Source organism: Lysobacter enzymogenes (genome assembly GCF_023617245.1).
In the GTDB taxonomy this organism is placed as follows: Bacteria; Pseudomonadota; Gammaproteobacteria; order Xanthomonadales; family Xanthomonadaceae; genus Lysobacter; species Lysobacter yananisis.
The window spans coordinates 3,361,317-3,418,987 of record NZ_CP067396.1 but is presented as its reverse complement, the minus strand read 5'-3'; the positions used below and the strand labels follow the sequence as shown (position 1 = coordinate 3,418,987).

36 protein-coding genes and 3 pseudogenes (1 of these 39 only partly in view) are annotated in these 57,671 nt (G+C 69.8%); 29 read left to right on the top strand and 10 right to left on the bottom strand.

What is annotated here, in order from left to right; genetic code table 11:
• The 9 genes and pseudogenes from JHW41_RS14025 to JHW41_RS27020 form a co-directional block, all read left to right on the top strand.
• Positions 1 to 417, top strand: partial view of a hypothetical protein gene (locus JHW41_RS14025; RefSeq protein WP_250442731.1) — the 3' end only. 1,878 nt of this gene lie to the left of the window's left edge; the window shows 417 of its 2,295 coding nt (coding positions 1,879-2,295); its start codon lies beyond the left edge, outside the window; the stop codon is at positions 415 to 417.
• Between the two features lie 37 nt (positions 418 to 454).
• A pseudogene (locus JHW41_RS27025) lies at positions 455 to 559 on the top strand (DUF6053 domain-containing protein); the annotation flags it as partial.
• 152 nt (positions 560 to 711) lie between these two features.
• Positions 712 to 1,734 (top strand): N(4)-(beta-N-acetylglucosaminyl)-L-asparaginase, encoded by a 1,023-nt coding sequence (locus JHW41_RS14020; RefSeq protein WP_250442729.1) that lies wholly within the window; start codon positions 712 to 714, stop codon positions 1,732 to 1,734.
• Between the two features lie 81 nt (positions 1,735 to 1,815).
• Entirely contained in the window at positions 1,816 to 2,553 is a 738-nt protein-coding gene (locus JHW41_RS14015) for a copper homeostasis protein CutC (protein WP_078998600.1), read from the top strand.
• Between the two features lie 4 nt (positions 2,554 to 2,557).
• Positions 2,558 to 2,869 carry a hypothetical protein gene (locus JHW41_RS14010; RefSeq protein WP_250442727.1) on the top strand — a complete coding sequence of 104 codons (312 nt, stop codon included), beginning with the start codon at positions 2,558 to 2,560 and terminating at the stop codon, positions 2,867 to 2,869.
• A 569-nt stretch (positions 2,870 to 3,438) separates the two neighbouring features.
• Positions 3,439 to 5,286, top strand: a complete 1,848-nt coding sequence (locus tag JHW41_RS14005; protein ID WP_250442725.1) for a cholesterol oxidase substrate-binding domain-containing protein — start codon at positions 3,439 to 3,441, stop codon at positions 5,284 to 5,286.
• A gap of 522 nt (positions 5,287 to 5,808) precedes the next feature.
• Positions 5,809 to 8,742, top strand: a complete 2,934-nt coding sequence (locus JHW41_RS14000; protein WP_250442722.1) for a TonB-dependent receptor plug domain-containing protein — start codon at positions 5,809 to 5,811, stop codon at positions 8,740 to 8,742.
• A 69-nt stretch (positions 8,743 to 8,811) separates the two neighbouring features.
• Positions 8,812 to 11,289, top strand: coding sequence for a GH92 family glycosyl hydrolase (locus JHW41_RS13995; RefSeq protein WP_343226552.1), 2,478 nt, complete (start codon positions 8,812 to 8,814; stop codon positions 11,287 to 11,289).
• A gap of 123 nt (positions 11,290 to 11,412) precedes the next feature.
• Positions 11,413 to 11,460, top strand: a pseudogene (locus tag JHW41_RS27020) (hypothetical protein); the annotation flags it as partial.
• On the opposite strand, the pseudogene JHW41_RS27015 reads toward JHW41_RS27020, so the two are convergent.
• Positions 11,439 to 11,486 (bottom strand): annotated as a pseudogene (locus JHW41_RS27015) (hypothetical protein); the annotation flags it as partial. The pseudogenes JHW41_RS27020 and JHW41_RS27015 sit on opposite strands and share 22 nt — an antisense overlap.
• 36 nt (positions 11,487 to 11,522) lie before the next feature.
• Between JHW41_RS27015 and JHW41_RS13990 the strand changes: the two are divergent.
• The 8 genes from JHW41_RS13990 to JHW41_RS13955 all read left to right on the top strand — a co-directional run bounded on the left by JHW41_RS13990 (position 11,523) and on the right by JHW41_RS13955 (position 30,253).
• Positions 11,523 to 13,946 carry a family 20 glycosylhydrolase gene (locus JHW41_RS13990; RefSeq protein ID WP_250442720.1) on the top strand — a complete coding sequence of 808 codons (2,424 nt, stop codon included), beginning with the start codon at positions 11,523 to 11,525 and terminating at the stop codon, positions 13,944 to 13,946.
• Between the two features lie 218 nt (positions 13,947 to 14,164).
• The gene (locus JHW41_RS13985) at positions 14,165 to 17,047 is read left to right on the top strand and encodes a TonB-dependent receptor plug domain-containing protein (protein WP_250442718.1); all 2,883 of its coding nucleotides are present in this window, start codon (positions 14,165 to 14,167) and stop codon (positions 17,045 to 17,047) included.
• 307 nt (positions 17,048 to 17,354) lie between these two features.
• Positions 17,355 to 20,000, top strand: coding sequence for a beta-mannosidase (locus tag JHW41_RS13980; RefSeq protein ID WP_250442716.1), 2,646 nt, complete (start codon positions 17,355 to 17,357; stop codon positions 19,998 to 20,000).
• 246 nt (positions 20,001 to 20,246) lie between these two features.
• A complete protein-coding gene (locus JHW41_RS13975) occupies positions 20,247 to 23,300 on the top strand; it encodes a VIT domain-containing protein (protein ID WP_428995545.1) in 3,054 nt (1,017 codons plus the stop codon).
• 263 nt (positions 23,301 to 23,563) lie between these two features.
• Positions 23,564 to 24,692, top strand: a protein-coding gene (gene prfB, locus JHW41_RS13970; RefSeq protein ID WP_101943990.1) for a peptide chain release factor 2 whose coding sequence is annotated in 2 segments (ribosomal slippage) — positions 23,564 to 23,638 and positions 23,640 to 24,692 — 1,128 coding nt in all. Because the reading frame shifts where the segments join, the coding sequence is not laid out codon by codon here.
• Between the two features lie 322 nt (positions 24,693 to 25,014).
• On the top strand, positions 25,015 to 26,532 hold the full coding sequence (lysS, locus tag JHW41_RS13965) for a lysine--tRNA ligase (RefSeq protein ID WP_250442713.1): 1,518 nt from the start codon (positions 25,015 to 25,017) through the stop codon (positions 26,530 to 26,532).
• A gap of 496 nt (positions 26,533 to 27,028) precedes the next feature.
• Complete coding sequence (locus tag JHW41_RS13960) at positions 27,029 to 28,045, top strand: response regulator (RefSeq protein ID WP_250451027.1); 1,017 nt, start codon at positions 27,029 to 27,031, stop codon at positions 28,043 to 28,045.
• Between the two features lie 15 nt (positions 28,046 to 28,060).
• Positions 28,061 to 30,253: an ATP-binding protein gene (locus tag JHW41_RS13955; protein ID WP_078998625.1), complete on the top strand. Its 2,193-nt coding sequence runs from the start codon at positions 28,061 to 28,063 to the stop codon at positions 30,251 to 30,253.
• A 25-nt stretch (positions 30,254 to 30,278) separates the two neighbouring features.
• Here JHW41_RS13955 and JHW41_RS13950 read toward each other — a convergent pair whose 3' ends face one another.
• Together JHW41_RS13950 and JHW41_RS13945 are read right to left on the bottom strand one after the other, a co-directional pair.
• Positions 30,279 to 31,139, bottom strand: a complete 861-nt coding sequence (locus JHW41_RS13950; RefSeq protein ID WP_078998628.1) for a crotonase/enoyl-CoA hydratase family protein — start codon at positions 31,137 to 31,139, stop codon at positions 30,279 to 30,281.
• Between the two features lie 221 nt (positions 31,140 to 31,360).
• On the bottom strand, positions 31,361 to 33,037 hold the full coding sequence (locus JHW41_RS13945; protein ID WP_057947421.1) for a long-chain fatty acid--CoA ligase: 1,677 nt from the start codon (positions 33,035 to 33,037) through the stop codon (positions 31,361 to 31,363).
• A gap of 268 nt (positions 33,038 to 33,305) precedes the next feature.
• On the opposite strand from JHW41_RS13945, the gene JHW41_RS13940 reads away from it, so the two are divergent.
• The 6 genes from JHW41_RS13940 (at position 33,306) to JHW41_RS13915 (ending at position 41,609) form a co-directional block, all read left to right on the top strand.
• Positions 33,306 to 33,788, top strand: coding sequence for a DUF4440 domain-containing protein (locus JHW41_RS13940; protein WP_250442711.1), 483 nt, complete (start codon positions 33,306 to 33,308; stop codon positions 33,786 to 33,788).
• A 155-nt stretch (positions 33,789 to 33,943) separates the two neighbouring features.
• Positions 33,944 to 35,284, top strand: coding sequence for an SWIM zinc finger family protein (locus tag JHW41_RS13935; protein WP_250442709.1), 1,341 nt, complete (start codon positions 33,944 to 33,946; stop codon positions 35,282 to 35,284).
• A complete protein-coding gene (locus tag JHW41_RS13930; protein WP_250442708.1) occupies positions 35,281 to 36,834 on the top strand; it encodes a DUF5691 domain-containing protein in 1,554 nt (517 codons plus the stop codon). The genes JHW41_RS13935 and JHW41_RS13930 overlap by 4 nt, the downstream gene beginning before the upstream one ends.
• Positions 36,835 to 36,893: 59 nt before the next feature.
• Entirely contained in the window at positions 36,894 to 37,973 is a 1,080-nt protein-coding gene (locus JHW41_RS13925) for an ATP-binding protein (protein ID WP_078998638.1), read from the top strand.
• A gap of 7 nt (positions 37,974 to 37,980) precedes the next feature.
• Positions 37,981 to 40,398, top strand: a complete 2,418-nt coding sequence (locus JHW41_RS13920) for a DUF5682 family protein (RefSeq protein ID WP_250442706.1) — start codon at positions 37,981 to 37,983, stop codon at positions 40,396 to 40,398.
• On the top strand, positions 40,395 to 41,609 hold the full coding sequence (locus tag JHW41_RS13915; protein WP_057947427.1) for a vWA domain-containing protein: 1,215 nt from the start codon (positions 40,395 to 40,397) through the stop codon (positions 41,607 to 41,609). The genes JHW41_RS13920 and JHW41_RS13915 overlap by 4 nt, the downstream gene beginning before the upstream one ends.
• A gap of 933 nt (positions 41,610 to 42,542) precedes the next feature.
• On the opposite strand, the gene acnA is transcribed toward JHW41_RS13915, so the two are convergent.
• Complete coding sequence (gene acnA / locus JHW41_RS13910; protein WP_250442704.1) at positions 42,543 to 45,326, bottom strand: aconitate hydratase AcnA; 2,784 nt, start codon at positions 45,324 to 45,326, stop codon at positions 42,543 to 42,545.
• 866 nt (positions 45,327 to 46,192) lie between these two features.
• Here acnA and JHW41_RS13905 point away from each other — a divergent pair.
• From JHW41_RS13905 to JHW41_RS13890, 4 genes are all read left to right on the top strand, one after another.
• Positions 46,193 to 46,417 (top strand): AbrB/MazE/SpoVT family DNA-binding domain-containing protein, encoded by a 225-nt coding sequence (locus tag JHW41_RS13905; protein WP_057947429.1) that lies wholly within the window; start codon positions 46,193 to 46,195, stop codon positions 46,415 to 46,417.
• A 4-nt stretch (positions 46,418 to 46,421) separates the two neighbouring features.
• On the top strand, positions 46,422 to 46,820 hold the full coding sequence (locus tag JHW41_RS13900; RefSeq protein WP_078995655.1) for a type II toxin-antitoxin system VapC family toxin: 399 nt from the start codon (positions 46,422 to 46,424) through the stop codon (positions 46,818 to 46,820).
• A gap of 64 nt (positions 46,821 to 46,884) precedes the next feature.
• Positions 46,885 to 49,470, top strand: a complete 2,586-nt coding sequence (gene acnB / locus JHW41_RS13895; RefSeq protein WP_250442702.1) for a bifunctional aconitate hydratase 2/2-methylisocitrate dehydratase — start codon at positions 46,885 to 46,887, stop codon at positions 49,468 to 49,470.
• Between the two features lie 184 nt (positions 49,471 to 49,654).
• Positions 49,655 to 50,215, top strand: a complete 561-nt coding sequence (locus JHW41_RS13890; protein WP_250442699.1) for a hypothetical protein — start codon at positions 49,655 to 49,657, stop codon at positions 50,213 to 50,215.
• 255 nt (positions 50,216 to 50,470) lie between these two features.
• On the opposite strand, the gene hflD is transcribed toward JHW41_RS13890, so the two are convergent.
• The 4 genes from hflD to JHW41_RS13870 are packed head-to-tail and all read right to left on the bottom strand — an operon-like array spanning position 50,471 to position 53,349.
• The gene (hflD, locus tag JHW41_RS13885) at positions 50,471 to 51,079 is read right to left on the bottom strand and encodes a high frequency lysogenization protein HflD (RefSeq protein ID WP_250442697.1); all 609 of its coding nucleotides are present in this window, start codon (positions 51,077 to 51,079) and stop codon (positions 50,471 to 50,473) included.
• Positions 51,079 to 52,239: a tRNA 2-thiouridine(34) synthase MnmA gene (gene mnmA, locus JHW41_RS13880; protein ID WP_250442696.1), complete on the bottom strand. Its 1,161-nt coding sequence runs from the start codon at positions 52,237 to 52,239 to the stop codon at positions 51,079 to 51,081. The genes hflD and mnmA overlap by 1 nt, the downstream gene beginning before the upstream one ends.
• A gap of 5 nt (positions 52,240 to 52,244) precedes the next feature.
• Positions 52,245 to 52,742 carry an NUDIX hydrolase gene (locus JHW41_RS13875; protein ID WP_250442694.1) on the bottom strand — a complete coding sequence of 166 codons (498 nt, stop codon included), beginning with the start codon at positions 52,740 to 52,742 and terminating at the stop codon, positions 52,245 to 52,247.
• A 1-nt stretch (position 52,743) separates the two neighbouring features.
• A complete protein-coding gene (locus JHW41_RS13870) occupies positions 52,744 to 53,349 on the bottom strand; it encodes a YbjN domain-containing protein (protein ID WP_250442692.1) in 606 nt (201 codons plus the stop codon).
• Between the two features lie 172 nt (positions 53,350 to 53,521).
• Here JHW41_RS13870 and clpS point away from each other — a divergent pair, with 172 nt between their 5' ends.
• Complete coding sequence (gene clpS, locus JHW41_RS13865) at positions 53,522 to 53,842, top strand: ATP-dependent Clp protease adapter ClpS (protein ID WP_057947436.1); 321 nt, start codon at positions 53,522 to 53,524, stop codon at positions 53,840 to 53,842.
• A 91-nt stretch (positions 53,843 to 53,933) separates the two neighbouring features.
• Positions 53,934 to 56,213 (top strand): ATP-dependent Clp protease ATP-binding subunit ClpA, encoded by a 2,280-nt coding sequence (gene clpA, locus JHW41_RS13860; RefSeq protein ID WP_250442690.1) that lies wholly within the window; start codon positions 53,934 to 53,936, stop codon positions 56,211 to 56,213.
• 75 nt (positions 56,214 to 56,288) lie between these two features.
• Here the strand turns inward: clpA and JHW41_RS13855 are convergent, their stop codons facing one another.
• Together JHW41_RS13855 and JHW41_RS13850 are read right to left on the bottom strand one after the other, a co-directional pair.
• Positions 56,289 to 56,639 carry a hypothetical protein gene (locus JHW41_RS13855; RefSeq protein ID WP_250442688.1) on the bottom strand — a complete coding sequence of 117 codons (351 nt, stop codon included), beginning with the start codon at positions 56,637 to 56,639 and terminating at the stop codon, positions 56,289 to 56,291.
• A 269-nt stretch (positions 56,640 to 56,908) separates the two neighbouring features.
• On the bottom strand, positions 56,909 to 57,259 hold the full coding sequence (locus JHW41_RS13850; RefSeq protein WP_057947438.1) for a DUF6491 family protein: 351 nt from the start codon (positions 57,257 to 57,259) through the stop codon (positions 56,909 to 56,911).
• Between the last annotated feature and the right edge of the window lie 412 nt (positions 57,260 to 57,671).

Sequence of the window (57,671 nt, the reverse complement as noted above, 5' to 3'; positions counted from 1 at the left end):
CCGCTGGAACCGGCGCCGGAAGACGAGACCGAGCGCGAGCGCTGGCTGGCGCCGTTCCGGGTGGTCCACACCGCCCATCGCGCCGATTACCGCAGCTGGTTCGTCGACGGCGCGCATCCCGGCGACGCCGCGTTCGAAGCGCTGTGCGAAGCGGTCGAAGCGCAGGAATGGTCGTTGTGGGTGCGCAGCAGCGACGACTATCGCGTGCGCGATCCCAACACCGAGGAAGACGAGGCGCTGCCCGGCGTGTACTTCTTCCTGGCCACGCCGCCGCACTCGTCGCCGGCGGACGTGGACCGGCGCCTGCACGAACTCACCGCCGGCTGGGAGCACCCGTTGAGTTGGCCGCAACTGGCCGAACAGGCCGGCGCGGACGTGTCGCGGCACGAGGCGGTGATCGAGGCGTACGGGCTTTGAAGCCGCGCGCGATCGGCGAGTAACGACAAGCCAGTGGATGCCGGGGCCCGAGCGGGCCCGGTTCCACCAGCGCCTCGCTGTTGCTGTGGTGGGAGGGACTTCAGTCCCGATGCCTTTCGCTCAGATCGCGGCGATCCGGCCGAAAAGCATCGGGACTGAAGTCCCTCCCACACCAGCCGCGCGCCGTCGAAAACCGGCGAAACATTTCCAAAACCGCCGCGCGGTTGCGCCCGCGCGGCGCGGCCGCTAGCGTGTGGGCGGTCCGTTTCGCCTCCCATCCGCCGGGCCTTCGCCATGACCACTCGCCGTTCGTTCCTGCACAGCTCGCTGCTCGCCGCGGGCGCCGCCGCGCTGCCCGCGTTCGCCGCCGACAAGCCGCCGGCGCCCAAGGCCATCGACGGCGCGCGCGTGGTCTCGACCTGGGACTTCGGCGTCGGCGCCAATCAGGCCGCGTGGAAGGTGCTGGGCGAGGGCGGCGCGGCGCTGGACGCGGTCGAGGCCGGCGCGCGCTGGGCCGAAGCGGATCTTTGCAACAGCACCGTCGGACGCTGCGGCAACCCCGACCGCGACGGCGTGCTGACGCTCGACGCCAGCATCATGGACGGCGACGGCCGCTGCGGCGCGGTCGCCGCGCTGGAGGACATCGCCCACCCGGTCAGCGTCGCGCGCCGGGTCATGGAGCGCACGCCGCACGTATTGCTGGCCGGCGCGGGCGCGCAGCAGTTCGCGATCGAGCAGGGCTTCCCGAAGCAAGCGCTGCTGACCGACAAGGCGCGCGCGGCCTGGAACGAGTGGCGCAAGACCGCGAAGTACCAGCCGGCGATCAACGCCGAGCGCCTGGACAACGCCAAGCCCGGCGACAAGCACAATCACGACACCCTCGGCATCCTCGCCATCGACCGCAGCGGCAAGCTGGCCGGCGCCTGCACCACCAGCGGCATGGCCTGGAAACTGCACGGACGCGTCGGCGACAGCCCCATCGTCGGCGCCGGTTTGTACGTCGACAACGACGTCGGCGCGGCCACCGCCTCGGGCGTGGGCGAGGAAATGCTGCGCAACGCCGCGAGCTTCCTGGTGGTCGAGCTGATGCGCCAGGGCCGCAGCCCCGACGAAGCCTGCCGCGAGGCGATCGAACGCGTCGTGCGCAAGCGCCCGCAGGCGAGCAAGACCTTGCAGGTGTGTTTCCTGGCGATCGACAAGCACGGCGAAGTCGGCGCGCACGCGCTGCACCGCGGCTTCGTCTACGCGGTGTGCGATGCCGGCAAGCGCGACGCGCTGCTGGATGCGCGCTCGGTGTATGCGACCGAGCAGACTTGAGTCGATGACGGTGGATTGAGATGGATACGCGCGGTTCGATGCGGGTGTCAGGCGACAGCGGATTGACCGGAGGTAAAGTCCATGAACGCGACCGATCGACCGTTGCTTGAGATTTCCGCAGGCTCTTTGGCGTCCGCGCTGGCCGCGCAGGAAGGCGGCGCAGACCGGGTCGAGCTGTGCGACAACCTCGCCGAGGGCGGCACCACGCCGTCCTACGGCGCGCTAGCGGTCGCCCGCGACCGGTTGCGCATCCCGCTGTACGTGCTGATCCGCCCGCGCGGCGGCGACTTTCTTTACGACCCGGCCGAACGCGCGGCGATGCTCGCCGACGTCGAGGCCTGCGTGCGGCTGGGCTGCGACGGCGTGGTGATCGGCGCGCTCGACGCCGACGGCGAGGTCGATGCGGCGGTGTGCGGCGAACTGATCGCGGCGGCCGGTCCGCTCGGCGTCACCTTCCATCGCGCCTTCGACGCCGTGCGCGATGCGCAGCGGGCGTTGGAAGCGGTCATCGCGCTCGGCTGCGAACGCGTCCTCACGTCCGGCGGCGCCGCAGACGCGGACACGGGCGCGGCGCGCATCGCGCAGTGGGGCGCGCAATCGGCGGGACGCATCGCGTTGATGGCCGGCGCGGGCGTCACTCCTGAAAACATCGCGGACGTCGCGCGTCGCGCCGGCGTTCGCGAATTGCATGCCTCGGCCAAGGCGCCGCGGCGTTCGGCGATGCGCTACCGCAACGACGCCCTGGCCGGGCTGTCGCCGGACTGGAGCCAGAGCGACGCACAGCGCGTGCGCGCGCTGGTGCGAGCGCTGCGCGGCTGAGCGCATGGGCTACGAATACGACCTTGTGCCCGACGATCCCGACGATTACCTGCGGCGGCGCGCGGCGCTGATCGACGCGGCCACGGCCTTGCCGAGTTTCAGCCGCCGCGCCGGCGCCTGGGAACTGTGGTTGAGCGATCCCGCGCGTCCAGCGGACGGATGGGAGCAAGCGCAGTTGGTGTTCGGCGAGCGCGACGTGCGCGTGACCTGCATGACCCCGTTGAGCGCGATGGTGCGCGCGGACTTGCGCGCGCTGCCCGGCTTGTTCGGCGGGGCGCGTTATGTCGACGACGACGGCGGCCCGACCGCGTTCTGATGGCGGCGTCGCGTTGGGAGGTTTGCGGTCGGCGTTGGCGCAGGCTCGTTGTGGCTGAAAGAAAAGCGTCGGGCCTGAAGGCCCTCCCACAGGTGTTACCGCAGCCTCAGCGGGGCGGTGCTGTTGTGGGAGGGGCTTCAGCCCCGATGCCTTCCGATCCGCCGCGATGAATCTTCGCCGCGACTGAAACAAAAGCGTCGGGCCTGAAGGCCCTCCCACGTCACGATTGCGGAGTGTGACTGCGGCTTGCGCGCATTTCGCCGTCGGTCACGCCACTTCATCTTCTTCCGCATCCGCGGGGCGAACGGTTTTTCCCGGGCGCGGCGACGGCATCGCCGTCTCTCGCGCAGCGCGCGTCGCGCGAGCGGAACCGGATCACGGCGACACCCGGCACGCACTCGCGCAAACGCGTTTCCGCGATTGCCGCGCGCGGGCCGCGCTGCTAGTCGTTGGGGCATCCACCGTGCATGTGCGCCGCTGCAGCGGCGCGGTCTTCGCGCCCGCAACGCGGCGCGAAGACGCCGCCACGGTCCAGGTCACATTCCCCAACCGTGCAGCGGAGCACTGCCATGTCCACCCCCAACCATCCCGACCGGCCGCGCGACGGCCGAGAACTCGCGCGAGCCCAACATCCCGAACGGGCCGAACCCGCCGAGCAAGCCGAACCCACCGAATCGCCCGAAGCCGGCCGCCGCCGCTTCATCGCCCAGGCGCTCGCCGCCGGTGCCGTTGCGGCGTGGTGGCCGGCGTTTCGGATCGAAGCCGCTCGCATCGAAGCCGCCGTCCGCGCCGGCGAATGCGCCGCGCCACCAGGCTTCCCCACGCACATCGCGCTGTTCCGGCAGGCCTACGAAAGCTGGTCTGGCGAGATCCGGATCGATGCGATGTGGACCTGCTCGCCGCGCGACCCGGCCGAAGTCGTCGAAGTGGTGAACTGGGCCGCGCGCAACGGCTACCGGGTGCGGCCGCGCGGCATGAACCACAACTGGTCGCCGCTCAACCTCGCGCCGACGCAGGGCTGCGGCGACAAGGTCGTGCTGCTCGACACCGCCACCCACCTCAAGCGCGTGCGCATCGAACGCGATGCACAGCCGGCGCGGGTGGTGGCCCAGGCCGGCGTGCTGATGCAGGACTTGCTCGCGCAGATGAAGCAGGCCGGGCTCGGCTTCGCCCACGTACCGGCGCCGGGCGACCTGACCCTCGGCGGCGTGCTGGCGATCGACGGCCACGGCACCGCGGTGCCGGCGCAGGGCGAAACCCGCCGCAGCGGCCACAGCTACGGTTCGCTGAGCAACCTGGTGCTGGCGCTGACCGCGGTGGTGTGGGACGCGGGGCAGGGCGCCTACGCGCTGCGCACGTTCCGTCGCGACGAAGCCGATTGCGCGGCGTTCCTGGTACATCTGGGCCGCGCGCTGATCGTCGAGGCTACTTTGCAGGCCGGCGCCGATCAGCGCCTGCGCTGCCAAAGCTACGTCAACATCGCCGCCAGCGAGCTGTTCGCGGCGCCGGGCTCGGCGGGACGCACGTTCGCCAGTTTCCTCGACCGTTCCGGGCGGGTCGAGACCATCCACTTTCCGTTTACCGGCAATCCATGGCTCAAGGTGTGGACGCCGACGCCGAGCCTGCCGCCGCTGGTGCGCGAAGCCGTCGCGCCGTTCAACTATCCGTTCTCCGACAGCATCTCGCCGGAGTTGGCCGCGCTGATCCGCGACGTCAACCTGGGCGACGTCAGCCGCACGCCGGCGCTGGGCGCCTTGCAGTACACCTTGGTCGCCGCCGGGCTGGTGTTCACCGCCGGCTTCGACCTGTGGGGCTGGTCCAGCGATCTGTTGCTGTACGTGAAGCCGACCACGCTGCGGGTCACCGCGAACGGCTATGCGGTGATCACCTCGCGCGCGAACGTGCAGCGGGTCGTGCACGAGTTCGTCGGCTATTACCAGGCGCGCGCCGAAGCGTATCGGGCGCAGGGCCTGTTCCCGGTCAACGGCCCGGTCGAGATCCGCGTGACCGGCCTGGACCGCGCCGGCGAGGTCGGCATGGCCGGCGCGGTCGAACCGCTGCTGTCGGCGGCGCGGCCGGTGCGCGAGCGGCCGGAATGGGACTGCGCGGTGTGGCTGGACCTGCTGACCCTGCCGGGCACGCCGCAGATGCAGGCGTTCTACCGCGAAGTCGAGCAGTGGGTGTTCGCGCGTTTCTCCGGCGTGGATGCGCTGGCGCGGGTGGAGTGGAGCAAGGGCTGGGGCTACGGCGCCGACGGCGCGTGGAGCGATGCGGCGGTGATCGGGCAGGGCATTCCGCAATCGCTGCGCTACGGCCAATCGGCCGGGGCGGACTGGGACGCGGCGCGGGCGATCCTCAACCGTTACGACCCGGCGCGGGTTTACGCCTCGCCGTTGCTGGACCGGCTGCTGCCCTAAATCCGACGGTGGCACGGCTTTCGGGCCCAGCGCTTTTCTTTCGGATCGGGGAGGCTGGCCGGAAGGCTTCGGGCCTGAAGGCCCTCCCACAACAGCAGGGGCTGGGCTCGCTCATGCCGCAGGCGCGGCTGCGGCGGGCCGTTCCAGCGCAGAGCCCGCGCCGGCCGCGCCGGCCCCGCGGGCGCCGCTGCTGCGCAACATTCCGGCCGCTCCGCGAGCGGCCGTCTCGCCCGCGCGTTCGCGGCAAGCCAACCTCGGCAAAACAAACACTTAGCTTCGGCACATCGCCTCGGCTGCGCCGGGAGCGTGCCTAACACAGCCATGTTGCTGCGCCGCGTCATGCAACCGGCGGCGAGGTCGTGCTTAATTTAGATCGATCCAATGTGGGGATTGGATGCACTGGGACCTTCCTGGGGAAGGTCCTGAGCCGTGGTCTTAGATCGATAGAAAAGTTCGCAACACGGGTTTCGGGGCCAGGGACGGGCCGTCATTGCAGCCAATTCCATGGGGAGCACCGCCACGATGAATCATTCCAACCTCAGACGCAGCGCACTGGCCTGCGCCCTGCTGTCGGTCCTGTGCGCGCCGGTCGCCGCGCAGGCCCAATCCGCCGCCGCCGCGCCCGACGGGGCCGATGCGGCGCAGGCCGAGGCCGTCCAGGCCGGCGGCGCCGACGCCGCCCAGGCGAGCGCCGGGCGCAAGCCCACCGAGATCGACAAGGTCACCGTCACCGGTTCGCGCATCAAGCGCGCCGAGATCGAAGGCCCGGCGCCGGTGTTCACCATCACCGCCGCGCAGATCGAGAAGGAAGGCTTCAACACCGTCTACGACGCGCTGACCACGCTGACCGAGGCGATGGGCACGGTCGAATCCGACATCGCCTGGGGCCAGCACACCGTCAACGCCAGCCCGCTGAACCTGCGCAACATGGGGCCGGGCCGCAGCCTGCTGTTGATCAACGGCCGCCGCGTGGTCGATTACCCGCTGCCGTACCAGGGCAAGAGCAACTTCGCCAACTACAACAACATCCCCACCGCGATCGTCGAGCGGATCGAAGTGCTGGCCAGCGGCGCGTCGGCGATCTACGGCTCCGACGCGGTGGCCGGCGTGATCAACGTCATCCTCAAGAAGGAATACCAGGGCGACCAGGTCAAGGTCCGCGGCGGCACCTCCACCCGCGGCGGGCGCGATGCGCTCGACCTGTCCTGGGCCGGCGGCCGCAGCGGCGACAACTGGAGCGTCACTTACGCCCTGCAGTACTTCAAGCGTGAAGCGTTGCCGGCCGGCCAGCGCGAATTCATGGACTCCGACTTCGACGCGCCGCCGCTGGCGCTCAATCCGCAGGACCGCGCGGTCGGCATCCTGCCCTCGGTCGGCATCCGCATGTTCAACGCCGGCACCGGCCAGCGCATGATGCCGCCGGCCGGCGCCTGCGATCAGTACAACGGCGAGTTCTTCCTGCAGAACCGCCGCACCTTCAACCGCAACACCGGCGCGATCGGCGACACCGGCTGGCAGTGCGGCCAGAGCGCGGTGTTCCAGCACTGGACCCTGCGCAACGGCAGCGAGGACCGCTCCGGCTACGTGTACGGCAACTACGACTTCGACAACGGCATGAAGGGCTGGGCCAGCGTCGGCGTGTGGTCCTCGCGCGGCGAGAACATGACCTTCATGCCGGGCTGGAGCTCGAACGGCACCTACCGCGACAACGGCCTCAACGCCGATCTCGACCTGGTCAAGAGTTTCACCCCGCAGGAAATCGGCGGCGCCAAGAGCGGCTATACCTATTCCGACGAACTGTCGTGGGACGTCGCGGTCGGCCTGAGCGGCAAGTTCGGCGAACGCTTCGACTGGGACTTCAGCGTCGGTCGCGCCGAGTATCGGGTCGACGAGAAGTTCCCGGCGATCCTGATCGCCGAAGGCGACCGCTTCTTCCTCGGCCCGAACCGCGACCGGCTCGACCAGAACCGCTTCTGGAACCCGATCTCGCCGCAGGACTACGCCTCGATCAGCACCCGCGGCAAGAACCGCGCCGAGTCGTGGCTGAGCTCGGCCAACTTCATCGTCAGCGGCGACCTGTTCGAAGGCTGGGCCGGGCCGATCGGCTTCGCCGGCCAGTTGGAAGCGGCCAAGCAGGGCTATCGCCTGGCGCCGGACCCCAACACCATCGGCGACGACCGCCTGTACGACCAGACCGCCAACCTCGACCGCGGCTCGGGCTCGCGCAATCATTACGCCGCCGGCGTCGAGTTCAAGATCCCGCTGCACCGCACCCTGACCGCGTCGATCGCCGGCCGCTACGACAAGTACGACGCGGTCTCCGGCGACGCCGCCAGCACCTACAACGCCGGCCTGGAATGGCGGCCGTTCTCCAACCTGCTGCTGCGCGGCACCTACGCCACCAGCTTCCGCGCGCCGGACATGCACTTCGTCTACGCGACCCCGAGCACGTCGGTGGCCGACCAGACCGACTACCTGGGCTGCCTCAGCGCGGGCCAGCAGGGCAACTGCACCTGGGACGCCGGCTTCAAGGTCGAAGACGCGCAGATCGCCCGCGAAGGCACGCCGGACCTCAAGTACGAAACCGGCAAGTCGTGGACGGTCGGCTTCGTCTGGGACATCGCCGACGGCCTGTCGGTGTCGACCGACTACTGGCGGATCGAGCTGGAGGACGAGATCGACGACATCGGCGCCAACGACGTGCTGCTCGACGAGGCCTATTGCCTGACCGGCAAGACCCCGACCGGCGAGCCGCGCATCGGCGCGCCGAGCGCCGACCGCTGCCGCCTGCAGATCGGCCGGGTCACCCGCGGTCCCGATCCGGACGGCGCCGGCCCCTTGCTCGGCCCGGTCACCGACATCCGCACCGGCCCGATCAACCGAGCCGCGCGCAACGTCGAAGGCCTCGACGCCTCGCTCAAGTACCGCCTCAACACCGAGCGCTGGGGCGATTTCAGCTTCGGCCTGAACTACACCAACCTGCTCAAGCTCGAAACCCGCACCGACAGCAGCGAGGAAATGCAGGACAAGCGCACCGACGAGCCGCGCAGCAAGTTCCGCGGCAGCGTCAACTGGCAGAAGGACCGCTGGAACGCCACCGTCTACGCCGACCGCGTCGGCAGCGTGCCGAGCGTGCGTTTCCGCGGCTGCCGCGGCTTCGCCGACGGCTATGCGCCGAGCTCCGACGATTGCATGGACACCGATCCGGCCAGCCCGACCTACGGCCAGAAGACCGAGAAGTACTGGGGCCGGGTCGGACCGGCGATCACCTGGAACGTCAGCGCCGGCTACCGCATCACCGACAACGCCAAGGTCAACGTCTACGTCAGCAACCTGTTCGACGAGGTCAACGAAGACAAGGACCCGTACAAGCGCGACTTCGCCTTCATCGCCGACCGCATCTTCAGCCCGGTCGGCCGCGAGATCGCGGTGGAATACGTGCTCGACTTCAAGTAAGGCAAACCGCGGCCGCGGCGGCGTCTTGCCGCCGCGGCGACATCATCACTCACGAGGGACGCATCCACGATGGCTCGCACACCGGTTCGGCACAGGCGCTTTTCGGTTTTCCCGGCGGCAGCGACGTTGCGGCCCCTGGCCGCCGCGGTGTGCCTGACCTTGCTGGCGGGCGCCGCCGGCGCGACCGCGCCGGCGTCGACCGATCCGGTGCGCGAGGTCAACACCTTCATCGGCAGCAAGGACGACGGCAATACCTTCCCCGGCGCCTCGGCGCCGTTCGGCCTGATCCAGGTCAGCCCGATCGGCGAGCACTACACCGGCTGGCGCTACGACGATCCCAAGATCCGCGGCTTCGGCCATTCCTTCATTTCCGGCGCCGGTTGCTGGGAGCAGGGCGGGCAGTTGTCGGTGTTGCCGACCACCGGCGCGATCGGCCCGGGCCAGCGCTTCGACACCAAGGCGTCCAAGTCCTTCGACCACAAGGCCTACGGCTCGGCCTACAGCCACGATGGCGAAGTCGGCGAAGCGGGTTACTACAAGGTGCGGCTGACCGGCGAAGCCGCCGGCCCGATCGACGCCGAAGCCACCGCGCTCACGCGCGCGGCGGCCGAGCGCTACACCTTCCCGGCCGGAGCGAAGCAGGGCACGATCCTGGTCAACACCGGACAGGCCAACGAGCGCCATCTCGTCGTCGGCAGCACCGTGGACGTGGTCGGCGATCGCGCGGTGGAAGGCCGCATCACCACCAAGAGCTTCTGCGGCGGCCAGCAGTACACCACCTGGTTCCGCATGGAGTTCGACCGTCCCTTCGCCAGCCACGGCACCTGGGACGAGACCGGCGGCCATCCCGGCGGCAAGTCGAGCATGCAGGGCGACACCCGCCCGCACGGCGCCTGGTTCACCTTCGATACCGCGAAGGGCCGCGCGGTGACCGCGGTCAGCGCGATCTCGCACGTCGACCTCGAAGGCGCGCGCCGCAACCTGCGCGAGGAAGGCAGCCGCGGCGGCAAGCCGCTGGCGTTCGACGCGATGCGCAAGCAGGCCCAGGACGCCTGGCGCAAGGAACTTAATTCGGTGCGCGTGACCGGCGGCAGCGACGACGACCGCACCGTGTTCTACACCGCGCTCTACCATTCGCTGCTGCAGCCGCTGACCGGCAGCGACAGCGACGGCCGCTACCGCGGCTACGACACCCGGATCCACAAGGCCGAGGGCTGGACCTACTACGAGTATTTTTCGCTGTGGGACACCTACCGCTCGCAGAACCAGCTGCTGGCGATGCTGCGGCCGCAGCGCGCGCGCGACATCGGCCAGTCGCTGCTGAAGATCCACGAGCAGAACGGCTGGCTGCCGCGCTGGGGCTACGCCAACTTCGACAGCAACGTGATGACCGGCGATCCGGTCACCCCGTTCATGGTCGACCTGTGGCGCTTCGGCGCGCTCGACGGCCGCGAACAGCAGGCCTACGCCGCGCTGCGCGAGAACGCGTACGGCCTTCCGCCGGCGCTGGTGCGCAGCCAGGGCCGCGCCGGCAATCCGAGCTATCTGAAGGACGGTTTCGTCCAGTACGACCGCGCGTTCCCGGCCAAGAGCATGGACGTGGACCCGCACCACGGCGGTTCGTCCACGCTCGAATACGCGCTCGGCGATTGCGCGCTGTCGCAGATGGCGCAGGCGCTGGGCAAGAGCGATGACGCGGCTACGCTGCGCGAGCGCGGCCGCAACTGGACCAAGGTGTGGGACCAGAATGCGGCCGATCCGGAACTGGGCTTCCGCGGCTTCCCGCGCCCGCGCATCGACGGGGGCGCGTTCTATGCCGAAACCGACGGCAGCTACAACCCGCGCTCGCAGCACGGTTTCCACGAAGGCACCGCCTGGCAGTACCAGTGGCTGACCCAGCAGGACGTGCCCGGCGTGGTCGCGGCGATGGGCGGTGCCGAGCAGACCGGCAAACGCCTCGATGCCTTCTTCGCCTACGACGCGCTGCTGGCCGATCCGGCCGGCGCGGCGCGCAAGCAATGGGTGGTCGGGCCGTACAGCTACTACAACCAATACCGCTACAACCCCAACAACGAGCCCGACCTGCACAGCCCGTGGATGTACACGCTGATCGGCCAGCCGTGGAAGACCGCGACCGTACTGCGCGCGGCGCAGACGCTGTTCACCAACGCGCCCAACGGCGTCACCGGCAACGACGACCTCGGCACCATGTCGGCCTGGTACCTGTTCAGCGCGATCGGCCTGTACCCGGCGGTGCCGGGCAGCGGCGAACTGCTGCTGCACGCGCCGCGCTTCGAGCAGGTCGAGATGGATCTGGGCAACGGCAAGATCCTGCGCATCCAGGCGCCGGGCGCGAGCGGGCAGGGCGTGCAGTACGTGCAAGGCGCGAGCTTCGACGGCAAGGCCCACGACAAGGTCTGGCTGGACTGGAGCGCGCTGCGCGGCGGCGGAACGCTGCGCTTCGAGCTGGGCGCGCAGCCGGCCGCGAACGGCTGGGGCACGCAGGCCGCGGCCTTGCCGGTGTCTGCTTGCGCGGCGCCGAAGTGAGTCGATAACGCGATGAAGAGCCGATAGCGCGATGAAGCCCTGGACCGCCGACGTCGTCGACCGCCGTCATTCCCGCGAACGCGGGAATCCAGGGCTTCGCCGCGACACCGCCGCACCGCTGTCGTGGGAGGGACTTCAGTCCCGACGCTTTTGTTCCAGCGCCGATCGAACAGCGTCGGGACTGAAGTCCCTCCCACAAGAAACCGCCGAAGCCGTCGAAGGTTGAGCGCACGATGAATCGTCTTTTCGCCAACAGCCGCACCCTCGCCAGGCTAACCCGCGCGCGCCTGCCGCTGGCCTTGTTCGGCCTGGTCGGCGCGGCGATCGGCCTGGGGCCGGCCGCCAACGCGGCCGAGCCCGTGCCGGCGGCGCAGACCGCCGCGCCCGAACTGGTCCCGCTGCCCGCGAGTGTGCAGTGGGGCGAGGGCGCGTTCGCGCTCGATGCGGCCACCACGATCTACGCCAACAACGCCGAGGCCCGCGCCGTCGCCCAGCTGCTGCGCGACGAACTCGCCGCCACCCAGGGCCTGCAGTTGGCCTTGCGCAGCGGCGCGCCGAAGCCGCGCAAGCACGAGGACGAACCGGCGCAATACGTGCAGTTCGTCGCCGAGCCCGCCGGCCGCGACGCCCGGGCCAACGAGCGCTACCGGCTCGACATCGGCCCGCGCGGCATCCGCGTGGCCGGCGCGCCGGCCGGCCTGTTCTACGGCTACCAGACCCTGCGCCAACTGCTGCCGGCCGCGCGCGGCGGCGCGCCGTTGCGGCTGCGCGCGCTCAGCGTCGAGGACGCGCCGCGCTTCGCTTATCGCGGCATGCACCTGGACGTCGGCCGGCACCTGTTCCCGCTGGACTTCATCAAGCGCTATCTCGACCAGATGGCGCGCTACAAGCTCAACACCTTCCACTGGCATCTCACCGACGACCAGGGCTGGCGCCTGGAAATCAAGCGCTATCCCAAGCTCGTCGGCGTGGGTTCCAAGCGCAAGCAGACGGTGGTCGGCCGCAACATCGATCCCTTCGTAGGCGACGGCACGCCTTACGGCGGCTTCTACACCCAGGAGCAGGCGCGCGAGATCGTGGCCTATGCGCGCGCGCGCCACATCACGGTGATTCCGGAAATCGAGATGCCCGGCCACGCCCTGGCCGCGCTGGCCGCGTATCCGGAACTCGCGTGTACGCCGGGCCCGTTCGAGGTCGGCGCCAACTGGGGCGTGTACGACGACATCTTCTGTCCGAAAGAGGCGACCTTCAAATTCCTGGAGAACGTGCTCGACGAAGTGGTCGCGATCTTCCCCGCGCCGTACGTGCACATCGGCGGCGACGAAGCGCCGAAGACGCGCTGGAAGGCCAGCGCGCAGGCGCAGGCGGTGATCCGCCGCGAAGGGCTGAAGGACGAGCACGAACTGCAGAGCTGGTTCATCCGCCGGATGGAGAAATTCCTGCACACCCGCGGCAAGCGCATCATCGGCTGGGACGAGATCCTCGAAGGCGGGCTGGCGCCGGACGCGACGGTGATGTCCTGGCGCGGCGAGGCCGGCGGCATCGCGGCCGCGCAACAAGGCCACGACGTCGTCATGACCCCGACCCAGTGCTGCTACTTCGATTACGGCCAGGGCCCGGCCGCGCAGGAGCAGTGGGGCCTCGGCGGCGAGCTGAGCATGGACAAGGTCTACGCCTACGACCCGGTGCCGGCGGCGCTGACCGCGGCGCAGGCGCGGCATGTGCTCGGCGTGCAGGGCAACGTCTGGACCGAACACCTCAAGACCCCGGCGATGGTCGAGTACATGGCGTTCCCGCGCCTGCTCGCGCTGGCCGAGGTGGCGTGGACGCCGCAGGCGCAGCGCGCCTGGCCGGACTTCCAGCGCCGCCTGCGCGGCCAGTTCGCCCACCTGGACCGCGACCGCGTCGGCTACCGCATTCCCGCGCCGCAGGGGCTGGAGGATGTCCTGCTGATCCAGCAAGGCCGCGAGCGCCGCCGCAGCCACACCGTGACGCTGGCGCCGGCGGTGCCGGGAGCGGCGATCCGCTACACCCTCGACGGCCGCGATCCGGACGACGCTTCGCCGCTGTATTCGGCGCCGATCGAGCTGGTGCTGGAACTGGACAAGCCGGTGCAGCTGCGCACCGTCAGCGTGCTCGCCGACGGCCGCCGCAGTGGGGTGCAGGCCGCCACCCTGCGTTATCGCAGTTATCTGCCGGCGACCGCCAAGCCGGCGCGCACCGCCGCCGGCTGGAGCTACCGCGTGTACGAAGGCCTGTTCGCCAACCTCGACGAGTTCGCCGCCGCCGCCAAGCGGCGTCCGGCGGCGCAGGGCGCGGCCGACACGCTGGCGCTGGAGCGCTTCGGCCGCCGCAGCCGCTTCGGCGTGCGCTTCGACGGCTATGTGCGGGTGCCGGCCGACGGCGCCTACCGGTTCGCGCTGCAGGGCGACGACCGCTCGGCGCTGTACGTCGACGGCGAGGCGGTCGTCCGCAACGAGACTTACGACCGCACCATCGAGACATCGGTGCCGCTGCGCGCCGGCTGGCACCGCCTGCGCCTGGACTGGTACCAGCGCGAGGGCGGCATGAGCCTGGGCCTGCGCATGGCCGCGCCGGACGCGCAGGGCCAGCCCGGCGAATGGAAGACGCTCGACGCCGGCGCGGTGGCGCATTGAACGCCGCCGCCGTCCGCCGCCGCGCCCGCGCGCTGCGACGATGTCGTCGCGCTATTTTTTTGTTGCGGGTTTAGATCGATCCAAAATATAAAGCACGCCAACGCACGCCGAAGTACGCACAGCCAGCAATAGAACCCGCAGCGCCGCACGAACGGCTTGCGACCACCACAAGAACGAAACCTTGGCCGTCGATCCGGCCGCGATTGGGAGGGGTAGCCATGACTCAACGACACGACCGCACGCCGCAGGGCCTCGCACCGCAAGACGCCGCCGCGCGCGCGCGCCGCAACGCCCTCAGCGCGGCCCTGCTGGCGGCGCTGTACCTGCCGCTGGCCGCGCAGGCGCAGGACGCCGCGCCGGCCGGCGAGGCCAAGACCATCGACAAGGTCACCGTGACCGGCTCGCGCATCAAGCGCGCCGAGATCGAAGGCCCGGCGCCGGTGACGGTGATCACCACCGAGCAGATCAAGCGCGAAGGCTTCGCCAACGTGTACGAGGCGCTGAGCTCGCTGACCGAGGTCACCGGCTCGGTCCAGGCCGACGTCAACAAGGGCCCCACGCCGAACGCCAGCCCGCTGAACCTGCGCAACCTCGGCCCCGGCCGCACCCTGCTGCTGATCGACGGCCGCCGCGTCGCCGATTACCCGCTGCCCTACGAGGGCCGCGGCAACTTCGCCAACTTCAACAACATCCCGATGTCGGCGGTGGAGCGGATCGAAGTGCTGGCCAGCGGCGGCTCGGCGATCTACGGCTCCGACGCGATGGCCGGCGTGATCAACATCATCATGAAGAAGAACTTCAACGGCGATGAGGTGCGGATCAAGGGCGGCACCACCACCCGCGGCGGCGGCGATTCCTACGACCTGTCGTGGACCGGCGGACGCACCGGCGAGAAGTGGAGCGCGACCTACGGCGTGCAGCTCAGCGGCCGCGAGACCATCTTCGCCGGCCAGCGCGGCTTCCTCGCTTCCGACCTGGAACCGGCGGCGACGGTCAAGCCGCTGGTCAACGACCCGTGGCCGTGGGTGTGGGGCGTGGAGCTGATCGACACCGCCGCCAAGCGCCGCGTCACCCCGCCGGCCGGCGCCTGCGACCGCTTCCAGGACCTGCCGCTGCACAACTTCCTCGGCAACGACGGCAACGCGCCCGAGTTCCCCGGCTACAGCTGCTCGCAGTCGCGCGGCAATTCGTTGTGGAGCCTGCGCAACGGCTCCGACAACCGTTCCGGTTTCGGCAACTTCAGCTACGACTTCGACAACGGCATGCAGGCCTGGGTCAGCGCGTCGGTGTGGGACAGCGACGGCGAGTCGCGCCAGGACGAGGCGCTGCGTTTCGAGCTCAACCGCGGCGGCGCGTTCTACGATCAAAACACCGGCAACACCTACCAGGCGCGGCGCGCGTTCACCGTGCCCGAGGCCGGCAGCCGCGATCCGTTCCTGTTCAACACCAGCGAACGCTCCTGGGACCTCGCCGCCGGCCTGCGCGGCCGCTTCGGCGAGCGCTTCAACTGGGACGCCACCGTCGGCCGCACCGAGTACAAGGTCGACTTCAGCTTCCCGGGCATGCTGCAGGGCGCGGTCGACAGCTACTTCCTCGGTCCGCAACTGGGCACCAACAACGGCCTGCCGGTGTATGCGCTGGACCAGGGCAAGTTCTGGTCGCCGATGACGCCGGAGACCTTCCGCCAGCTGACCACCCGCGGCAAGAGCAGCGCCGAGTCGTGGATGAACCAGGCCCAGTTCTCGGTCAACGGCGACCTGTTCGAACTGCCGGCCGGCCCGGTCGGTTTCGCCGGCGTGATCGAGGCCGGTTCGCAGGGCTACCGGCTCAAGCCCGATCCGCTGACCTTCGGCCCGAACAAGCTCTACGACCAGCCCGGCGGCACCAACCAGGGCGGCGGCGACCGCAAGCGCTACGCGGTCGGCGTCGAGTTCAAGGTGCCGGTGTTCAAGACCCTCGACGTGACCACCGCCGGCCGCTTCGACCGCTACGACGACGACGCGCGCAAGGAAAGCAACTTCACCTGGAACGCCGGCATCGAGTGGCGCCCGATCGAAAGCCTGCTGGTGCGCGGCGCCTACAACACCACGTTCCGCGCGCCGGACATGCATTACCTGTTCGCCACCAGCGGCACCGGCACCCAGGAAGACACCGACGTGTCCACCTGCGTGAGCCGCGGCCTCGGCCCGGATTGCAGCACGCAGGCGCTGTACTACCGCCACAACATCGCCCGCACCGGCAACCTCAAGCTGGAAAGCGAGACCGGCAAGTCGTGGAGCGCCGGCCTGGTGTGGGACGCGGCCGAGAACCTGTCGTTCAGCGCCGACTACTGGCGCATGACCATCGACAACCAGGTCCGCGATTTCGACATCGCCGACATCCTCGACCTGGAAAGCCAGTGCCGCAACGGCCGCACCCGCCGCGCCAGCGACCGCATGCAGGTCACGCCGGGCTCGTCGACCTGTTCGGACATCGTCTCGCGCGTGACCCGCAGCGCGCCGGGCACCAATTCGTTCGGCGTCGCCGACCCGAACTATCCGATCGGGCAGGTGGTGTCGGTGTTCAGCGGCCCGATCAACATCGCCTACCGCGAAGTGGCCGGCGTCGACTTCACCGCCCGCTACAAGATCCCGGCGACCCGCTTCGGCGATTTCAGCTTCCAGTTCAACTACACCAACCAGCTCAAGAACAACGAGCAGCGCGACCCGGGTTCGCCGATGCAGGAGAACCGCGACAAGGAAGTGCGCACCTTCGCCCGCGCCAGCGCCAGCTGGAGTCGCGGCCCGTGGAACGCGACCTTGTTCGCCAACCGCATCGGCCACGTCAACGGCGACGGCTACAACGAGTGCGCGCCGATCCTGCCGGGCCAGACCGACACCTCCTGCCACATGGTCGGCAAGCTCAAGGCGCCGGTGTACTTTAACCTGACCGCGGGCTATCAGCTGACTGAGCAGGCCCGGGTCAACCTGTACGTCGACAACCTGTTCGACGAAGCCGATTACAAGGACCCCTACAAGAAGTTCTTCGCCTACGCCAACGAACGCGTGTTCACCCGCGTGGGTCGTGAAATCTCGGCCGAATTCGTTTACAAGTTCGACTGATCGCGTCGCGTACCGAATCGGACGCGCGGGCCGCCCGGGCCCGCGCGGACGGCAGCACCCCGCGGCCGGGCCGGCGCGCATCTCCTCCAGTGATGCGCGCCGGTGCGGCGGCGGAACCTCCCGGGCAAGGCGGTGTAAACCCTCGCGGCCACCCTCGGAATGCGTGCCGCGAGGTCTTGTCCGGACCTCGGAACGGGAGCGCGGGAAGCGCGCTCCCGTTTTTTTCCGCCGCCGCATGCGGCCGGACTCCGCCGCCGCCGACTTCCTATCGGGCCGCGCTCGCGTCCCGACTCCGACAGGTGACCCCATGCCCCAGACCGCACGGCCTCCGTCCTCCTGGCGCCTGTTCGCCGCCTTCGCCGCGCTGCTGTTCGCCGCCGCCGCGCAGGCCGCGCCGCTGTCCAGCCGCGAGCTGCACCAGGGCTGGCAGTTCCGCCTGCAGCCCGGCGATCCCGAAGCCGCCGCGCACCGCGCGGCGACCCAATGGCGCGGCGCGCAAGTGCCCGGCCACGTCCACACCGACCTGCTCGCGGCGGGCCTGATCGCCGATCCCTACGTCGGCGCGCCGGAAGCGCAGCTGCAATGGATCGGCCTGGCCGGTTGGGAATACCGCACCACCTTCGATCTCGACGCCGCGACCTTGAAGCGCGCGCGCAACGAACTGGTGTTCGACGGCCTCGACACCTTCGCCACCGTGACCCTCAACGGCCGCGAACTGCTGCGCGCCGACAACAGCTTCCGCACCTGGCGGGTGCCGGTCGACGGCCGCCTGCGCGAACGCGGCAACGAGTTGCGGGTGACGTTCGAGTCGCCGATCCGCAAGCTGCTGCCGCGGGTGCAGGCGATGCCGAACAAGATCGCCGGCAACTATCCCTCGCCCTACGGCGACGAGCCCAAGGATGCGATGACCGGCAACTTCGCGCGCAAGCCGGGCTACCACTACGGCTGGGACTGGGGCCCGCGCTACGTCAGCGCCGGCATCTGGCGCGGCGTGCGCCTGGAAAGCTGGGACCGCCTGCGCATCGCCGACCTGCACGTGCGGCCGCACGCGGTGAGCCGCGAGCGCGCGCAGGGCGAGGTGGTGCTGGAGATCGACAGCGTCGATGCCGGCAGCGCCGCGATCGACATCGAATACGCCGGCCCCGACGGCGCGCCGACGACGCTGCGCCAGCCGGCGCGGCTGCGCGCCGGCCGCAACACGGTGTCGGTGCCGCTCGCGATCGAACGTCCGTGGCTGTGGTATCCGGTCGGCTACGGCGAGCAGGCGCTGTACACGTTCAAGGCCCGCATCGAAGACGCCGGCGGCGTGCAGGCCCAGGCCCAGCGCCGCACCGGCCTGCGCCGGGTCGAGCTCAAGCGCGAGAAGGACGCCGGCGGGCAGGGCTTCGCCTTCGTCGTCAACGGCATCGAGGTGTTCGCCAAGGGCGCCAACGCGATCCCGTTCGACGCGTTCCCGGCGCGGGTCACCCGCGAGCGCCTGCGCCGCGACCTGCAGTCCGCGCGCGACGCCAACATGAACATGATCCGCAACTGGGGCGGCGGCTATTACGAGTCCGACGATTTCTTCGAACTCGCCGACGAACTCGGGCTGATGGTGTGGCAGGACTTCATGTTCGGCGGCGGCATGCCGCCGGGGTTCGATCCGGCCTTCCGCGCCAACGTCGTCGCCGAGGCCCGCGACAACGTGCGCCGGCTGCGCAACCACCCCAGCATCGTGCTGTGGTGCGGCAACAACGAGGAAGAGACCGCCTGGAAGGATTGGGGCCACGGCAGCAAGCTCAGGGAAGCCGATCCGAAGTTCGCCGAGGAAGTCTGGAACGGCTATGTCGCGCTGTTCGGCAAGGACCTGCGCGAAGTGGTCGCGCAGGACGGCGCCGGCGTGCCGTATTGGTCTAGCTCGCCGAGCAACGACCTGGCCGAGAAGGCCAACGACTCCAACAACGGCGACAAGCACTACTGGGACGTGTGGGGCGGCCCGGCGCTGCCGGCCACCGCTTATCTCGACGAGACCCCGCGCTTCATGTCCGAATACGGCCTGCAGGGCTGGCCGTCGCTGCGCACCATCGGCGCGTTCGCCAAACCCGAGGAGCAGGGCATCGACACGCCGGTGATCCGCGCCCACCAGAAGTTCCTCGCCGGCGACGGCAACACCCGCCTGCTCAAGTACGTGCGCGGCGAGTACGGCGAGCCGCGCGATTTCGCCGACTTCGTCTATCTCAGCCAGCAGGTCCAGGCCGAGGGCATCGAACTGGCCGCGCTGCACCACCGCGCCTCGCGTCCGCGCACGATGGGCTCGCTGTACTGGCAATTGAACGATGTCTGGCCGGGCGCGTCCTGGGCCAGCCTGGACTACTTCGGCCGCTGGAAGCCGCTGCATTTCCACGCCAAGCGCTTCTTCGCCGAACTGGCGATCGCGCCGCTGCGGCGGCCGGCCAAGGGCGAGACCGAGCTAAGCCTGATCTCCGACCGGCAGCAGCCGGTGCGCGGCGAATGGCGGCTGCGGGTGATCGACTTCGACGGCAGCGTTCGCCACGAGCAGCGCGAGCCAGCGACGCTGGCGCCGCTGAGCGCGACCCGCGCCGGCCGCTGGAGCGATGCCGAACTGCTGCGCGGCGCCGATCCCAAGCGCACTGCGGCGGTGTTCGAGTTGTGGGTGGACGGGCGCGCGGTGTCGCGCAACGTGGTGTATTTCAGCGAGTCCCGCAATCTGGCCTGGCAAGACCCGAAGCTGCGCGCGACGCTGCGCCGCGACGGCGGCGGCTACGTGCTTGAACTGCACGCCGACGCCTTGGCGCGCGCGGTGTGGATCGACTTCGGCGACCGCGATGTCGCGTTGGACGACAACGCGTTGACGGTGTTGCCGGGCGAGACGGTGCGGATCGCGCTGAAGTCGGCGGCCGACCTCGACGCGCTGGAGCGCGCCTTGACCCTGCGTTCGTTGTACCGCCGCTGAGGCGGGCGAGGGCGGCGGCGCACCGGCGCCGCCGCGGCGCGAAGGCGAGGGCGCAAGGCCGTCGACTTCGCGCCGTGGCCGCTCCCGCCGGCCCGGCGCGGGGATTGCGCCGCGCCCGGGTTCGCGCCGATGCTGGACGAAGGACCGGCTGACCCCATCGCGCCACGCCGCGCGTTGACAGCCCCATCGCCCACTACAAGGACGCACCCGGTGAGTTCCCGTCTTCCCGTCGCCCTGGCCGGCTTGATGCTGGCCCTGCCCATCGGCCTGGCCGCGTTCGGCCAGCCTTCGTCCCGCCCAACCCCGATCCGCGGCGACGTCACCGCGCCGCCGCCGCCGGCGCCGCTGCTGGTGGCGCGCGAGGCCGAAACCCCGATCCGGCTCGAATCGGCGCGCATCGACGCCGAGCTCAGCGGCGGCCTGGCCCACACCGCGATCGAGCTGGTGTTCCGCAACCCCAACAACCGCGTGCTCGAAGGCGAACTGCAGTTCCCGCTGAGCGAGGGCCAGCAGATCGACGGCTTCGCCCTGGACATCGACGGCCGCCTGCGCCCGGCGGTGCCGGTGCCCAAGGACAAGGGCCGCGAAGTGTTCGAGGCGATCGAGCGCCGCGGCGCCGACCCGGCCTTGCTGGAGCAGACCGCCGGCAACCAGTTCAAGCTGCGCATCTATCCGATCCCGGCCCAGGGCACGCGCCGGGTCCGGCTGGAACTGCGCGAGGCGCTGCGCCGCCACGACGGCCAGTGGCGCTTCGAGCTGCCGCTGGCGTTCGCCGCCGGCGCGCAAGCTTTCGACCTGCAACTGCGCAGCGCGGCCAAGCCGCAGGTGGACGGTCCCGGCGGCGAGGCGCGGGTGAGTTCGCGCGGCGGCGGTTACACCCTGGCCCTGGCGCGCGCGCCGGCCGGCGGCCGGCTGGCGGTCAGCGTGGCCGCCGCGACCGGGCCGCGGGCCTATGTCCAGGAGCACGACGGCGAGCGCTACTTCCTCGCCGAAGTGCCGCTGCAGGGCGCGAGCGCGCCGCGCGTGCTGCCGGCGTCGGTGGCGGTGGTCTGGGACAGCTCGGCCTCCGGCCGCAAGCGCGACCACGCCAGCGAGCTGGCCTTGCTGGACCGCTATTTCCGCCGCGCCGGCCGCATCGAGGCGAGCCTGATCCGGCTGCGCGACCGCGCCGAACCGGCGCGCGTGTTCCAGGTCGAGAACGGCGACTGGTCGGCGCTGCGGCGCGAACTGGAAAGCACGGTCTACGACGGCGCCACCGCTGCCGACAGTTGGCAGGCGCGGCCGCAGGTCGGCGAGTACCTGTTGTTCGGCGACGGTTTGTTCAACTACGGCGCCGGCAGCCTGCCGCAGTTCGCGCCCGGCCAACGCCTGTACGCGCTCAACTCGGCCGGCGCCGACGCCGACGCCGCGCGCCTGGGCGCGCTGGCCCAGGCCCACGGCGGCCGCTTGCTGAGCTGGCAGCGCGCCGGCGAACTCGACCGCGTCGCCGCCGGACTGCTCGAAGAAGGCCCGCGCCTGCTCGGCGCGGACGCGCTCGGCGCCGACCGGATCGAAGTGCAGTCCGCGTTTCCCGACGACGGCCTGCTGCGCATTGCCGGCCGCCTGCGCGACGCCCGCGCCGAGTTGAACCTGCGCGTGGCCGACGGCCAGGGCGAGCGCCGCCAGAGCGTGAAGATCGGCGCCGACGCCCCGGCCTCGGCGTTTCCCGCGCGGTTGTGGGCGCGCTACGCCATCGCCCGGCTCGAAGCCGACCCGGAGACCAACCGCGCCGCGATCGCGCGCCTGGGCCAGGGCTTCGGCGTGGTCACCGGCGAAACCTCGCTGATCGTGCTCGACGACATCGCCGACTACGTGCGCTACGACATCGCGCCGCCGGATCGCCGCGACGAGTTCCAGCGCCTCAAGGCGGCCCAGGCGAGCGAGCGCGACAGCACCCGCAAGGCCAGCCTGGACCGCGTCGCCGAGCTGTACGCGCGGCGCATCGAGTGGTGGCAGCGCGACTGGCCGAAGAACCCGCCGAAGGGGCTGGTGGCGCGGGTCAACCGTGCGGTCGAAGGCGGCTACGACCCGGAAGACGAGAACGGCGACGACAGCGTGCACTACGCGCCGCCGATGCCGGTCGCCGACGCCGCGCCCGTTGCCGCCGCCGCCGCCGCCGCGAGCGAGGCCGACACGCTGCGCCGCCGGTCCGAGCCGCAGGCCGTGCGCGAAGAAGCGGTGTCGATACCCGAGTTGCCGGCGGCGATGGCGCCGCCCGCGCAACCGATGCCAATGCCGGTCGCTGCGGCGCCGGCCGCGCGGGCCTCCTCGCTGGACACGATCACGGTGACCGGCAGCCGCATCGCTTCCCCGGAGGAAGCCAAGGCCGCCGTCGCCGGCCCGGACGGCCGCGCGGCGAGCATCGCCCTGCAGCCCTGGCAGCCCGATTCGCCCTACGCCCGCCGCCTGCGCGCCGCGCCGGCCGCGCAGGTCCACCGCCTGTACCTGGACGAGCGCGATTCGCACGCCGTCAGCACCGCGTTCTACCTCGATGTCGCCGACGTGCTCGAATCCAAGGGCCAACGCGAGCTGGCCTTGCGGGTGCTGTCGAACCTGGCCGAGCTGGATCTGGAGAACCGCCACGTCCTGCGCGTGCTCGGCTATCGCCTGTTGCAGATCGGCGAACCGAAGCTGGCGGTGCCGGTGTTCGAGCGGGTGCTGCGCCTGGCCGAGGAAGAGCCGCAGAGTTTCCGCGACCTCGGCCTGGCCTACGCCGCCGCCGGCCAGCCGCAACGCGCGGTCGACAACCTCTACGAAGTCGTCGTGCGCGACTGGGACGACCGGTTCCCCGGGATCGAGGAGATCGCCCTGGCCGAGCTCAACGCGATCGCCGCGGCGCATCCGGGCGAGACCGATCTGGCCCAGGTCGATCCGCGCCTGCGCCGCAACCTGCCGCTGGGCCTGCGCGCGGTGTTGAGCTGGGACAGCGACAACTCCGACATGGACCTGTGGGTCACCGACCCGAATGGCGAGAAGTGCTTCTACGGCCACAAGCAGACCTTCCAGGGCGGCCGCATCACCGAGGACTTCACCGGCGGCTACGGCCCCGAGGAGTTCTCGCTGCGCAAGCCCAAGCCGGGCAAGTACAAGGTCGAGGCCAACTTCTTCGGCAGCCGCCAGCAACTGGTGACCGGCGCGACCACCTTGCAGCTGTGGCTGAGCACCGGGTTCGGCGGGGCGGGGCAGGTCGACCGCAAGGTCACCCTGCGGCTCAAGGATTCGCGCGACACCGTCCTGGTCGGCGAGTTCGAAGTGAAGTGACCGCCGCGACGCGGCGGCGGTGGCTGCCTGCAGGAGCGGCGCACGCCGCGACCACGCCACCGCCCGCCGCGTCGAACCCCGGGGTCCGATCCTCCCGCGCCGATGCGGCCCGTCGCCGTGCCGCCGCGCGGGCGGCGGTCGGTTGCGCCGCGGCGGGCGACGGTGCGTCGCGGCTCGCGCCGCTCCTACAAGGGCGGCGGGCCGCGCGGGGCCTCGTGGCCTGCTAGAATCGCCGGTTCATCCGCACACGCACACACCCGGACATGATCGAACTCAATCCCGTCCGCCAGCGAATCGCCGACCTCAAGGGCCGGCTGGATTCGCTCAGGGGGTATCTTTGACTACGACGCCAAAGTCGAGCGCCTGGAAGAAGTAAACCGCGAGCTGGAAAGCCCCGACGTCTGGAACGACGCCGAACGGGCGCAGAACCTCGGCCGCGAGCGCGCCGCGCTGGAAAAGGTCGTCAACGGCATCCACACCCTCACCGAGGGCCTGGTCGGCGGCCTGGAGCTGCTGGAACTGGCCGAGATGGAGGACGACGAGTCCACCGCGCTGGCGGTGGTCGAGGACGTCGAGCGCTACGCCAAGGAAGTCGAGAAGCTCGAGTTCCGCCGCATGTTTTCCGGGCAGATGGACAGCGCTTCGGCGTTCGTCGACATCCAGGCCGGCGCCGGCGGCACCGAGGCCCAGGACTGGGCCGAAATCCTGCTGCGCATGTACCTGCGCTGGGCCGAATCGCGCGGCTGGAAGGCCGAGCTGATGGAAGTCAGCGGCGGCGACGTCGCCGGCATCAAGTCGGCCACGTTCCGGGTGGAAGGCGACTTCGCCTACGGCTGGCTCAAGACCGAGACCGGCGTGCACCGGCTGGTGCGCAAGTCGCCGTTCGACTCCGACAACCGCCGCCACACCAGCTTCACCTCGGTGTTCGTGTCGCCGGAAGTCGACGACAAGATCGACATCGAGATCAATCCGGCCGACTTGAAGACCGACGTCTACCGCTCCTCGGGCGCCGGCGGCCAGCACGTCAACAAGACCGAATCGGCGGTGCGCATCACCCACGTCCCCAGCGGCATCGTGGTGGCGTGCCAGACCGAGCGCAGCCAGCACGCCAACCGCGACCGCGCGATGAAGATGCTGGCGGCGAAGTTGTACGAGCTGGAAATCCAGAAGCGCAACGCCGAGCGCGACGCGGTCGAGGCGACCAAGTCGGACATCGGCTGGGGCAGCCAGATCCGCAATTACGTGCTCGACCAGAGCCGGATCAAGGACCTGCGCACCGGCATCGAGCGCAGCGATACCCAGAAGGTGCTCGACGGCGATCTCGACGAGTTCGTCGAGGCCAGCCTCAAGGCCGGCCTGGAAGTGGGCTCGAAACGCAGCGACGCGGTGTAAGCCGCGCGCCGGAGGCGGCGATGCCGTCTCCGGCCCGGCCCCGGGCGCCATCGCGCGCCCGCGGCGCCCTCCGGCTTACCGCGTCGGCCCCGTTCCTCCCGTCCGTTCCGTTCGCTCGCGCTATCCGGCGCAACGCGCATCCCTCCCGCCTTCGTTCCCGCGAACGCGGGAACCCCAGGGCTTCATCGCGACGCTCTTTCGCCGCGGATTCCCGCCCGGCCCCGCCGCATCGCCGGCCGACCGCGGCCGGCGTTTCGCGCACGCGCCGCGGGACTTCAGTAATCTGCCCCCTCACGCATCCCCCATCCGCATCGCCAAGACCATGACCGACGAAACCCAGCCGCCGCCCATCGACGAGAACCACCTGATCGCCGAGCGCCGGGCGAAACTCACGGCGCTGCGCGGGGAGGGCATCGCGTTCCCGAACGATTTCCGCCGCGGCGACTACGCCGGCGACCTGCACGCGCTCTACGCCGATGCCGACCTGTGGACCCAGGAGGCGCTCGACGCCAAGGCGCATCGCGTCGCGGTGGCCGGCCGCATCCTGCTCAAGCGGGTCATGGGCAAGGCCAGCTTCGTCCAGATCCAGGACGAGTCCGGCCGCCTGCAGCTGTTCCTGCAGGCCAACGCGCTCGGCGACACCTACGACAAGTTCAAGGGCTGGGACGTGGGCGACATCGTCGCCGCCGAAGGCGCGCTGACCCGGACCAAGACCGGCGAACTGTCGGTCAAGGCCGAATCGCTGCGCCTGCTGACCAAGGCGCTGCGCCCGCTGCCGGACAAGTTCCACGGCCTGGCCGACGTCGAGCAGCGCTACCGCCAGCGCTACGTCGACCTGATCGTCTCGCCCGATTCGCGCGAGGTGTTCGTCAAGCGCTCCAAGATCATCCGCGCGATGCGCGCCTGGCTCGATGCGCGCCGTTTCCTGGAAGTGGAGACGCCGATGATGCATTACATCCCCGGCGGGGCCACGGCCAAGCCGTTCACGACCCACCACAACGCGCTCGACCTGCAGCTGTACCTGCGCGTGGCGCCGGAGCTATACCTCAAGCGCCTCACCGTCGGCGGCCTGGAGCGGGTCTACGAGATCAACCGCAACTTCCGCAACGAGGGCGTGTCGACCCGGCACAACCCCGAATTCACCATGCTCGAGCTGTACGAGGCCTACGCCACCTACACCGAGATCATGGACCTGACCGAGGCGGTGATCCGCCACGCGGCCAACGACGTGCTGCGCACGACCCAGGTCGAGTGGGACGGCAACGCCATCGACCTGGGCCCGGCGTTCCGCCGCTGGTCGATGACCGACGCGGTGCTGGAGCACAACCCGCAGATCAAGCGCGAGGAACTGCGCGACCTGGCCGCCATGCGCGCCCACTGCGCGCGCCTGAAGGTCGCGGTCAAGCCGTCCTACGGCTGGGGCAAGCTGCTGCTGGAGATCTTCGAGAAGACCGTCGAACACACCCTGATCCAGCCGACTTTCATCACCGACCACCCGGTGGAAGTCAGCCCGCTGGCGCGCGCCAACGACCTGGACCCGGAACTGACCGATCGCTTCGAGCTGTTCGTCGGCGGCAAGGAACTGGCGAACGGCTTCTCCGAGCTCAACGACCCCGAGGACCAGGCCGCGCGCTTCCAGGCGCAGGTGGCGCAGAAGGACGGCGGCGACGACGAGGCCATGCACTTCGACGCCGACTACATTCGGGCGCTCGAGGTGGGGTTGCCGCCGACCGGTGGCCTCGGCATCGGCATCGACCGGCTGGTGATGCTGCTGACCGGTTCGTCCTCGATCCGCGACGTGCTGCTGTTCCCGTACATGCGTCCCGAAGCCGGCGCCTGAGCCGGCCGCGGCGGTCCGCGCGCCGCCGCGCGCGTGTCGTCGGCGTCGGTTGTTCGTGCGCTGGCGGCATCGCCTGGAACCATCCTGGCGCGAACCGCGCAGCGTCAGCGGCCGCCGCGCCAGGGCAGACAGGCCCGCGCCGACCGCGCGCGGGTCGCAGCGCGCGCGACCGTATCGGGGCATACTGCGGCGGTCCGCGCACTGGAGCCGAGCGGCCCAGGGCGCCCGGCCGCCACGTCGTGCACCATCGACAACGGCCAGCCCCCGCTGGCCGTTGGCTTATCGGGTTTGCGTACAAAGCGTGATGAATGCCGCGCAATCGCTCATGGCTTCAGGTGAATGCCGGCCCACGCAGGGTGTGCCGGGACTTTCGGCGGCTGCCTCGGCACGGCGCGGCGGAGTATGCTCGCAGACCGGCAGCCGCAGGGGGCGGCCTCACTACGGGTACCGTTGAGTGAACGTCGTTATCGTCGATGACCAAGCGTCCGCCAGGACGATGCTGCGCCACATCATCGAGGACATTGCGTCCGAACTGAAGGTGCACGACTTCGGCGAGCCCGAAGCCGCGCTGGCGTGGTGCGAGAGCCACCAGCCGGACCTGTTGCTGCTCGACTACCGCATGCCCGGCATCGACGGCCTGGAATTCGCCCGCCGTTTCCGCCGCCTGCCGATGCACCGCGACATCCCGATCATCCTGGTGACCGTGGTCGGCGACGAGCCGGTGCGCCAGGCCGCGCTGGAGGCCGGGGTGATCGATTTCCTGGTCAAGCCGGTGCGTCCGCGCGAACTGCGCGCGCGTTGCCGCAACCTGCTGGCGTTGCGCCAGCAGTCCGAGAACGTCAAGCAGCGCGCGCTGTCGCTGGAGCAGCGGCTGCTGTCGAGCATGCACGAGGTCGAGGAGCGCGAACGCGAGACCCTGTCGCGGCTGGCGCGGGCGATCGAGTTCCGCGACGCCGGCACCAGCGCGTACCTGGAGCGCATGGCCCACATCGCCGGGCTCATCGCCGAACAGCTGGGCATGTTCGAGGACGAGATCCGGGTCATCGAGATGGCCGCGCCGCTGCACGACATCGGCAAGATCGCCATTCCCGACGCGGTGCTGATGAAACCCGGTCCGCTGACCGAGGAAGAGACGGCGATCATGCGCCGCCATCCCAAGATCGGCTACGAACTGCTCAGCGGCAGCCAGAACCGTTTCATCCAAGCCGGCGCGCTGATCGCGCTGCGCCATCACGAGCGCTACGACGGCTCGGGCTATCCCGACGGGCTGGTCGGCGAGGAAATTCCGCTGGAAGCGCGTATCGTGGCGGTGGCCGACGTGTTCGACGCGCTGATCTCGCCGCGTCCGTACAAGAAGGCCTGGGACGTGGACGCGGCGCTGGGTTACCTGTACGCCCAGCGCGGCCGCCTGTTCGACCCGCGCTGCGTCGATGCCTTGATCCGCAGCCGTACCCGCCTGGACGAACTGTGCGCGCGTTTTTCCACGGTACCCAGCAGGCCCGGCCTGGAGTAAACCTGGAGCAACCCGATGATCCGCCTGCTGAACTGGTTCCGGTCCACGCTGTCCCAACGCGCGGACAGCGAGCACGGCCAGGCCTTCGTCCGCATCGCCGTGCTGTTCGTGGTGCTGGCCTACATGCTGGCGCGCGGCAGCGGCGGCGGCATGCCGGTGGTCCAGTACAACAACGTGCTGCTGATGGTGGTCACCGGTTTCAGCGTCGGCGTGGTGCTGATCGGCTGGATCCTGGCCGCGCCCGGCCGCTCGCACCTGCGCCGGATCATCGGCATGTGCTCGGACTACGGGCTGATGGCCGCGGCGATGATCCACATCGGCGAGCCGCTGGCCTGGGTCTACGTGATCCTGATGTGGGTGACCATCGGCAACGGCCTGCGCTTCGGCACCGGTTATCTGTTCGGCGCGGTCGCCATGGCCCTGGCCAGCTTCGGCTCGGTGCTGTGGTTCAGCGACTACTGGCGCGGCAACCCGGTGCTCGGCATCGGCCTGGAGCTGGGCCTGGCGGCGATCCCGCTGTACCTGACCGGCCTGCTGCGCCAGCTGGTGCGCGCCACCGACGAGGCCAAGCGCGCCAACGAGGCCAAGAGCCGGTTCCTGGCCAACATGAGCCATGAGTTCCGCACCCCGCTCAACGGTTTGGCCGGCATGTCCGAACTGCTGGCGACCACGCGCCTGGACGCCGAGCAGCGCGAGTGCCTCAACACCATCCAGGCCTCGACCCGCAGCCTGCTGGCGCTGGTCGAGGACGTGCTCGACATTTCCGCGATCGAGGCCGGCAAGCTCAAGCTGAATCTCGCCGAGTTCTCGCCGCGCGAACTGATCGAGGGCATCGGCCTGATCCTGCAACCGCAGGCGCGGGCCAAGCAGCTGCGCTACGAGACCCATATCGCCGCCGAGGTGCCGGCGCTGCTGCGCGGCGATGTCGGCCATCTGCGCCAGGTGCTGCTGAATCTCACCGGCAACGCGGTCAAGTTCACCGACCACGGCAGCGTGCGGCTGGAACTCGGCGTGGTCGGCCAGGCCGACAGCGGCGGGGTGCGCCTGCGTTTCACCGTGACCGATACCGGCATCGGCATTCCGCTGGCGATGCGCCAGCGCCTGTTCGAGGCGTTCGAGCAGGCCGACGTCAGCCTGGCGCGCCGCTACGGCGGCACCGGCCTGGGCACCACCATCGCCAAGGGCCTGACCGAAGCCATGGGCGGCAGCATCGGCTTCGAGAGCACCGAGCAGCGCGGCAGCCGGTTCTGGGTGGAGCTGCCGTTCCAGCGCGTGGCGCCGGTGCCGGAGCCGGCCCTGGCCGAGGCCGACGCGGTCGAGCCGACCCCGCGCAACGATCCGGAAAACGTCATCGCCTTTTCCGACCCGTTCCTGCGCCACCGCGCGCGGGTGCGCAGCCTGCAGGTGCTGGTCGCCGACGACCACGCCGCCAACCGCATGGTGCTGCAGCGGCTGTTGCAGAAGGCCGGCCATCGCGCGGTCTGCGTCGACGGCGGCGAGGAAGTGTTGAACGCGCTGGCGGTGAGCGACTACGACGCGGTGGTCGCCGACCTGCACATGCCCGGCATCAGCGGCCTGGACCTGCTGCGCGAGCTGCGGGTGATGGAAGCCGGCGGCGGCCGGCGCACGCCGGTGGTGGTGCTCAGCGCCGACGTCACGCCCGATTCGATCCAGGCCTGCCAGCAGGCCGGGGCGCGCGCGTTCCTGGCCAAGCCGGTATCGACCGTGCGCCTGCTCGATACGCTGGCCGAGATCGCGGCCGCCGGCCGCATCGCCGCCGCCGCGCCGATGCCGGCGCGCACGGAGGCCGCGTCGTCCGGCGCTCAGCAGGACAACGGTTTCGATCCTTCGGTGCTCGACGAACTCGGCAGCCTCGGCATGGGCGAGGGCTTCGAGCGCGAATTCGTCGCCCAGTGCCTGCGCGACGCCGACGGCTGCATCGTCGCCCTGGCCGACGCGGGCGAGCGCGGCCAGTGGGAACGCGTGCGCGAACACGGCCACGCGCTCAAGGGCGTGGCGAGCAATCTGGGGTTGGTCAGGCTCGCGGCCGCGGCCGGCGATCTGATGCGGCTGCCGGATTGGCAGGTCGCTGCCGAGTGGCGATCCCGGCAGGGTGCGTTGAACGAGCGTCTGGCCCAGGGCCGGGAAGCGCTCGAAGCACGCGAGCGGCAACGCCACGCGCGTGACGGCGACGAGCGCTCCCCCTGAAACGCCGTCGAGGGGAACATGGCGGTTACGCGGCCACGGCCCGACGCTCCTGCGCGCGCACGATCCGGTCCATGGTCCGCAGCGCCTTGTCCGGCAGCGCCAGCGCGGTGTCGACCCACAGCTCGGTGATCGCCATCAGTTCCTGGTAGCTGGTCGGCTGGGCGATCTGGCGCATCTTGTTCATCGCCAGCTGCGAGTGCGGCGAACGCTGCTGGCGGCGGATCAGGTCGGCCACCGCCGCTTCGCCCTGGCCGCGCGGCACCAGCACGTCGACCACGCCCAGCCGGTGCATCTCCTCGCTGCTGAGCAGCGCGCCGTCCATGATCAGTTTCTCGGCCACGCGCGGGCTGACCCGCTTGCACAGGTACGAGTACGCGCCCATGCCCGGGAACAGGTCGAACACCACCTCCGGCAGGCCCATGTCGACGCCTTCCTCGGCGACGATGGTGTGGCACGACAGCGCCAGTTCCAGCCCGCCGCCGAGCGCATCGCCCTGGACCAGGGCGATGGTGTGCACGTCGCCGCCGAGTCCGCCGTGGATGTGGTGGACGCCGTCGACGCAGCGCCGCGCATAGGACAGCAGGCGCTCGCGGTCCTGGCTGCGGATCAGGCGCGAGAACAGTTCCAGGTCGCCGCCGAGGTTGAACGCCGGCGCCGACGAGGCCAGCACCACGTGGCGCAATTCGCTCGGCGCCTGGCCTTCGCGCAGGCTGATCGAGGACAGGAACGCCCACATGTCTTCCATCAGCGGGGTGCGGAAGCACGGCCGCACGCCGAGGCCGACGTCCTCGTGCATGTACAGCCAGTGCGCCAGTCCGTCGGGGGCGGACTCGATGCGCAGGGTGGGGTAGGCGCGTACGCGGTGCAGCTTTTCGATGGTGCTCATGGATGCGGTCCTCGGCGATGGCCGCCCGCAGGGCAGGGTGCGGTGGGCCGCGAGCGGCGATGGTTGGAGCCCACGCATCGATGCTACACCCCGATTCCGCCGCAAAAATAAAAGCCCCTCCGGAGAGGGGCTTGCGCGGGTTCTTGCTTGTTTCTCTGCAGGACCGGGGCGTTGCGCGGGCTATTTTACCCGCACCGCGTCCCACCCATGCTCACGCGTCTTCACGCCGCCGGCGGCGGGTCGCGCAGCTCGCGGCGCAGGATCTTGCCGACGTTGGTCTTGGGCAGCTCCTTGCGGAACTCGACGAACTTGGGGTGCTTGTAGCCGGTGAGGTTGGCGCGCGCGTGCGCCTTGACGTCCTCCGCGGTCAGCGCCGGATCCTTCTTGACGATCACCACCTTGACCGCCTCGCCCGACTTCTCGTCGGGAACGCCGACCGCGGCCACTTCCAGCACGCCGGGCATGAGCGCGATCACGTCCTCGATCTCGTTCGGGTACACATTGAAGCCCGAGACCAGGATCATGTCCTTCTTGCGATCGACGATGTAGAAGAAGCCTTGCTCGTCCATCTTGGCCATGTCGCCGGTGTGCAGCCAGCCGTCGTCGTCGATGACCTTGGCGGTTTCCTCGGGCTTCTGCCAATAGCCCTTCATCACCTGCGGGCCCTTGATGCACAGCTCGCCGACTTCGCCCATCGCCAGGATGTTGCCGTCTTCGTCCTTGAGGCAGGCGTCGGTGGAAGAGATCGGCAGGCCGATCGCGCCGTTGTACTCGGCCAGGTCCATCGGATTGATGCACGCCGCCGGCGAGGTCTCGGTCAGGCCGTAGGCCTCGACCAGGGTCACGCCGGTGACCTGCTTCCAGCGCTCGGCGACCGAGCGCTGCACGGCCATGCCGCCGCCCAGGGTCAGATGCAGGCCGGAGAAATCGACCTTGTCGAAGCCGGGCGTGTTGAGCAGGCCGTTGAACAACGTGTTGACGCCGGTGATCGCGGTGAAGCGGTTTTCCTGCAACTCCTTCACGAACGCCGGCATGTCGCGCGGGTTGGTGATCATGTGGTTGAGGCCGCCGAACTTCATGAACACCAGGCCGTTCGCGGTCAGCGCGAAGATGTGGTAGAGCGGCAGCGCGGTGATGATGATCTCTTCGCCCATGCGCGCGTTGGTGCCGATCCACGCCGCGGCCTGCTGCATGTTCGCGACCAGGTTGCGGTGGGTCAGCATGGCGCCCTTGGCCACGCCGGTGGTGCCGCCGGTGTATTGCAGGAACGCGATGTCGTCGTGCGAAATATCGACCTGCGGCAGCTTGTGCATCTGCCCCAGGGTCAGCGTGTCGCGGAAGCGTACCGCGCCGGGGATGTCGTAGTCGGGCACCATCTTCTTGACGTACTTCAGCACGAAGTTCATCACCGGGCCCTTGAGCCCGCCGACCATGTCGCCGAGGCCGGTGCCGATCACCTGCACCGAGCTGCCGGCGACCACGTCCTGCACGGTCTTGCCGAAGTTGTCGAGCACGAAGATGACTTTCGCGCCGGAGTCGTCGAGCTGGTGCTTGAGCTCGCGCGGGGTGTACATCGGATTGGTGTTGACCACGGTCAGGCCGGCGCGCAGCACGCCGAAGGTCGCGATCGGGTACTGCAGGCAGTTGGGCATCATGATCGCGACGCGATCGCCCTTCTTGAGCTTGAGCTCGCCGAGCAGGTAGGCGGCGAACTGCGCGCTGAGCCGGTCGATATCGCCGTAGGTCAGTGTCTTGCCGAAGTTGCGGAAGGCGGGGCGGTCGCGGAATTTCTCGATCGCGTTCTCCAGCACCGAGACCACGGAGGGAAATTCCTCCACGTCGATCTGGGCCGGCACGCCCTGCGGATAGTGGGCAAGCCACGGACGGTTCAAACTCATCGCGATCCCCTCTTTAATCGCTCGTCGATTTTCTGTCCGCTTGCCGCGAAGTGCGCCGGCGTACGGTGTGTTTTCTCGATTGGAGCATAGGCTCTAGCGGGTGGCAAGGCGGTGCCCGGCGGCGTTGTGGCGAGCGCCGCGGACCTGTCAGGATCGGCGGCAGCCGGGCTTGGCTCCGGCACGGACCGCGCGGCGCCGCGCCGCCGGCCGAGTGGGCGAACGGTCGTGCGAATACGTCCGTTGCAGCGTTCAGAAGGGGAAATCCGCCATGTTCACACTGTTCGCGATCGACCGGACGCAGCCGCTACGGAGCGCCGCCCGCGCGGGCGCGCGCATGGGCTGGCTGGCGGCCGCGCTGCTGGCCCTGGCCGCCTGCGGCGGCGGCTCGCCGGAGCAGCGCCTGCGCGCGTCGATGACCCAGTTGCAGGACGCCATCCAGGCGCGCGACGCCAAGGCGGTGCGGGCGCAACTGGCCGATGACTTCGTCGGCCCGCAGGGCCTGGACCGCGAAGGCGCGCGCCGGCTGGCCGCGGCCAGCTTCCTGCGCTATCGCGACGTATGGGTGCGCGTGGCAGCGCTGCGCTTCGAGGTCAAGGGCGACCGCGCCACGGTCGAGTTCGAAGCCGCGCTCGGCGGCGGCGCCGGCAACGCCTTGCCCGAGGCCGCGCAGCTCTACCAGGTGCGCACCGGCTGGCGCGAGCGCGACGGCGAATGGCGGATGATCTCGGCCGAGTGGACGCCGAGGCTTTAGAGCGAGGAGTGAGCGTGGAGGAGTGAGGAGCGAGCGAAAGCGAAGTCCGAGGGGCTCGTGCTTTCGCTCGCTCCTCACTCCTCTACGCTCACTCCTCGCTCCTCAGTTATGCTGACGTCCATTACAAGGACGCCGCCGGTGGGGACCGGTTCGCAATGGAATCTGCCCTGACCGCCGAACAGGCGCTTGCGTTGGCGCCCGACGGCGCTTCGGCCAAGGCCGCCACCGGCCTGGCCTCCGACCGACATTGGGTGAGCCTGGGCGGCGACGCCGAGGCCTTGTGGGGCGAATGCAAGGGCAGCGGCGCCAAGCCCTATCAGGCCCAGGTCGATCTGGGCGCGCTGGTCACCCGCTGCTCCTGTCCCAGCCGCAAGTTTCCATGCAAGCACGCGTTGGCGCTGCTGTTGATGCATGCGCGCGGCGGCATCGCCGCGGACGCGCGGCCTGCGTGGGTCGAGGAATGGCTGAACTCGCGCCGCGACCGCGCCGAAAAGAAGGAACAGGCCGCGGCCAAGGCGGTCGCCGCGCAGGCGGCCGATCCCGAAGCCGCCGCCGCCGCGGCCGCGAAGCGCGAGGCCGCGCGCTGGAAGCGCATCGACCAGGGCACCGCCGAACTGCAGCGCTGGATCGGCGATCAGTTGCGCCGCGGGCTGGCTTCGTTCGGCGCGCAGCAACGCGCCGAGTGGACGGCGATGGCGGCGCGCATGGTCGACGCGCAGGCGCCGGCGCTGTCGGCGCAGTTGCTGGCCGCGACCGACGCCATGGCCGCCGGCATCGCCGGCGCGCCGGCGGTGATCGAGCGCTTCGGCCTGATCTGGCTGCTGCGCGAAGCGGTGGTCCGGCGCGCGACGCTGTCGCCGCAACGCCTGGCCGACGTGCGCACCGCGCTGGGCTGGGTCTACGACAAGGACGATTTGTCCACGCTCGGCGAAAGCGTGAGCGATCGCTGGATCGTCCAGGGCCAGCGCATCGACGAACGCGACGACCGCCTGTTCGAACGCCGGGTGTGGCTGCGCGGGCAGGCCAGCGGCCGCGACGCGCTGCTGCACGACTACGCCTACGGCGGCCGCGGCTGGGAGCAGCAATGGCTGGACGGGCGCGCGGTCGAGGCGACCCTGCGCTTCTTCCCCGGCAGCGCGCCGCTGCGCGCGCTGGCGCTGGAGCAGGGCGCGGCGCAGCCGGCGCCGCGCTGGTCGCAGCCGGCCGCCGACGCCATCGAAGCCGCCTCGCTCGCGTTCGCCGCGAACCCGTGGCTGCAGTGGTGGCCGCTGGCGCTGGCCGATGCGATACCGCTGTACGAGAACGAACGCTGGTGGCTGCACACCCCGGCCGGGCGCTTGCCGCTGGCGCTGGGCGACGCGGCCGGCTGGAACCTGCTCGCGCGCAGCGGCGGCCGCGCACTGCAGGTGATGGGCGAATGGGACGGCCGCGAACTGCGGCCGCTGAGCGCCTGGCGCGGCGAAGACGCGGCGCACAACTGGAGCCTGGCGGCATGAGCGCGAACCTTGCGAACGCAGGCGGCGATTGGATCAAGCCGGCGTTGGTCGGCATCGACGGCGCGCGCGCGCCGGCGTTTCCCGCGCCGGTCGGCGAGTTGCTGGAGCAGATCGACGGCGACGACGCGCTGGCGCGCTACGCCCGCGGCGCCGCGGCGATGGCGGCGTGCCGGCTGGCCGCGGTGGAGCTCGCGCCGGCCGCGGCCGAGCCGCCGCCGGCCGCGCCCGACGACGCGCGTATGATCGGCGAGGGCGAGCCGCTGGCGCCGGCGTTGGCCGCGATCTTCCGCGGCGACAGCGAACGCCTGCACCACGAAGCCTGCCAGCGCCTGGCCGCGCTCGGCCGCGCGCTGCCGGCCGCGGCGCTGGCGTCCGCGCTCGATGCCGGCCGCCAGCGCGCGCGGCTGCGCCCGGCGCTGCTGCCGGTGCTCGGCGAACGCGGGCTGTGGCTGGCCCGGCTCAATCCGGATTGGCGCTACGCCGATCGCGGCGCGGCCGGCGCGGGCGAGAACGTCGTGGGCGAGGACGAGCCCACCGATTCGGCGGCCGAGGTCGCGCGCCTGTGGCAGGAAGGCAGTTTCGAACAGCGCCTGGCCCTGTTCGCGCGGGTCCGCGCGGCCGAGCCCGCGCGCGCGCGAGAGATGTTGCAGGCGCAACTCGGCGAGTTGCCGGCGAAGGAACGCGCCGCGTTCGTCGCCGAGTTCGAGGCCGGGCTCGGCGCGGACGACGAGGCGCTGCTGACCGGCCTGCTCAAGGACCGCGGCCGCGAAGTGCGCCGGCTCGCCGCAGGCTTGCTCGCGCGTCTGCCGCAGTCCGCGCATGCGCAGCGATTGGCCGCGTGGCTGGCGCCGCTGCTGACCCAGGAGCGCGTGTTGCTGGTCAAGCGCTGGACGCTCGACGCGCCGCAGGCCGCCGATCCCGAGTGGGCCGCCGCGGCCATCGACGCCGCGCGGCCGCAGAACGACGCGCTCGGCGAGCGCGCGTGGTGGCTGTACCAGCTGGCGCGGCAGATGCCGCTGCGCTGGTGGTGCGAGCGCACCGGCATGGACCCCGCCGCGCTGCTGGCCTGGGCCGGCAAGAGCGACTGGAAGCAGGCGCTGTACCGCGGCTGGATCGAACGCATCCACCGCGACGACGGCGACTGGGCGCAGGCCATGCTCGACGCGCCCGGCCGCGCGTTCGGCGAGCACCACGGCGAACTGCTGGCGCTGCTGCCGCCGGCGCAGCGCGTGCGCCATTGGCCGCGCAGTTTCGCCGAGCTGTGCCGCAGCGGCCGCCTGGACGAAGTGCTCGGCTCCTGCGCGCCGGGGCAGTGGCTGCCGCTGGATTACTCGCGCCTGGTCGGCGAAGGCCTGCAGCAGGCCGGCGACACCCTGCGCCAGGACTGGAGCCTGCGCCAGAACGCCCAGACGCTGCTGGAAGCGCTGCACCCGCAGGCGCTGCACGGCTGGCAGGCGCCGCCGCGCGCGCCCGACGACACCCCGGCCCTGGCCGACTGCCTCGCCGGCCTGGAGCGCACCGCGCAGCTGCGCCGGCTGCTGCACGCCTGAGCCGCCCGGCCCCCGAATCTTCGAATCTTCGAATCAAACCTCATCCACACGGAGTTCCGATGACCGCCGTCCTGCGCCAACACGCTGAAATCCAGTTCGCCGAAGAACTCGAACAACTGGCCAAGGCCGACGACCGCCAGCGTCCCGCCAACTGGAAGCTGTCGCCGTGGGCGGTGGTGACCTACCTGATCGGCGGCAAGCTCGACAACGGCTTCGAGGTCAGCGCCAAGTACATCGGCAACCGCCGCTTGATGGAGATCGCCGTCGCCACCGTCGCCACCGACCGCGCGCTGCTGCTGTTCGGCGTGCCGGGCACGGCCAAGTCGTGGGTGTCCGAACACCTGAGCGCGGCGATCAGCGGCGATTCGACCATGCTGATCCAGGGCACCGCCGGCACCAGCGAAGAGCAGATCCGCTACGGCTGGAACTACGCCCAGCTGTTGGCCCACGGCCCCAGCGAGAACGCGCTGGTGCCGAGCCCGATGATGAACGCGATGAAGCTCGGCAAGATCGCCCGGGTCGAAGAGCTGACCCGCATCCCCGCCGACGTCCAGGACACCTTGATCACGGTGCTGTCGGAGAAGACCCTGCCGGTGCCGGAACTCGGCAGCGAAGTGCAGGCCGCGCGCGGCTTCAGCGTGATCGCCACCGCCAACAACCGCGACAAGGGCGTCAACGAGTTGTCGAGCGCGCTCAAGCGCCGCTTCAACACGGTGATCCTGCCGGTGCCGTCGAGCGAGGAAGAGGAAGTCTCGATCGTGGTCAAGCGCGTGCACGAACTCGGCCGCGCGCTGGAGTTGCCGGCCGAACCGCCGGCGCTGAAGGAAGTCGCGCGGATCGTGCGCATCTTCCGCGAACTGCGCAACGGCCAGACCGAGGACGGCAAGTCCAAGCTCAAGACGCCGAGCTCGACCCTGTCCACCGCCGAGGCGATCTCGGTGATCAACAACGGCATGGCCCTGGCCGGGCACTTCGGCGACGGCGTGCTGCGTCCGGCCGACATGGCCGCGGGCATGATCGGCGCGGTGGTCAAGGACCCGGTGCAGGACCAGGTGGTGTGGACGGAGTACCTGGAGACCGTGGTCAAGGAACGCGCCGAGTGGAAGGACCTCTACCGCGCCTTCCGCGAGCAGCTGTGATCCGCGCATGAGCGCCACGCTCAGTTATTTCGGCATCCGCCACCACGGCCCGGGCAGCGCGCGCAGCCTGCGCAAGGCGCTGGACGCGTTGCGGCCGGACTGCGTGCTGATCGAGGGCCCGGCCGGCGCCGAGGCCATGGTCGAGCACCTGCGCGACGCGCAACTGCAGCCGCCGGTGGCGCTGCTGTCCTACGGCGTCGACGATCCGCAGCTGGCCGTGTTCCATCCCTACGCCGAGTTCTCGCCGGAATGGCAGGCGATGCGCTGGGCGGTGGAGCAGGGCGCGACGGTGCGCTTCATCGACGTGCCGGCCGGGGCCAGCCTGGCCTGGCAGCGGGCGCGGCGCGAGCGCTTCGCCGGCGAGGCGCAGGCGCAGCCGGCGGGCGAGGTCGCTGGCGAAGGCGAGGCGCAGTCGCCGCAGGAACTCGCCGACGACGCGGCGCGGATCGAGGCCGCGCCCGCGGCGTCGGAAACGCGCGCGGAGGGCGCAGCTCCCGCGTCCGCGTCCAAACCCCAGGTCGAGGACGCCGCCGAACCGACCGCGGACGGCCACGGCCAGCGCGATCCGCTCGACTGGCTCGCCCACGCCGCCGGCTACGCCGACGGCGAGAGCTGGTGGAACCACATGGTCGAGGAGCGCGGCGACGGCGAAGGCCTGTTCGAGGCGATCGCCGCGGCCATGGCCGAACTGCGCGACCACGCCGAGCTGGGCAACGGCCTGGACCCGCGCGAGGAAGCGCTGCGCGAAGCGCACATGCGCAGCGGCATCCGCGAGGCGGTCAAGCAGGGCTTCGAGCGTATCGCCGTGGTCTGCGGCGCCTGGCACGTGCCGGCGCTGGCCGGCAAGGCCACCGCCGCGGCCGACAAGGCCTTGCTCAAGGACCTGCCCAAGCTCAAGACCGCCGCGACCTGGGTGCCGTGGACCTACCGCCACCTCAGCAGCGCCAGCGGCTACGGCGCCGGCATCGATTCGCCGGGCTGGTACGAACACCTGTGGCGGCACGGCGGCAGCCAGGGCCGCACCGTCGGCTGGTTCGCGCGGGTCGCGCGGGTGCTGCGCGAACACGCGCTGGACTGCTCGTCCGCGCACCTGATCGAGGCCGCGCGCCTGGCCGACACGCTGGCCGCGTTGCGCCAGCGCCCGGCGCCGAGCCTGGGCGAACTCAACGAAGCCACCCTGAGCATCCTGTGCAACGGCGACGACGCGCCGATGCGGCTGATCGAGCAGGCGCTGATGATCGGCGAGCGGATCGGCTCGGTGCCCGAGGCGGTGCCGACGGTGCCGCTGCAGCGCGATCTGGAGGCCCAGCGCAAGCGCCTGCGGCTCAAGGCCGAAGCCTTGAGCAAGCCGCTGGAACTGGACCTGCGCAACGACACCGACCTGCAGCGCAGCGAACTGCTGCACCGGTTGCTGCTGCTGGACATCGGCTGGGGCCGGCTCGGCGGCGCCGGGCGTTCGCGCGGCAGCTTCCGCGAAGTGTGGGAACTGGCCTGGCAGCCGGGGTTCGAGATCGAGCTGATCGTCGCCAGCCGCTACGGCCAGACCGTGGCGCAGGCCGCGACCGCGCGCGCGATCGAATCCGCGCGCCAGGCCGAGCGCCTGCCGGATCTCTCGCGCCTGATCGACCGGGTGCTGCTGGCGAACCTGCCCGATGCGGTGCAAGCGGTGGCCGCCGAACTGCAGGCGCGCGCCGCGGTCGACGCCGATCCGCTGTCGCTGCTGGCGGCGCTGCCGGCGCTGGCCAACGTGCAGCGCTACGGCAACGTGCGCAACACCGACGCGGCGCAGGTGCGGCATCTGTTCGACGGCATGCTCGCGCGCGCCTGCATCGGCCTGACCATCGCGCTGGGTGGGCTCGACGAAGAAGCCGCGGGCGACGCGCGCGAAACCCTGCTCGCCGCCGACCGCGCGGTCGCGCTGCGCGAGGACGAGGCCCAGACCGCGACCTGGCGCGGCGCCCTGCGCCAGCTCGCGCTAGCGCTGAGCGCCACCCCGCTGCTGCGCGGCGTGGCCACGCGCCTGTTGTTCGACGCAGGCGCCTTCGACGGCGAAGCGGTCGCGCGCGAACTGGGGCTCAACCTCTCGCTCGGCGCCGAGCCGCTGGACGCGGCGCACTGGCTGGACGGCTTCCTCAACCGCAACGCCGCGGTGCTGCTGCACGACGACGCGGTGTGGGGCCTGATCGACGGCTGGGTCTCGAACCTGGGCCACGAGCATTTCCTGCGCGTGGTGCCGTTGTTGCGGCGCAGCTTCGCCGAGTTCGAGGCCGCCGACCGGCGCGACCTCGGCCAGCGGGTCAAGCGTCCGCTGGGCGCCGCGCCGGCCGCGGCGGCGCGATCGTCGTGGGACGCCGCCCGCGCGGCGCGCGCGCTGCCGCTGCTGCGCGAATTGTTCGGCCTCGAGCCGGTAGGAGATGCGCGATGAGCGCGGCAAGCGATAGCGCCGACACCGACCTGCCCGCCGACGCGGCGACGCCGAGCACGCGCGAGGAGCGCTGGCGCATGGTCCTGGGCAGCGAGGCCCAGGACAGTTGCGGCGGCCTCGGCGCCGGCCTGTCGCCGATGGACGCGGCCCTGGCCGCGCTGTACGAACCCAGCGGCCCCGGCGGCCTGTCGCGGCGCGGCGGCCGCGGCGGCTCGGCGCCGAACGTGGCGCGCTGGCTCGGCGACATCCGCAAGTACTTCCCGACCAGCGTGGTCCAGGTGATGCAGCGCGACGCCCTGCAGCGCCTGGACCTGCGCCAGATGCTGCTGGAAAAGGAAATGCTCGAAGGCATCCAGCCCGACGTGCACATGGTCGCCAACCTGGTGTCGCTGTCGGGCGTGATTCCGGCCGAGACCAAGCAGACCGCGCGCATGGTGGTGCGGCGCGTGGTCGAGGAACTGATGCGCAAGCTCGAAGAGCCGATGCGCTCGGCGGTGACCGGCGCGCTCGACCGCGCCCGCCGCACCCGTCGCCCGCGCCATGCCGAGATCGACTGGAACCGCACCATCCGCGCCAACCTCAAGCATTGGCAGCCCGAGTACAACACCGTGATTCCGCAACAGCTGATCGGCTTCGGCCGCAAGTCGCGGCGGCCGCAGCGCGAGATCACCCTGTGCATCGACCAGAGCGGCTCGATGGCGGCGTCGGTGGTGTATTCGAGCATCTTCGGCGCGGTGATGGCTTCGCTGCCGGCGGTATCGACCCGGCTGGTGGTGTTCGACACCGCGGTGGTCGACATGACCGAACAGCTCGACGACCCGGTCGACCTGCTGTTCGGCGTGCAGCTCGGCGGCGGCACCGACATCCACGGCGCGGTGGCGTATTGCCAGGGCCTGATCCGCGAACCGCGCAACAGCATCCTGGTGCTGATCTCCGACCTGTACGAAGGCGGCGTCGAGGCCAAGCTGCTGGCGCGCGCGCAGGAGCTGGTCGAGGCCGGGGTGCAGTTCATCGTGTTGCTGGCGCTCAGCGACGAAGGCCGGCCGGCGTACGACCAGGCGCTGGCGGCGAAACTGGCCGCGCTGGGCGTGCCGTCGTTCGCGTGTACGCCGGATGCGTTCCCGGGATTGATGGCGGCGGCGATCCGCCGCGACGACGTCAATCAGTGGGCGGCGGGGAATGGGTTGGTGCCGACGCGGGCGGAAGGTTAGGGCGCGCCACAAAGCCGACGCAGGTCATTCCGGCGAAAGCCGGAATCCATTTTGCCTTCGCTGTTGCTGCTTGCTTTGACGCATCCCCGACCCGTGGCCCTCGTCCCGACGCCCCGGAGGGCGTGCGCATGGATGCGCACGCGCGCCATGGGGCAGGATGCCCCTTATGGCGCGGCCCCGCGCGCCTTTCGAGCCATAGTGGCTCTTGATCCGAAAAAGATAAGGCCTTTTCTTTGGTTACTTTCTTTGTGGCTTAAGACAAAGAAAGTGACCCGGCCGCTTGCGGACGGAAGCTCTTGATGATCGCTTGTCGTCACAAGTACGCACACGCAAAGACGAGCCCCACCGCGGCACGCCCCTGTAGGAGCGGCGCAAGCCGCGACCGCGCTATCGCGGCGATGGCGAAAGTTTCATCGTAGTTGCGTCGGCGCGGTCGCGGCTCGCGCCGCTCCTACAGTCGGATACGCAACCCCACGACCGTCATTCCGGCGAAAGCCGGAATCCATTTTGATGTGTTGCCTGCGCTCTTATCGATGTTTCGCGCGACGACAAGCCACCATCAAAAGCTTTCGTCCGCAAGAGGCCGAGCAACTTTCTTTTGTCAGCGCGACAAAAGAAAGTAGCCAAAGAAAAACGCTTGTTTAAGGTCACAAGCCACTAAGTCCAGCACCTTGCGCGGGGCTGCGCCATAAGGGACATCCATGTCCCATGGCGCACGCGCGCATCCATGCGCGCGCCCTCCGGGGCTGCGGAGCGCGGGCCTCGGGTGCGGTTGCGTCCAAGCTAAAAGCAACGGCAACGACAAGATAAGAATGGAGTCCGGCTTTCGCCGGAATTACGGCGAAAGAGAATCGCGGCAACGCTCTGAGTTCGGACGCGCCAAAACGCAAAAGGCCCGGGCGAACGCCCAGGCCTTTCGCAAGATGCCTGGACTCAGGCCGACTTCTTCGCCGCCAACTGCCGCAGCACGTAATGCAGGATCCCGCCGTGGCGGAAGTACTCCACTTCCTTCGGCGTCAACAACAACACCTTCGCCTCGAACGTCTTCTCGCTGCCGTCGGCCTTCTTCGCCGTCACCTTCGCGGTCTTGGCCTTGCCGTCGTCGAGACCGGTCACGCTGACCACCTCGGAGCCGTCCAGCCCCAGGCTCTGCGCGTTCTCGCCGTCCTTGAACTGCAGCGGCAGCACGCCCATTCCGACCAGATTCGAGCGGTGGATGCGCTCGAAGCTCTCGGCGATCACCGCCTTGACCCCGAGCAGGTTGGTGCCCTTGGCCGCCCAGTCGCGCGAGGAGCCGGTGCCGTATTCCTTGCCGGCGAACACCACCAGCGGCACGCCGTCGGCCTTGTACTTCATCGCCGCGTCGAAGATGGCCAGCTTCTCCGGCTCGGCGCCGTCCTTGCCGTAGTACAGCGTGTTGCCGCCTTCTTCGCCGCCGAACATCAGGTTCTTGATGCGGATGTTGGCGAAGGTGCCGCGCACCATCACGTCGTCGTTGCCGCGGCGCGAGCCGTAGCTGTTGAAGTCCACCGGCTGCACCCCGCGCGAGATCAGGAAGCGGCCCGCCGGCGAGTCCTTCTTGATGTTGCCGGCCGGCGAGATGTGGTCGGTGGTGATTGAATCGCCGAACAGGCCCATGACCCGCGCATCTTGCACGTCGTCAATGCTGCCGACGTCCATCGTCATGCCGTCGAAGTAGGGCGGGTTCTTGATGTAGGTCGAGGCCTCGTCCCACTGGAACGACTCGCCGTCCGGCGAGGCGATCTGGTTCCAGCGGGTGTCGCCCTTGAACACGTCGGCGTAGTTCTGCGCGAACAGTTCCGGGCCCACCGTCGCGGCGATGGTGTCGCCGATCTCCTTGTTCGACGGCCAGATGTCGCGCAGGAACACGTCCTTGCCGTCGCTGCTCTTGCCGATCGGCTCCTGGGTCAGGTCGATGTTGACCGTGCCGGCGATCGCGTACGCCACCACCAGCGGCGGCGAGGCCAGGTAGTTGGCCTTCACTTCCGGATGCACGCGGCCTTCGAAATTGCGGTTGCCCGACAGCACCGAGGCCACCACCAACTCGTTCTCGGCGATGCCCTTGGACACTTCGTCCGGCAGCGGGCCGGAATTGCCGATGCAGGTGGTGCAGCCGTAGCCGACCACGTAGAAGCCGAGCTTCTCCAGATCGTCGAGCACGCCGGCCTTCTTGAGGTAGTCGGTCACCACCAGCGAGCCCGGCCCGAGCGAGGTCTTGACCCACGGCTTGGACTTCAGGCCCAGCTTGGCGGCGTTGCGCGCGAGCAGGCCGGCGCCGAGCATCACCGCCGGATTGGAAGTGTTGGTGCAGGAGGTGATCGCGGCGATCACCACCGAGCCGTCGGACAGTTCGGCGTCCTGGTCCTGGATGCGGATCTTCGATACCGGCTTGGCCGCGAGCTCACTGGCCTGCGGCTGGTCGCCGCCTTCGCCGTTGAGCTCCTCGATCGCGCAGCCCACGCCGCGGGGTTTGCGGTTGGCGACCAGCGGGCCGAGGTTTTCCTGGAAGTTGCTGTGCACGTGCTCCAGCAGCACGCGGTCCTGCGGACGCTTAGGGCCGGCCAGCGACGGCTTGACGTCGCCGAGGTCGAGCGCGAGCGTGGCCGAGTATTCGGCGTGCGGCTGGCCCGGCTCGTGCCACAGGCCCTGGGCCTTGGCGTAGGCCTCGACCAGGGCGATCTGCTCGTCGCTGCGGCCGGACAGGCGCAGGTAGTTCAGCGATTCGGCGTCGATCGGGAAGATGCCGCAGGTCGCGCCGTACTCGGGCGCCATGTTGGCGATGGTCGCGCGGTCGGCCAGCGGCAGGTGCTGCAGGCCGTCGCCGTAGAACTCGACGAACTTGCCGACCACGCCGTGCTTGCGCAGCATCTGGGTCACGGTCAGGACCAGGTCGGTCGCGGTGCTGCCCTCGGGCAGCTTGCCGGTCAGCTTGAAGCCGACCACCTGTGGAATCAGCATCGAGGAAGGCTGGCCGAGCATCGCCGCCTCGGCTTCGATGCCGCCCACGCCCCAGCCGAGCACGCCGATGCCGTTGATCATCGTGGTGTGGCTGTCGGTGCCGAACACGGTGTCCGGGAAGGCCTGCAGTTCGCTCGCGCCGTCGTGCGTCTGGACCTCGCGGCCCATGACCACGCGGGCCAGGTTTTCCAGGTTCACCTGATGGACGATGCCGGTGTTCGGCGGCACCACCTTGAAGTTCTCGAACGACTTCTGGCCCCAGCGCAGGAAGCTGTAGCGCTCCTTGTTGCGGTCGAACTCGATCTTGCCGTTGAGGTCGAGCGCGTCGGGGCGGCCGAACACGTCGACCTGCACGGAGTGGTCGATCACCAGCTCGGAGGGGATCAGCGGATTGATCTGCTTGGCGTTGCCGCCGAGCTTGCCGACCGCATCGCGCATCGCCGCGAGGTCGACCACGCAGGGCACGCCGGTGAAGTCCTGCAGGACCACGCGCGCCGGCATGAAGGCGATCTCGGTGTCGGGCTCCTTCTTGGCCTCCCAGTGCGCGACCGCCTCGATGTGCTCCTTGCCGACCGTGGCGCCGCCGTCTTCATGGCGCAGCAGATTCTCCAGCAGGATCTTCATCGAATAGGGCAGGCGGGCGATGTCGAAGCGCTCGCCCAGCGCCGGCAGGCTGAAGTAGGTGTAGTCGCGGCCGTTGACGGACAACTGGCGGCGGGTCGAAAACGAGTCGCTCATGCGGTGAACTCCTGTGGAGGTGCTGGCTCGCGCCTCGCGCCGGGCGAGGATCTGCTTGCGGTGGACCGGGCGGCGCAAGGCGTGGCGGGGTCTGTGCGGCGATTATCCACCAGTTGCCGATGGCCGGATGTGCACGGGGTGTCGAGGCGATTCGATCACGACGGCGGTCGCGGTCGCGCGATGCAGCTCGGTCCTCGGGCTTTTGCAGCGCATTTCGTCGGCCTCGGGTTTTTCTTGCGCGCCGATCCGGCATCGCGGACAACACAGCGTTGCGCGGGCGTGGCGCCGCGGTCGGCCGCGGTCTCGCGCCGCGCCGTTGCGCCGGGAACGAGGATGCCCGCGCTTTGTTGCGCTTCGGCAAAGGACGCGCGCGCGGTCCGGGCAGGGCGTCGGCGATGTTCAAGGCGGCGCGCGCGTGGGCAGCGCGCTTGCGGTGGTCGCGTCGCGCCAAGAGGATCGGTCGCCGATCCGCGCCACGGCGGGCGGCGCTGGCCCGTTGCGCGCCCGGCTCCGGGACGAGGGCAGCCGTCGCTCGTTCGGCCGGAGCCGCGGCCATGTCGGCCGCGCCGCAGCAATCGGAGCCGGTGCCGCGTGCGACGACGCGGAGCAGGGCGCTGGGTACCGAGGGCGGCAGGGTGCGCCCGCACTGGCCTGTAGCTGAACCGGGATCGGCGGCGCGTGTGCGCTGCGGCCAGCTGGTGGCCGCGGCGATGGCAGTAAGGTCTATATAACCTCATGTAAAATATGAATTTTTATCGGATCGCGTCGCTCCGCCCAGATAGCGGCCGTCCCGGCTACGTCCGCCAGCCGAGCCCCGGGAAGGGCTTAAGTATGTATAATGAGTACATACTTTCTGGAGCGTACTCATGGAAGCCACCGTCGCCGAGCGGGGTCAGATCACCCTCCCCAAAGCGGTGCGCGACGCCCTCGGCCTGACCAAGGGCACGCTGCTCAAGGTCGAACTCGACGGCAGCCGGATCATCCTGCGCAAGAGCGTGGACGATGCGATCTCCAAGGCGCGCGGCAAGTTCGCCCTGGACGGCTTCGACTCCGGCGAGGACGCCGCGCGCTCGATGCGCGACGAGGAATGAGCCGATGATCGCGGTCGACTCGCCGGTGCTGATCGAACTGCTCAGCGACGGCCCGCAGGCCGACGCGGTCGAGTCGTGCCTGCGCCAGAGCCTGGTCGGCGGCCGCGTGGTCGTGTGCGACGTCAGCCTGGCCGAGATCTGCGCGGCGCTGCGCGGCGGCGCGCAAGCGCAGGAAGCATTGGAGGAAATGGGCATCCACTTCAGCGCGCTGGAAGCCAAGTCGGCGTTGCGCGCGGGCGAGATGCACCGGCGCCACCGCCAGCGCGGCGGCGAGCCGCGCGGCTTCGGCGGTTTCCTGGTCGGCGCCCACGCCTTGCTCCAGTGCGACGGCCTGATCACCTGGAACGACACGTTTTATCGCGACTACTTCAAGGGCCTGAAGCTGATCGTGCCGCAAGCCTGAGCCCCCGTTCGACATCATTCGTTTTTTAGCGCACCACACCACCAGATCCACGCGGAGAATCTTTATGTTGGAAGCCTATCGCCACCACGTTGCCGAGCGCGCCGCGCTGGGCATTCCGCCGCTGCCCCTGACCGCCCAGCAGACCGCCGAAGTCATCGAGCTGCTGAAGGCCCCGCCGGCCGGCGAGGGCGAGTTCCTGCTGGACCTGCTCACCCACCGCGTCCCGGCCGGCGTCGACGACGCGGCCAAGGTCAAGGCCTCCTACCTGGCCGCAGTCGCCTTCGGCACGGAGAAGAACGCGCTGATCCCGCGCGCCCGCGCCACCCAGCTGCTGGGCACCATGCTCGGCGGCTACAACATCCATCCGCTGATCGAACTGCTCGACGACGCCGAAGTCGGCACCGTCGCCGCCGATGCGCTCAAGCACACCCTGCTGATGTTCGATGCGTTCCACGACGTGCAGGAGAAGGCCGAGAAGGGCAACGCCAACGCCCGCGCCGTGCTGCAGAGCTGGGCCGACGCGGAGTGGTTCACCAGCAAGCCGGAAGTGCCGCAGTCGATGACCGTCACCGTGTTCAAGGTGACCGGCGAAACCAACACCGACGACCTGTCGCCGGCGCCGGACGCGACCACGCGTCCGGACATCCCGCTGCACGCGCTGGCGATGCTCAAGAACAAGCGCGACGGCATCGAGCCGGAAGAAGACGGCAAGCGCGGCCCGATCGCCTTCATCGAATCGCTGAAGGACAAGGGCCATCTGGTCGCCTACGTCGGCGACGTGGTCGGCACCGGCTCCAGCCGCAAGTCGGCGACCAACTCGGTGCTGTGGTTCACCGGCGAGGACATCCCCTTCATCCCGAACAAGCGCTTCGGCGGCGTGTGCCTGGGCTCGAAGATCGCGCCGATCTTCTACAACACCATGGAAGACGCCGGCGCGCTGCCGATCGAACTCGACGTGTCGCAGATGGACATGGGCGACGTGGTCGAACTGCGTCCGTACGAAGGCAAGGCGTTCAAGAACGGCGAGCTGATCGCCGAATTCGCGCTGAAGTCCGACGTGCTGCTCGACGAAGTCCGCGCCGGCGGCCGCATCCCGCTGATCGTCGGCCGCGGCCTGACCGCCAAGGCGCGCGAAGCGCTGGGCCTGGCCCCGTCCACGCTGTTCCGCCTGCCGCAGAACCCGGCCGACAGCGGCAAGGGCTACTCGCTGGCGCAGAAGATGGTCGGCCGCGCCTGCGGCCTGGCCGAGGGCCAGGGCATCCGCCCGGGCACCTACTGCGAGCCGAAGATGACCTCGGTGGGTTCGCAGGACACCACCGGCCCGATGACCCGCGACGAGTTGAAGGACCTGGCCTGCCTGGGCTTCTCGGCCGATCTGGTGATGCAGTCGTTCTGCCACACCGCGGCGTATCCGAAGCCGGTCGACGTCAAGACCCACCACGAGCTGCCGGCCTTCATCAGCAACCGCGGCGGCATCGCCCTGCGCCCGGGCGACGGCGTGATCCACTCGTGGCTCAACCGCATGCTGATGCCCGACACCGTCGGCACCGGCGGCGACTCGCACACCCGTTTCCCGGTCGGCATCTCGTTCCCGGCCGGCTCCGGCCTGGTCGCGTTCGCCGCGGCCACCGGCGTGATGCCGCTGGACATGCCCGAGTCGGTGCTGGTGCGCTTCAAGGGCGAAATGCAGCCCGGCGTGACCCTGCGCGACCTGGTCAACGCGATCCCGCTGGCCGCGATCAAGTCGGGCCTGCTGACCGTCGCCAAGCAGGGCAAGAAGAACATCTTCTCCGGCCGCATCCTCGAGATCGAAGGCCTGCCGCAGCTCAAGGTCGAGCAGGCGTTCGAGCTGTCCGACGCCTCGGCCGAGCGTTCCGCCGCCGGCTGCACGGTGAAGCTGGATAAGGAACCGATCATCGAGTACCTGACCAGCAACATCACCCTGCTGAAGTGGATGATCGCCGAAGGCTATGCCGACCCGCGCTCGCTGTCGCGCCGGATCAAGGCGATGGAAGGCTGGCTGGCCAATCCGCAGCTGCTGGAAGGCGATGCCGACGCCGAGTACGCCGCGGTGATCGAGATCGACCTCAACGAAATCGTCGAGCCGATCGTCGCCTGCCCGAACGACCCGGACGACGTGAAGACCCTGTCCGACGTCGCCGGCGCGGTCATCGACGAAGTGTTCATCGGTTCGTGCATGACCAATATCGGCCACTTCCGCGCGGCCGCCAAGCTGCTGGAAGGCAAGCGCGACATCCCGACCCGTCTGTGGGTCGCGCCGCCGACCAAGATGGACGCGTCCGAGCTCACCAAGGAAGGCCACTACGGCACCTTCGGCACCGCCGGCGCGCGCATGGAAATGCCGGGCTGCTCGCTGTGCATGGGCAACCAGGCGCAGGCGCGCGAGGGCGCGACGGTGTTCTCCACCAGCACCCGCAACTTCCCCAACCGCCTGGGCCGCAACACCAACGTGTACCTGGGTTCGGCCGAGCTGGCCGCGATCTGCTCGCGTCTGGGCCGGATCCCGACCCGCGAGGAGTACATGGCCGACATCGGCGTGATCAACGCCAACGGCGACAAGATCTACCGCTACATGAACTTCGATCAGATCCAGGACTACAAGCAGGTCGCCGACACCGTCGCCGCCTGATCGGTTCCGCCCGGTCAGCGGCGGATCGAGAAAACCCCGGCCTCGCGCCGGGGTTTTTCTTTTTCGGTCGGGCGCTCGCGAAACGCTTTACGCCGGGCCGACGAACGTTCACGCTGCGCCGCACGAGCGGGGGCGGCGGATGCCCTCGTTCGTCTTCATTCCGTCCCCCGAGAAGGATTTCGCCATGAACCGTTCGTTGTCCCGCTTCGCATCCGTCGCCGCCTCGGCGCTGGCCCTGGTCCTGCCGCTGGCCGCGAGCGCCGCCGAAGCGCCTTACCGCGACGCCGCGCAGGTGCGCGCCGAACTGGCCAAGATCGTGACCTGCGAAGCCACGCGCGAGGAGTTCATGCGCATGGGCAGCGCGCTGACCCCGCTGTACTACGACAAGCCGGAGGAGGTGCAGCCGGCGCTGGCGGGATGGCGCAACGCCAAGGACGCGAACACGTTCGTGGCCATCTTCGAGATGCCCGAGCCGATCAAGGTCTACGGCCACTCGACCAAGCAGGTGATGATGGCCGGCGAGGGCCTGCTCGCTGTGATCGACGGCGACGTCGCCGACGCGCTGTCCAAGCAGTTCAAGCTCAAGCCCAGCGACGAGCCGCTGGCCAAGCACATCCGCACGCGCGAACTGCGGCGCGAAGCGCTCGGCGACGGGATCGACGCCACCGTCACCCAGACGGTCAGCACGCTCAGCACCCATCCGGGCAAGACCATGGTGGGATGCGAGTACAAGATGGTGTGGTGACCCGCCAAGGCGCCTGGCCTGGGAGTCGCGGAGACTCCAGGCCGGCGCGGCGGTTGGATCGGCGCGGTCGCCGCTTGCGCCGCTCCTGCAGGAACCCCATGCCGATACGCGACGACTTGCGCCTGCGGTAGGAGCGGCGCAAGCCGCGACCGCGCACCATCCCGAACCTGCGTCTGCGCGAAGCCGCGCGAATCCTGCGAACCGGACGCGCGGGCTCAGGCCGACGTCAGCGCCGCTGGCGGCCGCCCGCCCGGCTCAATCCAGCCGCGCCTCGGTCGCATCGACCATCGCCCGCTTGCGCAGCAGGAAGTCCCAGTAGCTGCCGCCGAGCTGGCGCCACAGCACCGCCGAGCGCACCGCGGCCAGCAGCACCGCGCGCACTTCGGCGACCACCCCGGGCTGGCCCAGGTAATGCGGGTTGCCCTGGACCAGCACCCGCGGGCGCAGGTGGCTCAGGGTGTCGGCGTAGAGCGTGCCGAGCGCGGCGATCACGTCTGGGTGGCTGCTGCCCAGGCGCTGGGCCTGGTCGGCCTGGGCGCGGATGCCGCCCAGGACCTTGTCGGCCATCGCCGCGTCCTGGACGAAGCGGCGCTCCAACTGCAGCACCGCCAACGCCAGCCGCGGCAGGTGTTCGTCGTGGCTGCGGCTGGTGAAGTAGTCCTGCACCAGCACCAGGCCGGGGCGCAGCTGGGCGACGCTGCCGTACACCGCCGTGGGCGAGGAGGCGTCGATGCGGAACACCGACTCCAGCGCGGTTTCCAGCACGCTGGCGTTGGCCTGGCCGGTGTCGGCGATGCGCCGCACCTGGGCCAGCGCCTGGGCGAGGCCGGCGAGGGCGAGGACGCGTTCGGAAAGTTCGGCCATTACGGATTCGTCGTCAAAGTCGTCGGGAAAGGGGAGGCCGCGCGCAGGCCCGGCACCGGCGCGTCGGTGGCGGCGATCACCGCGCCGCCGAGGCATTCCTCGCCGGCGTACAGCACCAGCGACTGGCCGGGAGTGACCGCGCGCTGCGGCTGGGCGAAGCGCACCGACAGGGTACCGTCCTCGCCGACCTCGACCTCGCACGACTGGTCGGGCTGGCGGTAGCGGGTCTGTGCGGCGCAGGCGAAGCGGCGCCCGGGCGGATGGCCGGCGATCCAGTGCGCGGTCTCGGTGACCAGCGCCTGCGAGCGCAGCCACGGCGTGTCGCTGCCCTGGTCCACGTACAGCACGTTGCTGGCTACGTCCTTGCCGACCACGTACCACGGCGCCTGCTCGAAGCCGCGAACGCCGCCGATGTTGAGACCCTCGCGCTGGCCGAGGGTGAAATAGAACACGCCCGGGTGGCGGCCGACGACGCGGCCGTCGACGGCGCGGCTGTCGACGGCACGAATCTCGCCTTCGCGCGCCGGCAGGTAGCGGGCCAGGAACTCGCGGAAGTCGCGCTCGCCGATGAAGCAGATGCCGGTGGAGTCCTTCTTGGCCGCGGTCGGCAGGTTCGCCGCCCGCGCCATCTCGCGCACGTCGCGCTTGATCAGCTCGCCGAGCGGAAAGCGGGTGGCCGCCAGCTGGGCTTGGCCGAGCTGGTGCAGGAAGTAGCTCTGATCCTTGCTCCGGTCCAGCGCCTTGAGCAGGCGGAAGCGGCCGCCGGCCTCATCGACCCGGGCGTAATGGCCGGTGGCGATGTAGTCGGCGCCGAGTTCGCGCGCGGCGTCGAGGAAATGCTTGAACTTGATCTCGCGGTTGCACAGCACGTCGGGATTCGGCGTGCGCCCGGCCGCATATTCGGCGACGAAGTGTTCGAACACCCCGGCCCAGTACTCGCCGGAGAAATCGCGGAAGTGGATCGGCAGGCCGAGCCGGCCGGACACCGCGACCGCGTCGCGGCGGTCGTCCTCGGCGCGACAGTCGCCGCTGCCGTCGTCGGCCCAGTTCTGCATGAACAATCCCGACAGGGCTTGTCCGGAATCGCGCAGCAACAGCGCGGCGACCGAGGAATCGACCCCGCCCGACATGCCCACGATGGTGTCCGCCGACCGTGCCATGGCCATCAGCGCGGTGCTGCGGTGTCCGCGAAGTGCTGGACCAGGTCGAGCGAATGGCGGCGCCCGCCGAGGTAGTCGGCGGCGACCTGCCACACCAGCGGGCTGCGGTGGTCGCCGGCGCGCGCCTGCAGCTCGGCCGGGGTCAGCCACAGCGCCTGGACGATGCCTTCGTCGAGCGGCCGTTGCGGATCGTGGCGGACCGGCTCGGCGGCGAAGGCGAAGCGCAGGTAGTGGCGGCCGCTGCCGCCGGCGGAGGCGTCCGGCGCCTTCCATTGGTAGGCGCCGACGAAGGCGGTCAGGCGCACCTGCCAGCCGGTCTCTTCCAGGGTCTCGCGCAGCGCGGCTTCGAGCAGGCTCTCGTCCGGCTCCAGATGGCCGGCCGGCTGGTTGAGCACCAGGCGCCCGCCGACGGTCTCCTCGACCATCAGCAGGCGGCCGTCGTCGACCACCACGGTGGCAACGGTCACGTCGGGTTGCCAGAAACGGCCTTCGCGGTAGCTCACGTCAGAATTCGTCCTGGCCGGGGGTGAGTTCGGCTTCCATTTGATCGGCTGCCCGCACCGCATAGTCGATCGCATCGTCCAGGGTCTGCTGCGACGCGTCGGCGTCGAGCTTGACCACGAACACCGCGACCCCGTCCTGGCTGACCCAGCCGCCGAGCTTGCTGAGCTGGCCGTCCTCGAGCAGGCGGTTGGCGACCGCCGCCGGCAGCGCGCCGCGGTCGGCGCTGCGGTAGGCGGGCGACCAGATCTCGCGCACCTTCAGCGAGCCGTAGCGCTGAGTGCGCGAGAGCACGTAGGCCATCTGGCTGCGTTGCTCGTCCAGGGCGAAGGTGAGGACGAAGTCGCCGTCCTCGTCGACCTCGTACTTGTAGCCCAGCGCCTGCAGCTGCGCGCGCAGGGCCGGGTCGCCGTCCTTGGACGCGGCCCCCTCGGCCTTGTCCTCGCGCGCCGGCTTGGCGGCGGCCTTGGTCCCGTCGGTCGAGGTCGCGGCCGACGCGCCGGGCTTGGCCGGGTCCGCCCACGCGGGCGCGGCGGCCAGCGCGGCGAGCAGCGCGGCGCCGGCGAGGCGGAACGTGGAGCCGGTCGGAAAGCCGGAGATGGGGCGCATGCGGGTCCTTGAATTCGCGGGCATCGGCGCAATCTGCACCGACGGCACCGCTACAGATGGCGGCGCTGCGGCATTTTGCAATGCGGGCGCGGATGCGTCCAACGCCGCGCCGCGACCGCCGCGCGCGTGACAGGGGCCGCGTCCTGAGAGGGCAGGAGTCTATAATCTTCGCATGGCCAAACAGACCGATCACGAACACAGCCACGGGGTCCTGGTGGAAGCCGGCAAGCCCGAGCTCGCCCGTCCGCCGCTGTATTCCGTAATGCTGCTCAACGACGACTACACCCCGATGGACTTCGTAGTCGAGGTGTTGATGCGCTTTTTCCCGATGAACGTCGAAAAAGCCACCCAGATCATGCTGCACGTGCATACCCGCGGCCGCGGCGTATGCGGCGTCTTCACGCGCGAAGTCGCCGAATCGAAGGTAGCGCAGGTGAACGAATTTTCAAGGATGCATCAGCACCCCTTGCTGTGCACGATGGAAAAGGCCTAAAAGGGAGCTGAAGCATCCCCCTGGGGCGGGGCATGGAAAAGCCGGCGAGCGCCCCCACGTAGCGAGCATACGTCCTGGAGGCTCCGTCCCCATGTTCAGCAAGGATCTCGAATACAGCATCGGCCAGTGCTACAAGCGCGCCCGCGAGGCGCGCCACGAGTACATGACGGTCGAACACCTGCTGCTCGCACTACTCGACAACCCGTCCGCCGAGGCCGTCCTCAAGGCCACCGGCGTCGACTTCGCGCGATTGCGCAGCGACCTGGAGCAGGCCATCGCGACCTCGGTCCAGGTCCTGCCCGACGACGTCGACCGCGACACCCAGCCCACCCTGGGCTTCCAGCGCGTGCTGCAGCGCGCGGTCTACCACGTCCAGTCCTCGGGCAAGAAGGAGGTCACCGGCGCCAACGTGCTGGTGGCGATCTTCGGCGAGAAGGACTCGCACGCGGTCTACTTCCTCAACCAGCAGGACGTGGCCCGCCTGGACGTGGTGAACTACCTGTCCCACGGCATCGTCAAGCAGGGCGGCGAAGACGGCCACGCCCACCACGAGGAAGAGGCCAAGCCGGCCGAGGGCATGGACGCGGACGGCAAGTCCGACGCCCTGGCCGAGTTCGCCAGCAACCTCAACCAGCTCGCCCGCGACGGCAAGATCGACCCGCTGGTCGGCCGCGCCGACGAGGTCGAGCGCACCATCCAGGTGCTGTGCCGGCGGCGCAAGAACAACCCGCTCTACGTCGGCGAGGCCGGCGTGGGCAAGACCGCGATCGCCGAGGGCCTGGCCAAGCGCATCGTCGACGGCGAAGTGCCCGAGGTGCTGCGCGGCGCCACCATCTTCGCCCTCGACCTGGGCGCGCTGGTGGCCGGCACCAAGTACCGCGGCGACTTCGAGAAGCGGCTCAAGGCGGTGCTGGCCCAGCTCAAGAAGCAGCCCGAGTCGATCCTGTTCGTCGATGAGATCCACACCATCATCGGCGCCGGTTCGGCCAGCGGCGGCACCATGGACGCCAGCAACCTGATCAAGCCGGCGCTGTCCTCGGGCGAGCTGCGCTGCATCGGCTCGACCACGTTCCAGGAGTACCGCGGCATCTTCGAGAAGGACCGCGCGCTGGCGCGGCGCTTCCAGAAGATCGACATCGTCGAGCCGACGGTCGGCGAGACCTACCAGATCCTGCAGGGCCTCAAGCCCAAGTACGAGTCGCACCACGGCGTCACTTACGCCGACGACGCGCTGCAGGCGGCGGTCGACCTGTCGGTCAAGCACATCGGCGACCGCCTGCTGCCGGACAAGGCCATCGACGTCATCGACGAGGCCGGCGCGCGCCAGCGCCTGCTGCCGGAGAGCGCGCGCAAGAGCCTGATCGACATCGAGGAAATCGAGACGATCGTGGCCAAGATGGCGCGCATCCCGACCAAGCAGGTCTCGGCCAGCGACAAGGACGTGCTCAAGAACCTCGAGCGCAACCTCAAGATGGTGATCTTCGGCCAGGACCCGGCGATCGAGACCCTGGCCTCGGCGATCAAGCTCGCGCGCTCGGGTCTGGGCAATCCGGACAAGCCGATCGGCAACTTCCTGTTCGCCGGCCCGACCGGCGTCGGCAAGACCGAGGTGACCAAGCAGCTCGCGCTGCAGCTGGGCATCGAGCTGGTGCGCTTCGACATGTCCGAGTACATGGAGCCGCATTCGGTCAGCCGCCTGATCGGCGCGCCTCCGGGCTACGTCGGCTTCGACCAGGGCGGCCTGCTGACCGAGAAGATCGTCAAGACTCCGCACTGCGTGCTGCTGCTGGACGAGGTCGAGAAGGCGCATCCGGACATCTTCAACATCCTGTTGCAGGTCATGGACCGCGGCACGCTCACCGACACCAACGGGCGCGAGGCCAACTTCAAGAACGTGATCGTGGTGATGACCACCAACGCCGGCGCGGCGCAGGCCTCGCGGCGCTCGATCGGCTTCACCAAGCAGGACCACTCCACCGACGCGATGGAAGTCATCCGCAAGGGCTTCTCGCCGGAATTCCGCAACCGCCTCGACGCGGTGGTGCAGTTCCAGGCGTTGGGCTTCGACCACATCCTGCGGGTGGTGGACAAGTTCCTGATCGAGCTGGAGACCCAGCTGCACGAGAAGAACGTCTCGCTCTCGGCCACCCCGAGCGCGCGCGACTGGCTGGCCCAGCACGGCTTCGACCCGCTGATGGGCGCGCGACCGATGGCGCGGGTGATCCAGGACCAGATCAAGCGCCCGCTCGCCGACGAACTGCTGTTCGGCAAGCTGGTCGGCGGCGGTCGGGTCAGCATCGACGTCAAGGACGACCGTCTCGTGGTCGACGCTCAGGCCGAGCCGGAGAAGCTGTTGCCGGCGACGGCGTAATTGCCGGCCGCGCTTGCGGCGGAACGGAAAAGGCGGCCCGTGGGCCGCCTTTTTCTTTGGGATTGCCCGCGGGCCTCAACGGCGGCGGGTGTACTGCTTGTAGGTGCCTTCGTTGATCTTCTCTACCGCGGCGATGTCGCAGCTGTCGCGCACGGTGGTCAGGGTCGAGCCGCTCGGGCACAGGCGGCCGGCTTGCTTTTCGGTGGACACCGACAGACGCGTGGTGTTGCTCAGGTCGCTGCAACCGTTGATCACGCTGACGCGATAGTAGCGGTCGTCGTCCTTGATCACCGCCAAGCGGCCGCTTGCGCGGCGGACCTCATGGGAGCTGCCCAGATCGACGCAGGCATCGAGCGGGTCGGCGAACGCACTCGGCGCACAGGCCAGCGACGCGACGGTTAGGGCAACGGCAGTGAACAGCTTCATCGAAACTTCCTCGTGGGTGGTGGCGCAGGCTTGGGCGGAAATCTAGAGCGTCGGACGTCGATGCGGACCTGAGGAAAGTCGTGGTGACCTTCGTCACTGCATGACTTGTGGCATAAACGTTTGCTGCGTTTTTTTGTTGTCTGTGCGTGCGCTATGTGCAAGGGCGCGACGTGTTTGTATTTCGCCGCTCGCTCTCCGCCAGGGTCGGCAAAGTTCGCTGCGATGCCGGCCGACCGCGAATACGCGACGCCGGCGTCGGTAGCCCAGCTTCAGCGCCGGGTATAGCGCTTGTAGGCCTGCGCGTCGATCTTCTCCACCCGCGTGATCGAGCAGTAATCGCGCTCGGTGGTGAGCTTCGAGCCTTGCGGGCACAGGCGCGCGCTCTGATCGTCGGTGGAGATCGACAGCTTGCCCGAATAGCTCAGGTCGCTGCAGCCCTGGCGCGTCTGCGCGCGGTAATACTGCTCGCCGTCGCGGATCGCGACGGCGCCGTCGCCGGCGCGGCGCACGCTGTGCTGCGCGCCCAGGTCGGTGCAGTCCTGCAAGGGCTCGGCGGCAAGCGCGGGTGCGCAGGCGGCGGCGAGCGCGGTGGCGACGGCGATGGCGGACAACAGCTTCATGCTTCGTATCCTCGGGCTTGGGTGATCGGCGTATGCGCAAATCTAGCGTCGGCGCGCGGCGGCCAAATCTGGAAAAAGTCGCGGTGACCTTCGTCACGGCATGACCTTCGGCCCAGACGCGCGGCGTCGTTGCGGCATCCGCGGTGTGGACGTCGCTTCGTCGCTAGAAATGCGTTCGATCCATGGATGCATTCGCGGGCGCGATGGTTGCAGCGGCGATGTGCGTCGTTCGCATCGCGCCGCGATGCGCCGGTGAGCTGCGCCGACGCTGGCGCTGGCGCTGGCGCGGACGACGCGCGACGCGCGACGCGCGTCGATGCGTGCGCATCGCGACATGGCGGCTGCGTCGTCGCAACGCGGCAGTGGATCCAAGCGAGAGGTTGCGTCGTGCGCACTTCGCTTCGGCGCGCCG

Excerpts from the sequence above, each read along its gene's own strand:
- JHW41_RS14020 (WP_250442729.1), top strand. The coding sequence starts at position 712 with ATGACCACTCGCCGTTCGTTCCTGCACAGCTCGCTGCTCGCCGCGGGC.
- JHW41_RS13975 (WP_428995545.1), top strand. The coding sequence starts at position 20,247 with ATGCTGGCCCTGCCCATCGGCCTGGCCGCGTTCGGCCAGCCTTCGTCC.
- JHW41_RS13940 (WP_250442711.1), top strand. The coding sequence starts at position 33,306 with ATGTTCACACTGTTCGCGATCGACCGGACGCAGCCGCTACGGAGCGCC.
- mnmA (WP_250442696.1), bottom strand. The coding sequence starts at position 52,239 with ATGGCACGGTCGGCGGACACCATCGTGGGCATGTCGGGCGGGGTCGAT.
- acnA (WP_250442704.1), bottom strand. The coding sequence starts at position 45,326 with ATGAGCGACTCGTTTTCGACCCGCCGCCAGTTGTCCGTCAACGGCCGC.
- lysS (WP_250442713.1), top strand. The coding sequence starts at position 25,015 with ATGACCGACGAAACCCAGCCGCCGCCCATCGACGAGAACCACCTGATC.
- JHW41_RS13960 (WP_250451027.1), top strand. The coding sequence starts at position 27,029 with ATGCTGCGCCACATCATCGAGGACATTGCGTCCGAACTGAAGGTGCAC.
- JHW41_RS13935 (WP_250442709.1), top strand. The coding sequence starts at position 33,944 with ATGGAATCTGCCCTGACCGCCGAACAGGCGCTTGCGTTGGCGCCCGAC.
- JHW41_RS13915 (WP_057947427.1), top strand. The coding sequence starts at position 40,395 with ATGAGCGCGGCAAGCGATAGCGCCGACACCGACCTGCCCGCCGACGCG.
- JHW41_RS13950 (WP_078998628.1), bottom strand. The coding sequence starts at position 31,139 with ATGAGCACCATCGAAAAGCTGCACCGCGTACGCGCCTACCCCACCCTG.
- JHW41_RS13870 (WP_250442692.1), bottom strand. The coding sequence starts at position 53,349 with ATGCGCCCCATCTCCGGCTTTCCGACCGGCTCCACGTTCCGCCTCGCC.
- JHW41_RS13900 (WP_078995655.1), top strand. The coding sequence starts at position 46,422 with ATGATCGCGGTCGACTCGCCGGTGCTGATCGAACTGCTCAGCGACGGC.
- hflD (WP_250442697.1), bottom strand. The coding sequence starts at position 51,079 with ATGGCCGAACTTTCCGAACGCGTCCTCGCCCTCGCCGGCCTCGCCCAG.
- JHW41_RS14015 (WP_078998600.1), top strand. The coding sequence starts at position 1,816 with ATGAACGCGACCGATCGACCGTTGCTTGAGATTTCCGCAGGCTCTTTG.
- JHW41_RS13980 (WP_250442716.1), top strand. The coding sequence starts at position 17,355 with ATGCCCCAGACCGCACGGCCTCCGTCCTCCTGGCGCCTGTTCGCCGCC.
- JHW41_RS13925 (WP_078998638.1), top strand. The coding sequence starts at position 36,894 with ATGACCGCCGTCCTGCGCCAACACGCTGAAATCCAGTTCGCCGAAGAA.
- JHW41_RS13890 (WP_250442699.1), top strand. The coding sequence starts at position 49,655 with ATGAACCGTTCGTTGTCCCGCTTCGCATCCGTCGCCGCCTCGGCGCTG.
- JHW41_RS13850 (WP_057947438.1), bottom strand. The coding sequence starts at position 57,259 with ATGAAGCTGTTGTCCGCCATCGCCGTCGCCACCGCGCTCGCCGCCGCC.
- JHW41_RS14010 (WP_250442727.1), top strand. The coding sequence starts at position 2,558 with ATGGGCTACGAATACGACCTTGTGCCCGACGATCCCGACGATTACCTG.
- JHW41_RS13985 (WP_250442718.1), top strand. The coding sequence starts at position 14,165 with ATGACTCAACGACACGACCGCACGCCGCAGGGCCTCGCACCGCAAGAC.
- clpS (WP_057947436.1), top strand. The coding sequence starts at position 53,522 with ATGGCCAAACAGACCGATCACGAACACAGCCACGGGGTCCTGGTGGAA.
- JHW41_RS13855 (WP_250442688.1), bottom strand. The coding sequence starts at position 56,639 with ATGAAGCTGTTCACTGCCGTTGCCCTAACCGTCGCGTCGCTGGCCTGT.
- JHW41_RS13945 (WP_057947421.1), bottom strand. The coding sequence starts at position 33,037 with ATGAGTTTGAACCGTCCGTGGCTTGCCCACTATCCGCAGGGCGTGCCG.
- JHW41_RS14000 (WP_250442722.1), top strand. The coding sequence starts at position 5,809 with ATGAATCATTCCAACCTCAGACGCAGCGCACTGGCCTGCGCCCTGCTG.
- JHW41_RS13930 (WP_250442708.1), top strand. The coding sequence starts at position 35,281 with ATGAGCGCGAACCTTGCGAACGCAGGCGGCGATTGGATCAAGCCGGCG.
- JHW41_RS13955 (WP_078998625.1), top strand. The coding sequence starts at position 28,061 with ATGATCCGCCTGCTGAACTGGTTCCGGTCCACGCTGTCCCAACGCGCG.
- JHW41_RS13920 (WP_250442706.1), top strand. The coding sequence starts at position 37,981 with ATGAGCGCCACGCTCAGTTATTTCGGCATCCGCCACCACGGCCCGGGC.
- JHW41_RS14005 (WP_250442725.1), top strand. The coding sequence starts at position 3,439 with ATGTCCACCCCCAACCATCCCGACCGGCCGCGCGACGGCCGAGAACTC.
- JHW41_RS13995 (WP_343226552.1), top strand. The coding sequence starts at position 8,812 with ATGGCTCGCACACCGGTTCGGCACAGGCGCTTTTCGGTTTTCCCGGCG.
- JHW41_RS13905 (WP_057947429.1), top strand. The coding sequence starts at position 46,193 with ATGGAAGCCACCGTCGCCGAGCGGGGTCAGATCACCCTCCCCAAAGCG.
- JHW41_RS13990 (WP_250442720.1), top strand. The coding sequence starts at position 11,523 with ATGAATCGTCTTTTCGCCAACAGCCGCACCCTCGCCAGGCTAACCCGC.
- acnB (WP_250442702.1), top strand. The coding sequence starts at position 46,885 with ATGTTGGAAGCCTATCGCCACCACGTTGCCGAGCGCGCCGCGCTGGGC.
- clpA (WP_250442690.1), top strand. The coding sequence starts at position 53,934 with ATGTTCAGCAAGGATCTCGAATACAGCATCGGCCAGTGCTACAAGCGC.